Source organism: Terriglobus roseus, from assembly GCF_900105625.1.
GTDB classification, from domain to species: Bacteria; Acidobacteriota; Terriglobia; order Terriglobales; family Acidobacteriaceae; genus Terriglobus; species Terriglobus roseus_B.
In genome coordinates, this window is sequence record NZ_FNSD01000001.1 from 977,518 (window position 1) to 1,035,188 (window position 57,671).

The 57,671-nt window shown below is 58.6% G+C and carries 39 protein-coding genes (1 of these 39 running past the window's edge); 23 read left to right on the forward strand and 16 right to left on the reverse strand.

Annotated elements, in window-relative coordinates; genetic code table 11:
- Positions 1 to 231: 231 nt before the first annotated feature.
- From BLW03_RS03970 to dinB, 4 genes are all read left to right on the forward strand, one after another.
- Positions 232 to 3,036 (forward strand): Ig-like domain-containing protein, encoded by a 2,805-nt coding sequence (locus tag BLW03_RS03970; protein WP_244502186.1) that lies wholly within the window; start codon positions 232 to 234, stop codon positions 3,034 to 3,036.
- Between the two features lie 118 nt (positions 3,037 to 3,154).
- Positions 3,155 to 4,951 (forward strand): OmpA family protein, encoded by a 1,797-nt coding sequence (locus tag BLW03_RS03975; protein ID WP_074652446.1) that lies wholly within the window; start codon positions 3,155 to 3,157, stop codon positions 4,949 to 4,951.
- Between the two features lie 173 nt (positions 4,952 to 5,124).
- The gene (locus BLW03_RS03980; protein ID WP_244501949.1) at positions 5,125 to 5,799 is read left to right on the forward strand and encodes a Crp/Fnr family transcriptional regulator; all 675 of its coding nucleotides are present in this window, start codon (positions 5,125 to 5,127) and stop codon (positions 5,797 to 5,799) included.
- A 230-nt stretch (positions 5,800 to 6,029) separates the two neighbouring features.
- The gene (dinB, locus tag BLW03_RS03985; protein WP_244501950.1) at positions 6,030 to 7,172 is read left to right on the forward strand and encodes a DNA polymerase IV; all 1,143 of its coding nucleotides are present in this window, start codon (positions 6,030 to 6,032) and stop codon (positions 7,170 to 7,172) included.
- 58 nt (positions 7,173 to 7,230) lie between these two features.
- Here the strand turns inward: dinB and BLW03_RS03990 are convergent, their stop codons facing one another.
- Genes BLW03_RS03990 through BLW03_RS04000 form a run of 3 tightly spaced genes read right to left on the reverse strand, consistent with a single transcriptional unit; the run spans position 7,231 to position 13,111 of the window.
- Positions 7,231 to 8,685, reverse strand: a complete 1,455-nt coding sequence (locus BLW03_RS03990; RefSeq protein WP_074652448.1) for an efflux transporter outer membrane subunit — start codon at positions 8,683 to 8,685, stop codon at positions 7,231 to 7,233.
- A complete protein-coding gene (locus BLW03_RS03995) occupies positions 8,682 to 11,879 on the reverse strand; it encodes an efflux RND transporter permease subunit (RefSeq protein ID WP_074652449.1) in 3,198 nt (1,065 codons plus the stop codon). Before BLW03_RS03995 ends, BLW03_RS03990 begins: the two co-directional genes overlap by 4 nt.
- A 2-nt stretch (positions 11,880 to 11,881) precedes the next feature.
- Positions 11,882 to 13,111, reverse strand: coding sequence for an efflux RND transporter periplasmic adaptor subunit (locus BLW03_RS04000; protein WP_244502187.1), 1,230 nt, complete (start codon positions 13,109 to 13,111; stop codon positions 11,882 to 11,884).
- Between the two features lie 113 nt (positions 13,112 to 13,224).
- Here BLW03_RS04000 and BLW03_RS04005 point away from each other — a divergent pair, with 113 nt between their 5' ends.
- From BLW03_RS04005 to BLW03_RS04020, 4 genes are all read left to right on the forward strand, one after another.
- Entirely contained in the window at positions 13,225 to 13,872 is a 648-nt protein-coding gene (locus tag BLW03_RS04005) for a TetR/AcrR family transcriptional regulator (protein ID WP_074652451.1), read from the forward strand.
- A 180-nt stretch (positions 13,873 to 14,052) separates the two neighbouring features.
- Entirely contained in the window at positions 14,053 to 15,297 is a 1,245-nt protein-coding gene (locus BLW03_RS04010) for a pyridoxal phosphate-dependent aminotransferase (RefSeq protein ID WP_074652452.1), read from the forward strand.
- 265 nt (positions 15,298 to 15,562) lie between these two features.
- A complete protein-coding gene (locus BLW03_RS04015; protein WP_074652453.1) occupies positions 15,563 to 16,081 on the forward strand; it encodes a (2Fe-2S)-binding protein in 519 nt (172 codons plus the stop codon).
- Entirely contained in the window at positions 16,081 to 18,543 is a 2,463-nt protein-coding gene (locus tag BLW03_RS04020) for a xanthine dehydrogenase family protein molybdopterin-binding subunit (RefSeq protein ID WP_074652454.1), read from the forward strand. Before BLW03_RS04015 ends, BLW03_RS04020 begins: the two co-directional genes overlap by 1 nt.
- Before the next feature lie 75 nt (positions 18,544 to 18,618).
- Here BLW03_RS04020 and BLW03_RS04025 read toward each other — a convergent pair whose 3' ends face one another.
- From BLW03_RS04025 to BLW03_RS04035, 3 genes are read right to left on the reverse strand one after another with little or no spacing between them, the layout of a single operon-like run.
- A complete protein-coding gene (locus BLW03_RS04025; protein WP_074652455.1) occupies positions 18,619 to 19,854 on the reverse strand; it encodes an ABC transporter permease in 1,236 nt (411 codons plus the stop codon).
- On the reverse strand, positions 19,851 to 20,579 hold the full coding sequence (locus tag BLW03_RS04030) for an ABC transporter ATP-binding protein (RefSeq protein WP_074652456.1): 729 nt from the start codon (positions 20,577 to 20,579) through the stop codon (positions 19,851 to 19,853). The genes BLW03_RS04025 and BLW03_RS04030 overlap by 4 nt, the downstream gene beginning before the upstream one ends.
- Positions 20,580 to 20,590: 11 nt before the next feature.
- Positions 20,591 to 21,883 (reverse strand): efflux RND transporter periplasmic adaptor subunit, encoded by a 1,293-nt coding sequence (locus BLW03_RS04035; protein ID WP_170834952.1) that lies wholly within the window; start codon positions 21,881 to 21,883, stop codon positions 20,591 to 20,593.
- Here BLW03_RS04035 and BLW03_RS20295 point away from each other — a divergent pair.
- The 4 genes from BLW03_RS20295 (at position 21,882) to BLW03_RS04055 (ending at position 26,313) form a co-directional block, all read left to right on the forward strand.
- A complete protein-coding gene (locus BLW03_RS20295; RefSeq protein WP_170834953.1) occupies positions 21,882 to 22,331 on the forward strand; it encodes a hypothetical protein in 450 nt (149 codons plus the stop codon). The two genes, BLW03_RS04035 and BLW03_RS20295, sit on opposite strands and share 2 nt — an antisense overlap.
- Positions 22,332 to 22,683: 352 nt before the next feature.
- The gene (locus BLW03_RS04045; protein ID WP_074652459.1) at positions 22,684 to 23,586 is read left to right on the forward strand and encodes a sugar phosphate isomerase/epimerase family protein; all 903 of its coding nucleotides are present in this window, start codon (positions 22,684 to 22,686) and stop codon (positions 23,584 to 23,586) included.
- Between the two features lie 73 nt (positions 23,587 to 23,659).
- Positions 23,660 to 24,718 (forward strand): cytochrome C, encoded by a 1,059-nt coding sequence (locus BLW03_RS04050; RefSeq protein WP_074652460.1) that lies wholly within the window; start codon positions 23,660 to 23,662, stop codon positions 24,716 to 24,718.
- The gene (locus tag BLW03_RS04055; RefSeq protein WP_074652461.1) at positions 24,715 to 26,313 is read left to right on the forward strand and encodes an acido-empty-quinoprotein group A; all 1,599 of its coding nucleotides are present in this window, start codon (positions 24,715 to 24,717) and stop codon (positions 26,311 to 26,313) included. Before BLW03_RS04050 ends, BLW03_RS04055 begins: the two co-directional genes overlap by 4 nt.
- Before the next feature lie 135 nt (positions 26,314 to 26,448).
- On the opposite strand, the gene BLW03_RS04060 is transcribed toward BLW03_RS04055, so the two are convergent.
- Positions 26,449 to 29,295 carry an FG-GAP-like repeat-containing protein gene (locus tag BLW03_RS04060; protein ID WP_244501951.1) on the reverse strand — a complete coding sequence of 949 codons (2,847 nt, stop codon included), beginning with the start codon at positions 29,293 to 29,295 and terminating at the stop codon, positions 26,449 to 26,451.
- Positions 29,296 to 30,432: 1,137 nt separating this feature from the next.
- Here BLW03_RS04060 and BLW03_RS04070 point away from each other — a divergent pair.
- Positions 30,433 to 31,239, forward strand: a complete 807-nt coding sequence (locus BLW03_RS04070; RefSeq protein ID WP_074652464.1) for an SDR family NAD(P)-dependent oxidoreductase — start codon at positions 30,433 to 30,435, stop codon at positions 31,237 to 31,239.
- A 91-nt stretch (positions 31,240 to 31,330) separates the two neighbouring features.
- Positions 31,331 to 31,960: a TetR/AcrR family transcriptional regulator gene (locus BLW03_RS04075; RefSeq protein ID WP_074652465.1), complete on the forward strand. Its 630-nt coding sequence runs from the start codon at positions 31,331 to 31,333 to the stop codon at positions 31,958 to 31,960.
- A gap of 141 nt (positions 31,961 to 32,101) precedes the next feature.
- Here BLW03_RS04075 and argE read toward each other — a convergent pair whose 3' ends face one another.
- From argE to BLW03_RS04120, 9 genes are all read right to left on the reverse strand, one after another.
- Positions 32,102 to 33,289, reverse strand: a complete 1,188-nt coding sequence (gene argE / locus BLW03_RS04080) for an acetylornithine deacetylase (protein WP_074652466.1) — start codon at positions 33,287 to 33,289, stop codon at positions 32,102 to 32,104.
- 193 nt (positions 33,290 to 33,482) lie between these two features.
- Complete coding sequence (locus tag BLW03_RS04085) at positions 33,483 to 34,541, reverse strand: SIS domain-containing protein (protein ID WP_074652467.1); 1,059 nt, start codon at positions 34,539 to 34,541, stop codon at positions 33,483 to 33,485.
- Between the two features lie 45 nt (positions 34,542 to 34,586).
- On the reverse strand, positions 34,587 to 35,732 hold the full coding sequence (locus tag BLW03_RS04090) for an N-acetylglucosamine-6-phosphate deacetylase (protein WP_074652468.1): 1,146 nt from the start codon (positions 35,730 to 35,732) through the stop codon (positions 34,587 to 34,589).
- The gene (locus BLW03_RS04095; protein ID WP_244501953.1) at positions 35,719 to 36,465 is read right to left on the reverse strand and encodes a glucosamine-6-phosphate deaminase; all 747 of its coding nucleotides are present in this window, start codon (positions 36,463 to 36,465) and stop codon (positions 35,719 to 35,721) included. Before BLW03_RS04095 ends, BLW03_RS04090 begins: the two co-directional genes overlap by 14 nt.
- A 17-nt stretch (positions 36,466 to 36,482) precedes the next feature.
- A complete protein-coding gene (locus tag BLW03_RS04100; RefSeq protein WP_074652470.1) occupies positions 36,483 to 37,826 on the reverse strand; it encodes an MFS transporter in 1,344 nt (447 codons plus the stop codon).
- Positions 37,823 to 38,914 (reverse strand): Gfo/Idh/MocA family protein, encoded by a 1,092-nt coding sequence (locus tag BLW03_RS04105; RefSeq protein WP_074652471.1) that lies wholly within the window; start codon positions 38,912 to 38,914, stop codon positions 37,823 to 37,825. Before BLW03_RS04105 ends, BLW03_RS04100 begins: the two co-directional genes overlap by 4 nt.
- Positions 38,915 to 38,940: 26 nt before the next feature.
- A complete protein-coding gene (locus BLW03_RS04110) occupies positions 38,941 to 40,848 on the reverse strand; it encodes a hypothetical protein (protein WP_170834954.1) in 1,908 nt (635 codons plus the stop codon).
- A complete protein-coding gene (locus BLW03_RS04115; RefSeq protein ID WP_139285086.1) occupies positions 40,740 to 41,627 on the reverse strand; it encodes a hypothetical protein in 888 nt (295 codons plus the stop codon). Before BLW03_RS04115 ends, BLW03_RS04110 begins: the two co-directional genes overlap by 109 nt.
- A gap of 193 nt (positions 41,628 to 41,820) precedes the next feature.
- Positions 41,821 to 45,120 (reverse strand): TonB-dependent receptor domain-containing protein, encoded by a 3,300-nt coding sequence (locus BLW03_RS04120; RefSeq protein WP_170834955.1) that lies wholly within the window; start codon positions 45,118 to 45,120, stop codon positions 41,821 to 41,823.
- A 222-nt stretch (positions 45,121 to 45,342) separates the two neighbouring features.
- Between BLW03_RS04120 and BLW03_RS04125 the strand changes: the two genes are divergently transcribed.
- The 9 genes from BLW03_RS04125 to BLW03_RS04165 all read left to right on the forward strand — a co-directional run.
- Entirely contained in the window at positions 45,343 to 46,131 is a 789-nt protein-coding gene (locus BLW03_RS04125) for an IclR family transcriptional regulator (protein WP_212733126.1), read from the forward strand.
- Between the two features lie 38 nt (positions 46,132 to 46,169).
- The gene (locus BLW03_RS04130) at positions 46,170 to 47,972 is read left to right on the forward strand and encodes a glycoside hydrolase family 9 protein (protein ID WP_074652475.1); all 1,803 of its coding nucleotides are present in this window, start codon (positions 46,170 to 46,172) and stop codon (positions 47,970 to 47,972) included.
- Positions 47,973 to 48,113: 141 nt separating this feature from the next.
- Entirely contained in the window at positions 48,114 to 49,139 is a 1,026-nt protein-coding gene (locus BLW03_RS04135; protein WP_074652476.1) for an NAD-dependent epimerase/dehydratase family protein, read from the forward strand.
- Positions 49,139 to 50,191 carry a dihydrodipicolinate synthase family protein gene (locus BLW03_RS04140; RefSeq protein WP_074652477.1) on the forward strand — a complete coding sequence of 351 codons (1,053 nt, stop codon included), beginning with the start codon at positions 49,139 to 49,141 and terminating at the stop codon, positions 50,189 to 50,191. Before BLW03_RS04135 ends, BLW03_RS04140 begins: the two co-directional genes overlap by 1 nt.
- A 23-nt stretch (positions 50,192 to 50,214) precedes the next feature.
- A complete protein-coding gene (locus BLW03_RS04145) occupies positions 50,215 to 51,141 on the forward strand; it encodes a carbon-nitrogen hydrolase family protein (protein ID WP_074652478.1) in 927 nt (308 codons plus the stop codon).
- A gap of 14 nt (positions 51,142 to 51,155) precedes the next feature.
- A complete protein-coding gene (locus BLW03_RS04150) occupies positions 51,156 to 52,349 on the forward strand; it encodes a Gfo/Idh/MocA family protein (protein WP_074652479.1) in 1,194 nt (397 codons plus the stop codon).
- Positions 52,346 to 54,646: a GH92 family glycosyl hydrolase gene (locus tag BLW03_RS04155; RefSeq protein ID WP_074652480.1), complete on the forward strand. Its 2,301-nt coding sequence runs from the start codon at positions 52,346 to 52,348 to the stop codon at positions 54,644 to 54,646. Before BLW03_RS04150 ends, BLW03_RS04155 begins: the two co-directional genes overlap by 4 nt.
- Before the next feature lie 41 nt (positions 54,647 to 54,687).
- On the forward strand, positions 54,688 to 57,435 hold the full coding sequence (locus BLW03_RS04160) for a GH36-type glycosyl hydrolase domain-containing protein (RefSeq protein ID WP_074652481.1): 2,748 nt from the start codon (positions 54,688 to 54,690) through the stop codon (positions 57,433 to 57,435).
- Positions 57,436 to 57,456: 21 nt separating this feature from the next.
- Positions 57,457 to 57,671, forward strand: the 5' portion of a protein-coding gene (locus BLW03_RS04165) for an APC family permease (RefSeq protein WP_074652482.1). The gene runs 1,108 nt beyond the window's last position; only the first 215 of its 1,323 coding nucleotides appear in the window; its start codon is at positions 57,457 to 57,459; its stop codon lies off the right edge, out of view.

Here is a 57,671-nt window from a genome sequence, read left to right on the forward strand (position 1 = left end):
TTCGCGGAGAATATTTCAGAATTCCCGGCATTTCACATAACCCTTTTGTGAACCGTAAAAAGAGTGAGCAATATTGCACATATCGCATTTGATGGCTCCCCTAGTTTTTTAGGTAGGTAAGAGCGGTCCCCCATGCGACGGGAGGAAATATCTCCTGAGCAGCTTCGGACGTTCGAGGTCATCATGCGGAAATGTAGCAAGAGTATTGCCTTGGTTGCAGCACTGGTTCTGATGTTGTTTGTTGCGGGTTGTGGACAGGAAACTGTCAACGTCCCGGACACAACTCGCCCGACTGTGACCTCAACGTCCCCAGCGCAAGGCGCAACCGGTGTTGCCGTCAGTTCCCAAGTCACCGCAACTTTCAGCAAAGCGATGACTCCCGCATCGATCAACGGAGCCTCCTTCTTTCTGGCAGGTCCCGGTGGAGCGCTCGTCCCCGGCACTGTGTCGTATGCATCCGCTACATCTGTGGCAACTTTCGTTCCGTCAGCTAGTTTGCTGACCGGCACAACTTATACCGTAACGATCACCACGGCAGCCACAGATACCGCATCGCCGGTGAACTCGTTGCTCGCGAATTATGTCTGGACATTCACGACTGCCGCGACAGCGGCTCAGGTCGTCCCGACGGTAACTGCCACCACGCCCGCGAACAATGCGACCGGTGTGAGCACCGCATCCGTCTTGACCGCAACGTTCAGCACTGCGATGAATGCTGCCACGGTGAATGCTTCGAGCTTCCAGGTTACGGCCGGTGGACTCGCTGTCACTGGCACAGTGTCGTACGCAGGGACTGTCGCGACCTTCACGCCAGCAGTCGCTCTCAACACTGGCACGACCTACGTAGCCAGGATCACCACGGCAGCGCAATCGGCGGCTGGAATACCGCTCGCCGGCGCGTACGTCTGGTCATTCACAACAACTGCTCCTGCTGCAGGACCGATCGTTGTCTCCACGGTTCCCCTCAACAACGCAACCGGCGTGCCACTAGCGCAGTCCCTGAGCGCGATGTTCAGCAAATCGATGAATCCGTCGACGCTGAATGCCAATACCTTCAAGCTCTCTGGCCCGCTGGGAACAGTTGTCAACGGAACGGTATCGTATGCGACTGGTACGAGCATCGCGACATTTGTACCGGCTGGAGCGTTGCTTCCAAGCACGACGTACGTGGCAACCATCACCACCGGCGCGCAGGACACCACCGGCACGGGACTCGCAAGCAACTACGTGTGGGTCTTCCGCACAGTACCTGCCCCCACGCCACCAACGGTCATCTCGACAAGCCCCGCAAATAACGCCGCAGGCGTTGCCGTAAATCAGAGAATAACTGCCAGCTTCAGTGAAGCGATGAATCCTGCAACGATCAGCGGCACCACGTTCACACTGACGTCGCCAGGCGGCATTGCGGTGGCCGGTGCGGTGACATATGTCGCAGCCGGATCAACCGCGGTCTTTGTCCCGACTGTTGCACTTATCCCAGCGACAACCTATGTAGGCACCATCACCACCGGCGCACAGGATCTCCTGGGCGTGCCACTCGCAAGCAAGTACGTCTGGACGTTCACAACAGGCGCTGCAGTCGACACCACCAAGCCGACCGTAATCTCTACCATCCCAGCGACCAATGCGACGAATGTGCCAATTAACCAGGCCATTAGCGCAGCGTTCAGCGAAGCAATGGATCCGACGAAGATCACTGCCACGACGTTCACCGTCACTGGTCCTGGCGCCACGCCAGTAGCGGGGTTGGTAACTTACGCCGCAGTCGGTAACACAGCCACATTCAAGCCAACAGCATCACTTTCATCTGGAACTCTCTTTACCGCCACGATCACGATGGGTGTTACCGATCTTGCTGGAAACACACTGGCCGCTGACTACGTCTGGACATTCACCACAGGCGCAGCGCCTGACACAACGTCTCCCACCGTCACACTCACGAGCCCGACGAATAGCGCAACTGCTGTTCCTTTGTCTCAGACCGTGAGCGCGACATTCAGCGAAGCAATGGATCCGCTCACGCTCACTACGGCGACCTTCACAGTCGCTACAGGCGGCGGAGTGAACGTCGCTGGCACCGTAACTTACAACCCACTTACGCTCATCGCGACACTGACACCTTCTGCGCCGCTGACTGCCGGTACTTCCTACGTCGCCACGGTGACAACGGGTGCGACCGATCTTGCGGGTAATCCGCTGGGTGCGGGAATGGTTCCAAACCCATGGACCTTCTCAACCGGCGCGGTCATCGTGCCTCCTCCAGTGAACCTCGGAACAGCATCACTCTTCGGCGGCTTCGGAGGCGGTGCCGGCATGACGAACCAGGGAACCTTGACGATCATCAACGGCAACATTGGTACAACCGGTGTCTCCACGCTGATCACAGGCTTCCATGACAACACGCCCAACTGCGTATACACGGAAACTCCTCTCAACGTCGGCCTGGTCAACGGAACCATTGACACAGCCGCGCCCCCACCGACGGTTGGATGTCCCAACGAAGGAACGGCAGCGACTGCAGCCATCGCACTTCAGGCCTCTCAGGATGCCGGAACAGCGTATGCCGCACTTGTCGCCTTCCCAAATGGACTGGACGTCTCGGTCTGCGCTGGTTGTGGTGGTGGATCAGCTGGCGAGTTAGGCAATCGTGTCCTGGCTCCCGGTATCTACAAGTCCGCACCCGGCAGCTACGGCATCACGCAGGGCAACCTGACGCTCGATGCACAAGGCGATCCGAATGCGTTCTGGGTCTTCCAGATGTCGACTACCTTGACCGTTGGTACTCCCGGTGGACCCCAAAGTGTCCTGCTGGTAAATGGAGCGCAGGCAAAGAACGTCTTCTGGCAGGTGGGAACAGCAGCAACCATCAACGGCATCGTAGGCGGAGGCACGATGACTGGCACTGTGATCTCACAGGCCGGCATCTCGGTCTCGACCGCTGGAGTCGCAGCAGTCACCACCATCAACGGCAGAGCGCTGGTACTTACTGGACCAGTCACCCTTGTCAACACCGTCATCAACGTCCCTGCTCAATAACGATCCAGAACAGAGGCTGGCCACTTCGGCAGCCTCTCCTCTGGCCGTTAGTCCGCCCCTAGAAACCAAGCAGTGAACCGTTCGTGACCGTTGCAATGTGCAGTCCAGGAGACTCAGCATGACTCGCAAATTCCACTTCTCGGCAGGCGTAGCTATCGCCACCGTTCTCGCCGTACCCGCCTGCTTATCGGCACAGACACGCATGGAAGAAAAGAAGGACTACCCCAAGTCCGAGCTATTTGTTGGCTACTCCTACCTGCGGGCCGTGCCCACCCTGGCAGACGGGAACCGCCTGGTCACCCTGAACGGCGGATCCACCTCTCTGGCCTATAACTTCACTCGCCACTTCGGCCTTGTGACTGACTTCAGTGGATACGCTGATTCTGAACTTCGGCTCTCGGGTCCGGGCGCCATCCCCACGCGCATCGCCGACTCGTCGGGCTCGGTCTACAGCATGCTTTTCGGACCACGCTTCTCTTTCCGTGCGAAGCACTTCACACCCTTCGTCCAGGTGCTTGGCGGCGGGGCCTATGCCACTGCGGTCACACTGAAGAACTGCACGACTGCATGCACCCCTCTGCCGGAACAGGGTTCGTTTGCGATGACAGCAGGCGGTGGTCTCGACGTCAATGTGTCCAGACATCTGGCGATACGCGCGGTGCAGGCGGAATACCTGATGACGCGCTTCGCGAACACCACGACGGCGGTACGAAGCACACAGAATGACATGCGCCTTTCTGCCGGCCTTGTCTTCCGTTTCGGCAGCCATCCGGCTGCACTGCTGCCGCCGAATCGCGCGCCACTGTCGGCATGTTCTGTCGACAAGTCGTTCCTCTACAGCGGATCGGATGCCATCGTGGCAGTTCATGCCAAAGGTGTGGATGCCGACAATGACGCCCTGACGTACGCGTGGACTCCGACTGATGGCACGTTGACCGGAACCGGCGCAGACGTGAAGTGGGATCTGACAGGGGCGCCGGTCGGATCCCACATCGTCAAGCTGAAGTTGGATGACGGACGCGGTGGATCTTCGGACTGCGCTGCAGAAGTCGTCATTGCCGCTCCGCTGAACCGTTCGCCCTCGCTCTCCTGCTCCATTGCTGAGAATGCGCTTGAGGCAGGGCAGTTGGCACACCTGACGGCAACCGGATCGGACCCCGATGGCGATCCGCTGCAGTACACATGGACGACCAGCTATGGCGCGATCCGCGGAACCGACTCTGCCGTTCTGTTGCAGACGGACCCCACGATGGACCACGCCTACGCGGTTCACGTACAGGTGATGGACGGACGCGGTGGAAGCAGCGACTGCTCCATGAACTTCAGCGCACAGCGCTCGCAGGCGGTCGTGAAGCTTGAGGAGCGTCTGTCGCTCCGCAGCATTTACTTCCCGACGGCAGAACCAACGGTGGCACAACCGAGCCGTGGTCTGCTCGCCAGTCAGCACAGTACGTTGCTTTCGCTGGCAGCGGACTTTAGCCAATACCTGAAGACCCAGCCCACCGCTCACCTGATTCTTGAGGGCCATGCGGATCCGAGAGGCTCAGCCGAGTACAACCAGAAGCTCTCGGAACTGCGAGTGGCGCTAACGAAGGAATACCTCGTCGCACACGGCATCGCAGCGGAAAGCATCGACATCAAGGCGCGTGGCGACCAGCAGAACCTGACCGATGGCCAGGTGAAGGATGCCATCCTTCGCACGCCGGAACTCAGCGAGGAAGCGAAGAAGCGTCTGCTCCTGAACATGAAGACGATCATTCTCGCCAGCAATCGCCGGGTTGACGTGACTCTGAGCACGACCAATCAGCACTCCATCCGTCAGTACCCTTTCAACGCGTCGGACTCAATGACGCTGTTGAGCGAACAGAGGCCGGGGACGCATTCAGCCCGGGCTCGCGCCGCTGTGAAGCGGTAGAGTCCTTCGCGCTTCACGGCGCGTGGGATGAAGCCAAGTAAGCAAAAACGAGCCGGCAGACTGAACCCAAACGTTCAGTCTGCCGGCTTCCTGTTATGCTCCCTAAACAACACATGGGTGAAATGCTCGCGCTGAACAGCTCCTGCGGGATCTGTTCACGATATGCCTTCGTGATGAATCCTCGACACGAAAGCACAGCAATGGCGACTCCGGAGTTTGACCCAGCCCAGTTCCTCGCAGTTGCAGGAGTCGGTAGAAAGCTAGTCCAGGTAAAGGCTGGGCAGGCCCTTTTCACCCAGGGTGATGATGCGAACTGCGTCTTTTACATCCAAAAGGGCCGGTTCAAGATCACGGTCATCTCGAACGCAGGCAAGGAAGCGACCATCACGCTGGTCGGCGCCGGTGAGTTTGTCGGCGAAGAGTCCATCATTTCGATCCCAGGCCAAAGGCTGGCGACCGCGACGGCCATTACTTCATGCCTTGTCATGAAGATCCAGCGACTGGATATGATCCGCTCCCTGCGGGAAGAGTCGCAGCTCTCCGACATGTTCACTGCCCTGCTCCTGCGGCGGAGCATGCGCACGCAGGCTGACCTGGTCGATCATCTGTTCAACTCCAGCGAAAAGCGCCTCGCGAGAATCCTGCTGCTCATGGCGGAGTTCGGCAAGCCTGACGATCAGGAGACGCTCATCCCGCAGATCACACAAGAGACGCTCGCCGAGATGATCGGAACCACGCGCTCCCGCGTCAGCTTCTTCATGAACAGGTTCCGTAAGATGGGCTTCATCGACTACGACGGGCGCATCACCGTCCATAAGACGCTTCTGAATGTGATCCTTCACGAATAGAAGCAAATGGACTCACGCGCTCCGATCGATGACTGCCCACCACTGAAAGCTTCGCGACGCCGCGAAGCGAACATACGGCGAATATGGCAGACTAGTGTGGAGGTCTGCTATGCGTTTTACGGGACAGTCAGCTGATACGAAGTCGACGCGCGTCGTTTTGACGCAAAGCTTCCTACGTCCTGACAAGGTCGAACCTCGCGGACTGATTCCCGTAGACATCGGACAGCGCAATGCCTGATCCGGAATCGATGCAGGAGGGCGTTCGCACTCCCGGTACGCGCAAGATCGTCCATGTCGACATGGATGCCTTCTATGCGTCGGTGGAACAGCGCGATGATCCCACATTGCGTGGGCGTCCGGTCGTGGTGGCGTGGAAAGGTCTGCGGTCCGTGGTCTGCGCTGCCTCTTACGAAGCGCGTCGATTCGGTATCCGATCCGCAATGCCCGCTGTTCGCGCGGAAAGACTCTGCCCCGGCGCGGTCTTTCTACCGCCCGACTTCTCTCGCTACAAGGCAGTATCGCAAGCAGTGCGCGCCATCTTCGAGCGCCACACCGACGCCATCGAACCACTCTCACTGGACGAAGCATATCTCGATGTCACGACGAACAAGACTGCCCTTCCAACGGCGACCTTAGTCGCGAAAACAATCCGTCAGCAGATTCGCGAGGAGCTGCATCTCACCGCTTCGGCGGGGATCGCGCCAAACAAGTTTCTCGCGAAGATTGCTTCTGACTGGCGCAAGCCCAATGGGCAATTCGTTATTCAGCCGCACGAGGTGCAGAACTTTCTACAGGCGCTTCCTGTCGGCCGGATTCCCGGCGTGGGCAAGGTGACAGAGGCGCGCATGGCGCAGGCAGGCATCAAGACTGTGGGCGATATCTATGCCATGAGCCTGCCCACGTTGCAAGAGCACTTCGGAAGCTATAGCGTGCGCCTCTACGAACTGGCGCGTGGCATCGACCACAATCCGGTCGTCTCGAACCGCGTGCGTAAGCAGGTTTCGGCAGAAGACACCTTCGCGGAGGATCTGCCGCTGAATGCCCTTGTGGGGCACGTGCGTCGATTGGCAGAGAAGGTATGGAAGGCTTCGAACAGCAATGCCCGTCGTGCGAAGACGATCGTGCTCAAGCTCAAGACCAGGGAGTTTACTTCCCTGACCCGAAGTCTGACACCGCGCACTGCCATTGCAACGTGCGAGGATCTGACCGCTATCGCCCTGCGTCTTCTCGATCGAGTCGACTTGCCTGCGGATCAGCTCTACCGTCTTGTCGGGGTCGGTCTATCCAACTTCGAAGCAAAAGACGATATCGCGCAGGATTCGAGCCTCGCTGAGGCTGAGGCAAGCGAGTTTCTGCTGCAGCCGCCGGCGTAGACGCCTGCAAAGACGGGGCCTCTGACACCCCCTTCTTTCTGTCTCTGCGGGTCGCTTTCTACTGCCATCCACCGCCGAGTGCACTGTAGAGCTGGACCAGCGTCAGCGCTTCGTTCTGCTGGGCACTGATCAGATTCAGTTGCGCGTTGAACAGGTTCGTGTCTGTTGTCAGTACTTCCAGGTAGGCGGTTGCGCCACCCTGGTAGCGCAGACGTGCCAGGCGCGTTGCGTCCTTTGCCGCGAAGACCAGCTTGTCCTGTTGCTCCCGCGTTACGCGTGTTTTATTCACCGCGACCAGAGCATTGGAAACATCGCGAAGACCAGTCAGAATTGCGCGCTGATAGGTAGCAATCAGCTCGTCCTTCTGCCGCTTGGTGAGCTCATACTGACCTCGGATCTTGCCACCGGCAAAGATCGGTTGTGCCAGCGAGCCCAGTCCGTAGATGGTTCGACTGCTCGGGTCAAACAGATTGGAGAAGTCGCTGCCGCCCGTACCACCCGAGGCGCTGATGGAGAGCTGCGGGAAGAATTGTGCCTTCGCCGCGCCGACCTGCGCGTTGGCTGCTTTTAACTGCGCCTCAGCCTGCTGAATATCTGGGCGACGTTCCAGTAGCTGGGATGGCAGACCGACCGGCGGGTTCTCCGGCGCAGGCTGCAACGCATTGGGGTCCACGTGCTGCAACTTACCGGGAGCCTGTCCCAGTAAGAGTTGCAGGCTGTTCTCGGTCTGCTGGATCTGCTGCTCCAGAACCGGGATCTGCGACGTTGCGGTGTAAAGCAACTGTTCCGCCTGCCGCAGATCGCTTAAGGGAGCGGAACCTCCATTGGTCAGCTTCGTCGTAAGGTCCACCGACTGCTGCCGCGTGTCCCGTGTCTCTTTAGCGACCTCCAACTGCAGATCGAGTGTGCGGAGCTGGAAGTACGTTGTGGCCACCTGTTGGACCAGCGACAGGCGTACGGCCTTCTGAGCCCATTCCTGGGCCAGCAATGTGTCACGCGCAGCTTCGGTCTGTTTGCGGTAGAGCCCCCAGAAATCGGGGGTCCATGCCGCCGACAGGTTGATGGAACCCGCCGTCAGCGTGGTGGCGCCTGACGAGTCAGAGGTTCCGTTCGAATTGGTGCCGAATGTCTGTGACAACGATCCGGGCAATGTTGCACCAAGGCCCGTACCGCCTACGTTCACAGTCGGGAACTGCGACGCGCGACTGATGCGTACCTGCTGCTGCTGCTCAAGCACACGCTCGGCTGCAATCTTCAGGTCGTAGTTGTTCGCAAGCGCCTGGGTGATCAGCGCCTGCAGTTCCGGCTGTTTGAAGACAGCGCTCCACTGCTGATCGCCAAGCGATCCCTTGGGATCACTTGAGATCGCAGCATCGTCCGCGCCGCGGAATGCCGGTGGTGCCGGCACCTGCGGGCGTGTGTACTTCGGGCCCACATTGCAACCTGCCGTCGTCAGCACGGCGAGCAGGCCCAGGGTGGTCACACCCCTTCGTGAAAAGTTTGAGTTGCTCATGCGTGACCTTCCTGTGGCTTCAACTCTGTGTCGTGTTCCGGCTCATGCTTTGAATCCATCGTGGTTCCCTTGCCGCCCTTGCCGAACCGGTGCGAGATGTACTCGACCACGGCAAAGGTCACGGGCACCATCAGGATGCCGAGGATCGTCGCCAGCGTCATGCCGCCGATCACCACGGTTCCCAGGATGCGGCGCGAAACCGCACCCGAACCCGATGCTGTCCACAAGGGCAAGCAACCGAAGATGAACGCGAACGCGGTCATCACGATGGGTCGGAAACGAAGCCGTGCAGCACCCAGCGCAGCTTCACTGATGCTCTGCCCGTTCTTGTAGTTCGCCACGGCAAATTCCACGATCAGGATGGCGTTCTTCGCGGACAGACCAATCAGCATGATGAGACCGATGGTTGCGAAGATGTCGTTTTCCAGCGATCGAATGCTTAGTGCAAGGTACGCACCCAGAATCGCGACCGGTGTGCTGAGCAGTACGCTGAAGGGCAGCGTCCAGCTCTCATACAGCGCCGCGAGAATCAGGAAGACGAAGACGATCGAGATACCGAAGACGACCCATGTGGGAACGCCCTTCTCCGCCGCCTGCTCCTGGAAGCTCATGCCGCTGTAGGTATAGTTCATGCCGTCCGGCATGGACTTTGCGAACGTCTCTTCCAGCGCCTTTCGGACCTGCCCGCTGCTGTAACCGGGGGCACCCGTCACGTTCAACTGCGCCGCGTTGTACTCGTTGAAACGCATCACGAACTCGGGCCCATTGATCTTTCTCGTATGCACCAGAGAGCTCAGCGGCACCTGGCTGCCATTCGCACTGCGTACATAGAACTGACCAATGTTATCGATGTTGGTACGTGACGTTCCCTCAGCTTCAACGTAGGTCTGCCACTGGCGGCCAAACCGGTTGAAGTAATTCACAAGGTAGCCGCCCATAAAGGTCGACATGGTGTTGTAGACCTGCGACAGATCTACCTGCTGCTGGATTGCCTTTTCCTTATCCACGTCCGCATACAACTGCGGCACCGCGGGCAGGTAGGACGGAACCGCCGATAGAATCTCAGGACGCTGCTTCAACGCCCCCAGGTAGGCATACAAGTTTTTCGTGAGGAAATTCGCGTCGTCGTTGCCCGACTGATCCTGAAGGATCATCGTCACGCCGCCCGAAGTTCCGATGCCCGGAATGGCTGGCGGAGGAAAGCTGAAGGCAAGACCTTCACCCAGTCCACCCAATTCCTTGGTTACGTTGCCAATGACGCCGTCAATCTGTTCCTGTGCCGCCTTGCGATCTTCCCAGGGTTTCAGTGCGATGAAGAAGAAGGCAGCATTGGTGCTCTGCGTCTGCGTCAACAGGCTGAAGTCATTCACCTGTACCACGCCAGCGATACCGGGCGTGTTGAGCAGCATCTTCGTCACCTTCAAGCCGGCGGCATCGGTACGCTGTTCACTTGCCGAGTCGGGCAATTGCATGGCCGCGAAGAGGTAGCCCTGGTCTTCCTGTGGGATGAAGCCACCGGGTAGCCGGGCCCCCATGAAGACGGCGACTGCTGCGATGATGACAAGCGCCACCATCGTCATACCCGACTTATGCACCAGCACGCTGGACGTCGAGACGTACGATTCGGTGGTCCGGCCGAAGATGCGGTTGAACCAGTCGAAGAAGCGGCCCAGCAGGCCCGGCTTCTTGTTCTTGTCCTTCGGCTTCAGCAGCAACGCCGACAGGGCTGGGCTGAGTGTCAGCGCGTTGAATGCGGAAATCAGCACCGAGATGGCGATGGTCACAGCGAACTGCTGGTAGAGACGTCCCGTAATGCCGGGGATGAACGCCGTTGGGATGAACACCGCGGCAAGGATCAGTGCGATCGCCACGACCGGGCCACCCACTTCTTCCATTGCCTTGATGGTTGCGTCCTGAGGGTTCATGCCCTCTTCCAGATGATGTTCGACCGCTTCCACCACGATGATGGCGTCATCGACGACCAGGCCGATCGCGAGCACAAGTCCGAAGAGCGACAGCGTGTTGATGGAGAAGCCGAGGAGCGGGAAGAAGATGAAGGTACCGATCAGTGAGACCGGCACAGCCATCAACGGAATCAGCGTGGCGCGCCACCCCTGAAGGAAGATGTACACAACCAGGATCACGAGCGCGAGCGCAATCACCAGCGTTTCGGTGATCTCATGAATACCCGCAGTCACCGCGAGCGTGGTGTCCAGCGGAATCGTGTACTGCATGCCAGCCGGAAAGCCCTTCTGCAGGACCTGCATCTTGGCACGTACGAGCTTCGCGGTCTGCACGGCGTTGGAACCGGGCAGCTGGTACACGGCCATCATGCCGGCGGGTGCGCCGTTGTAACGAGCGTTCAAGCCATACAGCTGCTCGCCCATCTCAATCCGCGCGACGTCACGCAGATGAAGCACGCTGCCATCTGCATTGGCACGGACGACGACCGCGCCGAATTGCTGCTCGGTAACGAGTCGGCCCTGCGTCTGCACCGTATAGGTGAACTGCTGGCCGCCGGGTACGGGTTCGCCGCCGATCTGTCCGGCAGGATTTACATTGTTCTGCGTCTGCAGCGCCGCGATGACATCGCTCGCCGTGACACCCAGGGTGGAAAGCTTATGGGGGTCAACCCATATACGCATGGCGTACTGGCCACCGAAGACCTGCACACGGCTGACGCCGGGTACGCGGGTAAGCTCGTCCTGGATCTTGATGATCGCGTAGTTGCTCAGGAACAACTGGTCATACTGGTTGCTCGGCGAGTTCAAACCCACCAGCATCAGCGGGGACGTCAGTGCCTTCTGCACTGTCAGACCTGCCGTCTGCACCTGCGCCGGCAACTGAGCCTGCGCCTGTGACACACGGAGCTGCGACAGAATCTGGTCAGTGTCCGGGCTGGTCTTGACGTCAAAATCTACAAACAGCTGGGTCTGCCCGTTGTTGGCATTCATGCTGTACATGTAGATCATGTTGTCGACGCCGTTCATCTGCTGTTCCACAGGCGTGGCAACGGCAGCAGCAAGCGTCTTTGCATCAGCGCCCGGGAACGTCGCCGTGACCAGAATTTCAGGCGGAACGATATCGGGATACTGCGAAGTGGGCAGGCTCACCAGTGACACGATGCCGATGATGACGGTCAGGATCGCGATCACGATGGCCACAATGGGCCGTCGAATAAAGAACTTTGACATGCTTACCTCCCCGCGCCGGCGGAACCTGCATCGGGATCCGATGTGGGGGCAGACTCTGCTACTGCCGCGTGCGGGCTGACCGGCATGCCATCCTTCAGCTTCTGCAACTGATCCATAATTACGCGGGTCCCAGCGGGAACACCGCTCTTCACCACAACGTTCTTACCCGTCTCATCGCCCAGCGTTACGTTCACCACGTGAACCTTGTTGTCACCCGACACGGTGTAAAGCTGCTTCTGTCCCTGCAGGTCCATAACGGCAGCCTGCGGCACCGTAAGGGCACCATGAACGACCTGGGTATCTGCTGAGACGCGACCGAACTGACCGGGGCGCAGAACATTGCCGGGATTCGGGAACGTCGACGCGATGCGGATGGCACCGGTCTGCTGGTTCATCTGCCGGTCCACGAACAGGATGTGACCCTTGTGCGGATACGCCGTGCCGTCAGCCAGCGTGAGTGTCAGTGGCAGGTTTGCAGCGCCCTTCAACAGGTCACCTCTGCCACCCGTTGCACGCTTCGTCAGCCCCAGGTACTCCGCATCGCTGATGGAGAAGTACACCTTGACCGGATCAAGCTGGGAGACAGATGTCAGCACGCTTTGCGCATTGACCAGGTTACCTACCTGCGTTGTTGCAGTACCTGCAACACCGGAGATCAACGACCGAACCTGCGTAAAGCCAAGATTCAACTTCGCCGTCTCAACCTGAGCCTCGGCGGAAGCGATCTGAGCCTTCGCGGCTTCCACGTTTGCCTGCTGCGCTGCCAATTGCTGCTTGTCGTTGTCCAACTGGCTCTGAGCAATCGCGCGTTGCTCTGCCAGAGGGGCGTCTCGGTTCACATTGATTTGTGCCAGGCCGAGGTTCGCCTGCGCCTGAGCGAGAGCTCCCTTGGCCTGACCGACCGCGCCCAGTGCCTGATCGACCAACGCCTGGAAGGGCCGGGGATCGATCTGGAAGAGGACCTGGCCCTTCTGCACCACGGAACCTTCGCGGTAGTTCTGCTTGACCAGGTAGCCGCTTACCTGCGGCTGAATCTGCGCGTTCACAAAGCCATCCAGCGTTCCGACCCACTGGTTACCGAGGGCGACGTCGCTTTGCTGAATCGTCACAACGGAAACTGGCATGGCGCCCCCTGCGGCCGGAGCGGCTGGCGCCTTCTGGTCGCAACCAGAGAGCCAGAGAGTGCCCAGCACAAGCGTTGTCAGGCCAGTCGCCTTCAACACCGTGGGCATTTTGGTTTGGGGCCGACGGGCGGCAGCGGACACGGTCATTCAATTCCTCCAGCATTTGGGGGCGCGATTAAATACATACACGCATGCATCTTTCATGAGATTCTTCTGGGGCGATGCTGGATTCAACCCATTACACCGATTTACCTCAGGACCTTCACCTCAGAGAAGGACGCACGCAGGAGCGATCGCTCCTCACAAGGCAGCAACTCATCGACGCAGCGCGTCAGGTCTTTGCACGCGACGGGTTTGAAAAGGCGAGCATTCATGACATTTCGTCGCTCGCAGGCAAGACCCGCGGAGCCTTCTACACGCACTTCGAAGGCAAGGAAGATGTGTTTTTCGCCATCTTCGAGCAGTACCTCGCAGACGGCCAGGAACAGTTCCGGCAGCGCCTTCAGGATGCGCACACCCGCGAAGAACGCATCGCCGCGCTGGCTGCACACCTTGTGGACATCGTGGAAGATAAAGAGCGCTCCCTGCTTGCCCTTGAATTCAAGATGTACGTGCTTCGTCATCCTCAAGACCAGCCACGACTGACGGTTCTTCATGCTGCCGTCTGTCGCCGCGGCTGCAGCACGCATGTTGAAGAGTTACTGCCCGAACTCTTCCTGCCGGCTGGCTCTATCGAGAACCGGCGACAGGTGGCGCAGATCGGAGCGATTGTGGATGGCCTTGCGCTGAACCGGCTTTTCGATCCGGGCAGCCTGGACACCGAGACCCTGCTTACGCAGGCCTCGGCTGGCATACAGGCACTCATGTAGCGCTCTTGAATCGAGCGCTCACCTTAACAAGAGTCGAAAAAGAATCGGGACTACGCTCCCTTGCCTTGGCTCGAGGAACACAAACACGCAATCGCCGCCCCGCTTCTAAGGCAGCCATGCTTAGATTAGGTGTGCGGATAAAGCAGCGATGCCACGCCAGACGCTGCACCTAGAGCAAACATGAAAACAGTAAATAAATCACGGAAGTTGGATCACGTCCTGTACGACATTCGCGGCCCCATTATGGACCGTGCCAGGCAAATGGAAGATGAAGGGCAGAAACTCATCAAGCTCAACATCGGCAACCTGGCTGTGTTCGGCTTCGATGCGCCCGAAGAAGTGCAAGTGGACATGATTCGGAACCTTCCGAACTCGGCAGGTTATTCCGACAGCAAAGGCATCTTCGCCGCTCGCAAAGCGGTCATGCACTACACGCAGACGCAGGGCGTGCAGGGTGTCACACTGGAAGATATCTACCTGGGCAATGGCGCGTCTGAATTGATCGCCATGGCTGCGAACGCGCTGCTGGATGACGGCGATGAGTTGCTGCTCCCTGCTCCTGACTATCCGTTGTGGACGGCCGTCACCAGCCTGTCAGGTGGTACGCCTGTGCATTACGTCTGTGATGAGGCAAACGGTTGGCACCCCGACCTGGACGACATTCGCTCGAAGATCACGCCGCGCACCAAGGGCATCGTCGTCATCAACCCGAACAACCCCACAGGCGCGGTCTATCCAGACCACGTGTTGCAGGAGATCGTGACCATCGCCCGCGAACACGGACTGGTCATCCTTGCAGATGAGGTCTATGACAAGGTTCTTTACGACGACATCCGGCATACCGCGCTGGCAAGTCTTTCGACAGATGTCTTGACCTTGACCTTCAATTCCCTCTCCAAGAGCTACCGTGCCTGTGGTTATCGCGCCGGTTGGATGGTGGTCTCAGGCAACAAGGCGGTTGCGGCCAACTACATCGAAGGCTTGAACATGCTGGCGAACATGAAGCTGTGCGCCAACGTGCCGGGCCAGTGGGCGATCCAGACCGCGTTGGGTGGCTATCAGAGCATCAACGACCTGGTGCGTGAAGGTGGCCGGCTGCGTCGTCAGCGCGACCTGGCCTATGAACTGCTCTCGGCGATTCCAGGCGTCACCTGCGTCAAGCCACAAGCGGCGCTCTATATGTTTCCGCGGCTGGATCCTAACGTCTATCCCATTCAGGACGACCGCAAGTTTCTGCTGGAACTGCTGGAAGCCACGCGCGTGCTGGTGGTCCAGGGGACAGGCTTTAACTGGTCGCGATCGGATCACTTCCGCATCGTATTTCTGCCACATGAGTCCGACCTGCGAGAGGCCATTGGCCGCATCGCAAAATTTCTCGCGGATTATCGCGAAAAATACTCGACGGATCCAGTCGCGCTCGCGTAAACACGACGGGCGCGCTGGGCGTGTCTCACCGATTCCGGAGAGCTGCCGGTTTTAGCGGAGTCGTGCGGGAATTGCAGTGGTTCCGACCGAATCTGGCGATCAGGCTCGCGATCTTTCCTTCGCCCGCGGAGTGCTTGACTGGCGCTCGCCAGGCCTCGGGTGCGTACTGTTGGCGAAAATACGTGATTTCCGACTCACTCAAGCTGTAAAGTTTATGGCGCGAGCGATTTGTGCAGGAAAACTGCAGAACAAGTCCGGAGGGCAAATGCAGACGATCAAGGTAAACGGCAAGATGCGCGAGGTGAAGTCTTCGCAGGACACACCGTTGCTTTACGTCCTGAAGGACGAGTTGTCCGTCTCAAGTCCCCAGTTTGGCTGCGGGCTGGCCCAGTGCGGTGCGTGCTCCGTCCTGCTGGACGGTAAAGAGATAAGGTCCTGCATCACCCCCGTCTCGCAGGCTGCAGGCAAGGAAGTCACCACGATCGAAGGGCTGCCAGAGCGCTGGGCCAAGCATAAGAAGACGTCCACGACACCGGGCCTCCTTCACCCCGTTCAAGAGGCGTGGATTGAGCAACAGGTCCACCAATGTGGCTTTTGCCAGAGCGGCATGATGATCAAGGCCACGGAGCTATTGGAGAGCAAGCCAAAGCCGACTCTGGATGAGATCAAAGAGGCCTTCACGACCTCGGGACCGTCGCCGCACCTGTGCCGCTGCGGAACCTATCTCGCGATCGTAGACGCAGTTCGACATGCCTCGACTCTGATGACGAAGGGACAAGCCTAATGGAACAGCTTCTGGAAGCACTGACAGGGGAAGTCTACGGAGCGCAGCCCGAGGCTCTGACATCGGACGTTTACGGAGCAAAGCTGACACGTCGTGGCTTCGTCAAAGCGGGCGGCGCTTTGGTGGTGGGCTTCGGCCTACTGCGCGGCGGCGTTGCCAGGGCAGGCACCGGTCGTGCCGACGGGAATGCTTTTGATCCCGGTCTGCCGCAGTCATGGATTGAAATCCATCCGGACAACACGGTGCTCTACCGCACAGGCAAGAGCGACTTTGGCCAGGGAACCATCTACACCGCATACAAGCAGATCATCGCGGATGAACTCGACGTCAGCTTTGAAGCCATCACAACGGTTGTCACCGCCGATACCGACACCACTCCCGAAGGTGGCGGTACCTTCGGTCTACTGGGCGAGGGCATTCCGAACATCCGTAAGGCTGCAGCTTATACCCGAGAGGCGCTTCTGCAGTTAGCCTCACAACGCCTCGGCGTGCCGAAAGATCAACTGAAGACGGCCGATGGCATCGTCTCGGGCGGCGGAAAGAAGGTCTCATACGGCGACCTTGTGAAAGACGGGAACTTCCAGCTCACCATCCCCGTTGGCGGAGACCTCACCAGCATCTTTGGCCTACGCATCACGGGCAATCCGCCGCTGAAGCCAACCAGCGAGATGAAGGTCGTTGGCAAGTCCTACAATAACAGCAACATCGCCAGTAAGGTCAAGGCGGAAGAACTTTGGGTCACGAACGTGAAGCTACCGGGCATGATGCACGGTCGCGTGGTGCATCCGGGCACGCTTGGATCGCACCTGGTATCCGCTGGAACATTGGATAAGACGAAGTTCCCGAACACCCAATTGATCGTGAAGGGTGACCTCGTCGCAGTAGTCGCACCGACTGAGTGGGAAGCGGTCCAGGCCTCCTGGCAAGTCGCCGGTGCCACAAAGTGGACGGAGTGGAAGGGATTGCCCGGCAAGGACAAGCTCTACGACCATCTTCGGAACGAGTCAGACTGGAAGACCGCGCCAGTCGCAAAGGGCCGCAAGAATAAGGGTGATACGAAGTCAGTGATGGAAGCCTCACCCAAGAAGCTTGAGGCGACTTACCGTCTGCCGTACTGGAAGCACGCTCCCATCGGACCAACGCTTGCCGTGGCTGACTACAAGACCGATGGCTCCGTCGTGGTGCATACCCATACCCAGAACGCCCAGGCCCTGCGCGGACAGCTTGCGAAGATGCTGGGCACGTCGATCAACAATGTTGTCGTCAAGACCTATTCAGGAGCTGGACACTACGGTCGCTCGAACGGCGGTAATGCAGGTGCCGAAGATGAGGCGGTCATCCTCTCGAAGGAAGTCGGCAAGCCCGTGCGTGTGCAGTGGATGCGCAACGATGAGATGCAATGGTCGACGCAATCCCCGGTTGCTTTCGCGGATGTGAGGATCGCTGTCGACGCCGGTGGAAAGATCTCAGCCTATGAGATCGACCACTTCATGCCGGCAATGCAGGACGATCGGCTGATCGGCGCTGTCATCGCTGGCTTGCCTACCATGAACGCGCCGAGTGAGAAGGGTGCCATCCTTAATGGCATTGGGAATGGCCCTTCGGACGACTGGCTTTACGCCGCGGTCCCCGCGTTGACCGAGCGCGCACATGGCACCTACCAGATTGGTCAGCAGAAGTCTCCGGTATCCATCGGTATTCGTGACCACACGATGCGAACGCCGGGGCAGTTCCAGCAGAACTTTCCACGCGAAATGGCGATGTCGGAAGCTGCAGGACTGGCAGGGGCCGATCCTCTGCAATTCCGCCTGGATCATGCAAAAGATGAGCGATTGATCCAGGTCTTGAATCGTCTCAAAGTGGAGTCCGGATGGGAGGCGCGGCCCAGTCCGTCTGCTGCCTCAGCGTCCGGCATTGTGCGAGGTCACGGGGTCTCAGCAATGCTCCGCTCCGGCACGTATTGGGGCTGCGCCTGCGAGGTTTCGGTGAACCAGGCGACCGGTGCCGTGAAGGTGGACAAATACACCATCGTGCTCGATCCAGGCATCGTGGTGAATCCTGACCAACTGAAGCGGCAAGTTCAAGGGGGTGCCATGATGGGGCTCAGCATCGCTCTTCACGAGGAAGTTCCCTTTAACGAGAGCGGCATCACCGCAACTGATTGGTACTCCTATCCCATCCTGACGATGGCAGAAATCCCTGAGTTCAAGGTGGTTCTGCTGCACCGCCCCGAGTTCGGCACGATGGGTCAGGGGTCGGAGGCTGCGAATGCACTCGGTGCCTCTGCGATTGCATCCGCAGTCTATGACGCAACCGGAAAGCCCGTGCGCCAGATACCGCTTCGCCCTGCTTATGTGAAACAGATGCTGGCCGGCAACTCAGACATCAATGCCATCCCACCCCGTCACGATGAACCAACGAAAACGGGTTCGTCAGCTCCTCCCGCAACCAGCGCGCTCTAGGCATTGCGGAGGGGCCTCGCTCTCGCCTGACCATGAGGATCACCGCCTAGTCTAATGGCGGTGATTCCCTGCTCTCTATTCGAAGCGCAGCGCCTCGATGGGATCGAGCAGCGCGGCCTTGCGCGCAGGATAGAAGCCGAAGCCTATTCCCACCAGCGCGGAGAACAACACAGCGAGCAGCACCGCGTTCAGGCTGATCACGGTGCGCCACTGAGCAAGATGCGAGACAAGCAGCGATCCGGCTACACCAATCACCACACCGATCACGCCGCCTGTCGCAGAGAGGGCTGTCGCCTCCACCAGGAACTGCAGGAGGATATCCGCGGTCTTCGCTCCGACGGCAAGCCTCAACCCGATCTCCCGCGTGCGCTCACGAACTGAGACGAGCATGATGTTCATGATGCCGATCCCACCTACGATCAGCGAGACCGACGCCACGGAGGCGAGCATGAGTGACATGACCCGTGATGAATTCGCTTGCGCCTTGAAGACCTCTTCCAGATTTCGCATGGAGAAGTCATCCGCCTCCCCCGGCAACAGGTGATGCCGCTGCCGCAACAGGCTACTCGCCTCATCCTGCGCCGCATTGATGCTGTTGTTTGCCGACGCCTGCATCAGTACCGCGTCCACCGCGTCAGCGTTCGCTGATTTGAAGCCAAGCACCTTCTGTTTCGCAGTGGAAATCGGCAGCAGGATCACGTCATCCTGATCCTGCCCGCTGGCCGACTGCCCCTTCGCAGTCAACACCGCTGCAACGAGAAACGGTACCTGCTTAATCCGGATCGTGGAGCCGACTGGATCGGACTGCCCAAACATCTTTGTGGCCACCGTCGGCCCGAGCATTGCGATCTTGGCCGCACGGTCGACATCCTGTTCCGTAAACAGATCCCCGCGTGCTGCGCCAATCTCACGGATCTTGAAGTACGCCGGGGTCGTCCCGATCACCGTGGTTCCCCAGTTCGTGCCCTCCGAAACAACGGTGGCGGCCCCACGGACCGCAGGCGCCGCGTAACGGATATGCGAACAACAGGAACTCAACTCCCTTGCGTCCGCGAGCGTAAGTGTGGTCGCGCTTCCCGTTCCCAGTTGCAGGCCCGACGTTGTAAGACTGCCAGGGATCACAATGACGAGATTGCTGCCAATGCTCGCGATCTGCTCGCGCACTCGCTCGCTCGCACCAGTTCCCACGGCAACCGTTGCAATCACAGCGGCGACACCAATGACGATACCCAGCATCGTCAAGGCACTGCGAACGATGTTCACCCGGATCGCAAGGAAGGCAACACGAATGATTGACAGTGCATGCATCATCCCCGAAGCTCCAGAGCATCCGGCGCGCCGGCGGGGAGAGCGGGACGCTCATCGGCGACAAGCATGCCATCCCGAAAACGCAGGATGCGTTCGGCATAGGCGGCCACCTCGTCCGAATGCGTCACGATGATTACGGTGATCCCGCTGGATTGCTGAACCTTGCGGAAAAGCAGCATGATCTCCTGGCTTGTCGCGGAATCAAGCGCCCCGGTGGGTTCATCGGCCAGAATCAGACGCGGCTGGTTGATCAGCGCACGTGCAATGGCAACTCTCTGCTGCTGGCCTCCGGAGAGTTGCGTGGGTTGATTGTGCATTCGTTGACCTAATCCCACAGCCTCGAGTGCCTTCATCGCCATGGCGTCAGGATTCTCAACCGGACGCGAAGTGTACAGCAACGGCAGCTTCACATTCTCCAATGCCGACGTACGCGCCAACAGGTTGAAGTTCTGAAAGACGAAGCCAATCTTTTCGCTTCGTATGGCTGCAAGCTCATCCCGTTGAAGCCCACCCACGGATTGACCATCCAGCAAATACTCGCCGGACGTAGGCCGGTCCAGGCAGCCGAGAATGTTCATGAAGGTCGACTTCCCGGAGCCGGACGGTCCCATGATGGCGACAAACGAACCTTCCTTAACGGTCACGGATACGTCGCTCAGCGCATTCACCTGAACCTCACCCAGGTCGTAGACCTTGCTGACGTGCCGGACTTCGATCACGTCTCCCATGGTGGCCGACTTTAAAATGGCCGACGGCCTGGTGGGCCCGGCGCAGCGCTGGTGGACTTGTCGGGGCTGTCCCGCACAATCACTTCATCGCCAACCTTCAGTAGGTTCGAAGTGACCGCTGTGTATCGCCCATCCGTCAGACCGGGGACGACCGGAACGACCGTGACAGCCTCTCCAGAGACGAGATAGAGGCGAGCTGCGTCTCCCTTGGCAGACCCCATGGGGCCAATCGCCTTGGTGACAGCAACACTCGGACTGTAGCGCAGCGCTGCATTCACCACACGCAGCACACGATCCTGCTTCGCGGTAAAGATCGTGACTTTGGCCGTCATGCCTGGAAAGAGTTTGAGATCCTGGTTTGGCACGGTTACGACGACATCGTAGGTCACAACGTTCTGCGCTGTAATCGGAGCTCTGCGCACGCTAAAGACGGTTCCCTGGAAAGTTCTTCCGGGGTAGGCATCGACAGTGAAGGTGGCCGACTGTCCGGTCTGCACAACACCCACATCCGCCTCATCGACGCTGGTGTCCACCTGCATCTTGGTAAGGTCCTCGCCGATGTCAAAGATATCCGGCGCCTGGAAGGACGCAGCGACCGTCTGCCCCACATCAAAGTGCCTTGCAATCACCGTGCCGGAGACAGGTGCAACGATACGTGTGTGCTCGAGATTGATGGATGCCTGTCGTAGCGCTGCCTGGGACTGCTGCAGCTGTGCGGCCGCGCTCCTCCGCTGTTCCTGCACGGTGCGAATATTCGCCTGCGCCGCCGTCAGGTTCAACTTCGCAGCTTCCACTTGTGAGTGATCGGCATCCACCTGGGCCACGGCGGCGGCATATACCGCCTGTGCAGAGTCGCGAAACTCTTTTGAGACAACACTCTGTTCGTAAAGGCCATTGGCGCGGTTCCACTGCAGTTCCAGATTTTGAAGCGTGGCCGTGTCTTTCATGACGATAGCTTCTGCATTTTTAAGCGATCCATTCACCGCGCCCGCATCCGCTTCGGCCTTTGCAATCTGCGCCTCTGCCGCTGTCACCGCGCTCTCCTGCTGGCGAACGGTCGCAGCCGCAGCATCCACCTCTGACTCAAAGATGGACGGATCGATCTGGGCGATGAGCTGCCCTTTCGTTACCCGCGTGTTGAAGTCGGCATACAGGGCTTGAATGTTTCCCGAGACCTGGCTGCCCACCTGAACGTTGACGACCGGATTGAGATTGCCAGTTGCTGTGACCACCGACTGAATGCTGCCCATCTCGATCTTGGCTGTGTCGACGCCAAGGCCTATGTCTCTGATTCGCAAACGCATGGCCGCAAAGCCTGCAACGATGAGGACCGCGATCCCGATCATTAAATTGAGCTTCCACCTGCGCAGGAAGAAGCCTGCCTTCAACGGGGTAGGTAACAGGGTGATTGCCGAAGCGTTACTGACCGGCGGAAGCGGCTCTGCTGTTGCCGTTTTGCTCAGGACGCTTACGGGCTCATCAGAAGTGATCGGTTCCAGATTCATTCTGTCCATCAGATCGGGATGCGAGATCAACCGATCGCCTTTCACCAACGGAGCCTTCGCGCGTGCGGTGAGCATGGTGATCCGGCGGCGATGCCGTAGTTTCACAAGCTCGTCCCGCCGCTTTGCTCCGGAAAAGGTCGCCGGCCGCGGAAGACCTCGATACATTCAGAACACCGGCGCAACGATCGACGGCGTGTTGCCTTCGAAGTCCATGATCAACATCTGTCCGCAATCACATGGCTTCTGATCCAACAGTAGGGCGGGCAGGGCAAGACTGCTGTGATAGGCATCACAGGTGCCTTCACGTGACTTCGTCGCAGCGAGCGGTCAAAAATTACGTGAGCCACAGTCGCGTACGCTTCATGGCGCTCGCACACGCGTTAGAACCCATCTCGCTGTAAAGGAATCGGGAAGGATAGTGAGCTGGTGTGTTCTGCGCCAGTGGCATTGGAATCTTTCGCCACAAGCGCGGACCCGCGTCAATGTCTACCTCACTGTCGAGATGTGGTACGAGCGCAACCTGCGCTTGCGATGAAACCCGCGTTGCGAAGATGACCATTGTCGCCGTAATCGATGAAATGCGAAGATCGAAGCCAACCATGATGAATCGTCGAAGCTTTCTGCAGAACGCCGCCGCACTCACCGTGATGTCTTCCCTGCCTGCCCGAGCGAGCACACGACTGCCGATCCGTATGGCGGTTGAGTACAACATGCTTCCCGATAATCTGCCGATCCAGCAGCGTTTTCAGCTCGCCAAAGATTGCGGGTATCAGCAGATCGAATGCCCCACGACATCCAATCAAGTCGATGCAGAGGCCATGAAGGCTGCTTCGGAAAAGGTGGGCTTGCCGATTCATTCCGTGATGAACATGGACCACTGGAAATACCCTTTTACCTCCGCCGATCCAGCAGTGGTGGAGAAGAGTCTCGAGGGCGCGCGCACTTCAATTCGCAATGCGCATCTGTGGGGTGCTTCAACAGTTCTGCTGGTACCCGGTGTGGTGAACGCATCAACCTCCTACCAGGACGCCTACATACGTTCGCAGGCAGTCATCCGCAAACTGATTCCCCTGGCAGAGGAATTGAATGTAACGCTTGCGCTTGAAGAGGTTTGGAACAAGTTCCTGCTTAGTCCGTTGGAGTTTGCGCGTTACATCGACGAATATCACTCCCCGCGCGTCCGCGCCTACTTCGATGTCGGCAACGTTGTGCTGTACGGATACCCGCAGGACTGGATACGCACGTTGGGCAAGCGTATCGTCAAGCTCCACATCAAAGACTTCAAGTTTCTGCGCGGTAAGGGTGGCGCGGACTCCGTAGCTCGCTGGGTCTCTCCAGGCGATGGCGACATTGATTGGATCGCCATCCATACGGCACTCAGCGAAATCGGATATCAAGGGACCGCAACTCTCGAACTGGATCCCGGAGATGCGAAGTATCTGCAGGAGATGCGGCACCGCTTCGATCTCATCTTGTCCGGCGAAATGCGTGCCAGGGCGTAGCAGGGCTTACCTGCAAATGCCGGTCCCAAGTATCATTCACCTCATGCAATGGCCTCGTCTTTGTCTCCTGCTAATGGCTGGCATCGCACCCCTGGCTGCGATTGGGCAAGAACCCAGTGCGTCACTGCCGGACGCTCCCCATCGCGACACGGTGCAGCGCGCCTGCTCAGGCTGTCATACGGTTCAGATGTTTGCCGGGCGCAGGATGACCCGGCAGCAATGGGGCACGACCGTCTCGAACATGATCGGCCGCGGAGCGAAGATCTCCGACGACGAGTTCGATCAGATTGTCGGCTATCTCGCGACGACATTTCCCTTGAACGGCTCGTCTACCGCCAGCACGCCAACTGCGGCGCAGACCAAACCCGCCCGCAAGCCCAGCCTGATTGATCAGGCTGGTGCTGACGATAAGCAGGTTGTCGATGAGGAGGCCGCCGCGCGTGGCAAGACGGTCTACATTACGGGGTGCATTACCTGTCACGGAACGCGAGCACGCGGCGGCAGTCGCGGTGCTGATTTGCTGCGCTCTGTGCTGGTCCTGCATGACCGCTATGGCAGCACGCTCGGGCCCTACCTTGCCGAAGGACATCCAAAGAGCAAACCGGCGATTCTGAGCAAGGAGCAAGTGACGGATCTATCGCATTTTCTCCATCAGCAGATTAGCGATACGTTGCGCACCGGGCCGTATAACAATCCGCTGAACATCCTGGTGGGCGATGCCCGGGCGGGCAGGCTTTACTTTGAGAACACGGGCGGCTGCACGCGGTGCCACTCGGTCACGGGCGACCTGCAACATATCGCCAGTAAATACGATGCACCTGCGCTGCAGCAAAAGATCGTCTTCCCCGATAACCGCGCAATTACCAAGCAAGGGACAGCATCGCGTCAACACGGTGCCATCACGGTCACCGTCACAACCCCCTCAGGGACGTCGGTAACGGGTGAGCCCACCGATATCGACGACTTCCATGTCTCCCTGCGCGACGCTGCGGGACACTACTACAGCTTCACCCGCAGCGCTGACCTCAAGGTGGAGAAGCACGACCCTCTTGCCGGTCATCAAGCATTACTCGACACATACACCGATATGGATATCCACGACTTGGTGTCGTATCTGGAGACCCTGCAATGAAGCTTCTTTCAACACTCTTCCTTGCCCTGCTCTCTCTCGCCTCCGTGCATGCAGCAAGTCCACAACAGCAGACGGGCGCAGCGCTGGATCCAGCCGCGTTAGTGCATCCGACTCCAGATTCGTGGCCGACGTACAACGGGGATTACTCCGGTCGCCGTTTCAGCGCGCTCCATCAGATCAACGATAAGAACGTGAAGTCACTGAGCCTGGCGTGGCTGTACCAGTTACCCAACCTTGGGGAGGGGCTGGTGCGCCGGCTGGCTGGCACGCCGGTGGTTGTCAACGGCGTCATCTACATCACAGTGCCGGACCATGTTTGGGCGATTGACGCGCGGACCAGCAAGCCCTTGTGGCACTACGCGTGGGCATCCAAGGGCGGGATCCATCTTGGGAATCGCGGCGTCGGCATCTCTGGCGAGTCGTTGTACTTCGAGACACCGGACTGCAACCTCGTTGCCCTGAACATAGCGGATGGCAAGAAGCTTTGGAGTCAGTCGATCTGCGATCTGGACCAGATGTATTACGCATCGGTCGCGCCCCTGGTCGTGAAGGATCATGTCATCACCGGTGTGAGTGGCGATGACCTGGATCGACCCGGGTTCCTTGAAGCCCATGATCCAAAGACAGGCGCACTGCAGTGGCGCTGGTCAGTGGTGCCAAAGCCGGGCGAGCCGGGGTCTGAGACATGGCCGAACGCGGATGCGATGGCCCACGGTGGTGGCATGACCTGGATCTCCCCCACCTACGATCCGGAGTTGAATCTCATCTACATCGGCACAGGTAATCCTCAGCCAGTGATTGCCGCCAGTGGACGCAATGGCGCCAATCTTTACACAGAGTCCATCGTGGCTCTCCATGCCGATACGGGAAAGATGGCTTGGTACTTTCAACCTTCACCGCACGATACCCACGACTGGGACGCGGTGCAGACGCCAATCCTGTTCGATGGCGTGATCGCTGGCAAGCCGCACAAACTCCTGGCGCAGGCAAGTCGTAATGGTTGGTTCTTCGTACTCGACCGCGAGTCAGGAAAAAATTACGTTAGTTCCGAATTCGTCAAGACAAACTGGACCACAGGTGTGGACTCCAAAGGACAACCGATTCCCAACCCCGCCAAGGAACCGCAGATCGCCGGCGCACTCGTCACCCCCGACGCTTCGGGCGGCGTGAACTGGGCGCCTTCCACATTCAGTCCGGCGACTGGCTTGTTTTACGTGAACGCCACACATTCGTATTCGATGTTCTACATCTTTGACGACAGCGACAAACCCGAGGGCTGGGGCGGCCACGAGATGGGCCATTGGACTCAGGCCATGCTGCAAGCCGTGGATTACCAGACCGGCAAAATTAAATGGAGCCACAAGTGGGAGACACCAGGCGGCGAGAGCGGCCTGCTGAGCACTGCCGGGAACCTTGTGTTTGCAGGAGACTCCAACAACAATCTCATCGCCCTGGATGCGACCGAGGGCAAACCGCTCTGGCATGCCAACCTGAGCACAGGTATGTCGAATGGTCCCATCACCTATGAACTGGATGGCCATCAATACCTTCTTGTGGGTGCCGGCGACAAGCTCTTCGCTTTCGTCATGAACTAAGAGAAGACGGCAGACGCAAGGTCCTGTCGTTGATCGGATTCACACAGCGCCTTTTCTCGCACCGAGCAATTGATGATCGACTTCCATCATGCATTCAGTGAAAAGAAGGGCGCCCGGTAAGGCGCCCATCCATAGTTAGTTGATGCCCAGCGTAGTGTTCCACGAGTAAATCTGGATGGCCGAAGTCAACGCGCCCGTTCCGGCTGTGAAGCCGATATAAGCAGTGTTTCCTTGGACGGCATTCCGTAGATTGACCTGCGTCTTGTAGGTGAAGGTGTTCGTTGCTCCCGGATTGATGATCATCGTCAGCGTGGTGCCGTCGTACTTTAATTCGTAGTTGTTCGACCCGACAAGGTTGATGCTTGCCGGTAAGACCGTCGAAGCACCAGTCAGGGTGTCACCAGCATTGAAGAGCCCAACGGATGGCGCGCCCTCTCCGGAGTTGTTATAGAGATCGAACTTGAAAGCGATGCTGTTCGGAATGAAGTTGAAGCCGAGTTCGCCGCCACCGGTCCCCAAGGCTGTCGGGCCGCTGTTTTGCAAGGTGAAGGTGAAACCATCGGCTGCGGGTCCGGACGTATTGTTTTGCACGGACGCATTGAACGTCACATCGAAGTTGTTGATGTTGACCGGCGTCGTGCTCCATGCTGAGCCGGCCTCACCTTGCCCGCCGTCCACCAGCGAGATGCCGTTGCTCGTAGTAACAGCACTGCCATTGGTGGAAACAGGGTCGGAGGAATTCGGTTGATAGATGGTCACCTTGGGAGTGTAGAACCAGTCAAGAATATCGACCGTTGAAGTTAAACCCCCTGTGGCGCCCGTGAAGCCTACGTACGCATAGTCCGATCCGATCATCTGCACAAGATCAATGTTGTTTTTGGTAAAGGTATAGGACGCGTTCGTCGAAGTGTCTCGCAGGACAAGCACTAACTTGCTGCCGGTGTACGTCACCTGTGCATAGAACTGGTGACCGCTGTGCAGGTCAATGTTCGATGGAAGCATGGTCCCAGGTCCGGTAAGCGTGTCGCCAGCAGCATACACGCCAACGGAGTTGGCCCCTTCACCGGCGTTGTTGTAGAGGTCGAACTTCAGTGCCACGCTGTTGGGAATGAAGTTGAAGCCGAGCTCGCCACCAACAGACCCAAGAGCCGTCGGGGCAGAGTTCTGCAGCGTCAGAGTGAAACCGTCCGCATCAGGATTCGTGATCTGGAAGTCGAAAGACGTGGAGAAGGAACGCATGTAGAGTGGCGAGGTACTCCAGGCGGATCCTGCCTGATACTGTTGCCCATCCGTCAGGCGAAGCTTAGCCCCATTGAGAGCAGCCGAACCATTCAAGTGCAGACCCATGGCCGGTGAAAAGCCAGAGCCAGCCAGCACCGTGTTGGACTGTGTGCCTGACAGGTTGATGGTGTTGCTCTTAACGATTGAGATACCGTCAGGGCTGTACTGCGCGGTCACCTGATGAATCCCACCGCCAGCAAGCGTGAGGTTGCTGACCGTTGCAGTGGCTGAGCTTATTGCAGAAGCGAGGAACGTGCTCTTGCTCACGATGACATCCAGCATGCCATCGCTGTTTAGGTCTGCAGTAACAATGGCCCCGCCTGTCGAGGAGGACGTGTACGGACCAATAGCGGCATTCCTCGCGAAGGTGCCGTCGCCCTGTCCGAAGAGAAAGTTTACCGAACCGTCGAAGAAAACGAGGTCGAGGCGTCCGTCGCCATTCAAGTCACCAGTTGCTACTGACTGTGGTGTCCAGGTGATTGCATCGGTTAAGTTAACTCCAGGTTGAAACGTTCCGTCGCCAACTCCAAGGTTGACGTAGACAGCAGCAGTGGTCTGGAAGGGGTGCGTGAACGTTGGACGAATGTATGCGAGATCCGTGATGCCGTCTCCGTTGAAGTCTCCCGGAGTGATGGAGAACGCCCGTGCACCGTTATAGCTCGGGTTTACCGCTCGATACGGCTGAAAGGTGCGATTACCATTGCTCAACAGCATTACAAGGTCATTGCCCAAGACTCCATCACCATGGAATACAGTAGTGACGACGTCGTCAATCCCGTCGCCATTAAAGTCAGCGGAGGCAGAAGCACCATTGGAGATAGTGCCGCCAATGGAACCTTGCGCGATCGGCGTCTGGAACGTGCCGTCTCCATTGCCATAGCTGACATATAGATTCCCGGCATTAACGAACGCATAATCCGTCGCGCCGTCCCTATCGAAATCACCCAAAACTGAAGCCGAGCTGAGGCTTGGCGGGGTCGGTCCCTGAACAAATGTTCCGTCTCCTCTCCCCAGGAGAAGCGCGTTCAACAGGAGCACGTCCAAGTTGCCGTCAGCATTAAAGTCCGCGATCAACGCTGGGGAGCCGGCGCTCTGCGTATACAACACTGTAGGCGATTTGAAAGTGCCATCGCCGTTTCCAAGAGCCAGCGAAACTACCCCGGTTGAACTCTCAACTGAAAGCAGATCCACGATCCCGTCGCTGTTGTAGTCGTATGCCGGAAGGCCGGTCACAGTCGTAGCGACGGGAGCCGAACCCTGTACATAATTCAGGCTCTGAGTAGGGCCGGCGACAAGTGGTGCGGTTGCGATTTCAGAACTCGTGTAAAGGTCCTGGAATGAAACGGTCCCGGCAGGAGCAGTAGGGGTATTCGCCGTGATCGATGCTGTCAACGTGTACGGAGGAGTGCTTAGGGAGGGCGATGCAGCAAGAGTCATCGAGTAGGTCGGAGCCACGCCACCAGGCGTCGACGCACTCACAGTTAGAACCTGAACGACCGATTGACTATTGTTGCCCAGATTAGTGACGCCGGAAAAGATAGCCTTGAGAGAATGCGAACCGCCACCAAAGCGCGTACGCAAAACCGCGTTCCCGATGGGACCGGCGCCCTGGGTAATAATCTGGCTCGTACCAACGAGCCGGCTACCATCGTAGAACTTCACTTGCCCGCGGGAGACGACACCGTTGGAAGCGTCAAACACCTGTGCAGTTAGTGTTTCTAAAGTGCTTGCCGGGACTGTGCCGGGTTGGGAGATGGTGAGAACGGTTCTGGTCGTGCCTTGCGCGTTTGCTGCAACTGAGGGTATGAACGCGAAGGCCAGGCAACAAGCGAGGGAAAAGCGGCAGTACTGCATTAAAACTCCTTTGACGAATTGTTTTGTGCGGATCATCGCGTGGGCCGCCAGGCAGGACTTGAGCTAAGCACGAAGGGCATCCGAGATAGTAATGCGCTCTTCTGCGACCTGTCATGTCTCGAAGGAAATGCACGTGTGTTTGAAATGGATTTTGGTGACGAAAAGCTCAGATGCTGCCTGTGGATCAATCAGTCGCACCCACTCCCAGTAAAAAAGCTTTCTTGTCTCGGCCGTATACCCGCGGGAGTACCAGGTCACTACAAGCTTTGGTGACGGGATCGTTAAGGTGAGGTTAAGTTGTGTCGTATACACTCCAACACTCGGGGGTACAGGCCATACAGAGATCCGTCATCACCTCGGCACGCTGAAGACGATCGCCCGGCTGATGGTCTCCCAGGAGCAGAGCCAGTACTCAAGCTGCCCGCAGCGCTTCGTGCACACTCAGAACCGAGTTTCAGATGCAAGCCATAGATCTCGAATCCTGCCTTACTTTCGTCTACGCAAATCGTCTGGCCGCAGACATCCTGAAGGACAAAGCTCAGAAGCTCTTCGAGACATTGTCGTCAGTAAACGACAGCGTTCTCAGGGCGAGCCTTGAATATACCGCTCGTTCCTCTCTTTTGCGCGCACTGCGCCACGAGCGTCTGGCAAATTTACAAGAGCGCGATATGGGTTCCAGGTGTTATTGCAAGAGTCGCGCGCCGATTCATTGATCTGGACTCGTGGATTGAGATCGCAAATGTGGCACACACACCGGGGCAACAGCTTGGACCCACTGCAGACTTCTCCCTTCAATAGACAAATGCATCCGCAAGTTTGAAGTGGCCAAGATGTGACTTCATGACCAGGCCGATTTGCCGACCATTCCGGATAGCAGTGAGAAAATCTCACGAGCTCGGAGAGTCTTTTTTTGAATCTTTGGACCGACTGGTCTACTCTTCTCGAGCAGATCGCCAAGAGGCGTTTTTGAAAAGGAGAACAACGATGTCCAGCAACAAAGGTACCGCCCTCATCACGGGTGCTTCGACCGGAATCGGCGCGGTCTACGCCGACCGACTCGCGAAGCGTGGCTACGATCTGATTCTCGTCGCGCGTAGCAAAGAAAAGCTCGACGAGGTTGCAAAGGAAATCCACTCCAGCACCAGCCGTAAGGCCGAAACACTGCAGGCCGACCTTTCCGTCGCCGCCGACGTCAAGCGCGTTGCAGATCGCCTCGCTTCCGACCAGCTGATTACAGCGTTTGTGAATAACGCCGGCATCGCCTCAACCGGCAAGTTGTTGGAGTCGGACCCGGACTATCTTGATCAAATCATTCAGATCAACATCACTGCCTTCACGAGGCTCGCAATCGCAGCAGCAACCAGCTTCGCAAAGCGGTCCAGTGGAACTATCGTCAACATCGGCTCCGTCGTCGCATTGGCGCCCGAACTCTTGAATGGCACCTACAGCGGCAGCAAAGCGTATGTGCAGAATTTCAGCACCGCACTCAAGAACGAGCTAGCGGACAAAGGTGTCACCGTGCAGGTAGTGCTGCCCGGAGCCACGGCAACCCCGCTATGGGGAAAGTCAGGCGTGAACGTTCATACGGACCTCCCTGCCGAATGGGTTATGACCACCGAAGACATGGTCGACGCCTCGCTCGCGGGACTGGATCAAGGTGAGTTCGTCACGATTCCTGCGCTGCCAGATGTCGCAGATTTCGAAGCGTACGAAGAGTCGCGCCTGGCGCTCGCTCCAAGCTTGTCGCGCAGGGATCCAGCTCCCCGTTACGGCATAGGAACGAAGCGCTAAACAGCGATCGCATAGCAGCCGGTAGGATAAGGATGTTGGCCTTCACCGAGAAGGGTGAGGGCTACGTTCTTCCACGAAGGAATGGTCAATCATGTCCTCGAAAGAAAAGGCAGCATCGAAGAACTCGCTCGATACAAAGACTGCCTCCAAGTCAACGCGCGATCATCTCATCGATGCTGGGCTCGACCTCATGCGCAAGCACGGTTACGGGGCTACCGGTCTCCAGGAAATCCTGAACGCAGCCGGTGTTCCAAAGGGTTCGTTCTATCATCACTTCCGCAGCAAGGAAGAATTCACTGGGGCCGTGGTCGAACGCTACTACACGCTCGCAATGGAGCACGCACAAAAAGTTCTCGGCAATGCGCATCAGGCTCCGCTCAGACGGCTGCGCCGTTACTTCGAAGAGCTCATTCAAGTAGCGGGCCAGTCCTCTCCGATCAGGGGCTGCTTGCTCGGCAGCCTTAGCCTGGAGGTTGCTGAAGCAAGCCCATTGCTCCAGAGCTGCCTTACTCTGAGCTTTACGCAGTGGCAAGCTGTGGTCGCTTCTGTGCTTCGAGAGGCCATGGAAAGAGGCGACCTGCCAAAAACAACGAAGCCTGATTCGCTTGCCGGTTTTGTGCTCAATAGCTGGGAAGGATCACTGCTCCGCTCCCAGGCTGACAGAAGTGACGCCCCGCTAAAAGATTTTTTGCGCTTTGTGTTTGAGGCTTTGCTGGCGTAGTAGAGAGGAACCTGACGGCGATACACGTCCCCATCTCACTTCGGTTTTGCAAGTCAGCTTGTGGTGCCACCATCTGTATCTTCTGCAGTCCGTCGAACAGGTGCGACGCAAACCGAAGGCGCTCATTTAGCGCGTTTTCTCCTACCCTGGATCTTCCTTCCACTGCAGCGATTCGACCAAGCTTCGGAGGAATTGCTTACATGCCACGAGATCCGATACTTCAACATACTCGTCTGCTTTATGAGCTCTGTTGATGTCCCCCGGACCACAAACGACGGTCGGAATCCCAGCTGCCTGGAACAGCCCCGCTTCAGTGCCATACCCGACTCGCTCTTCTCGCTTGTCAGAAAGAAGCTCCCTCACCAGTTCAACGATAAATTCGGTTGGAGATGTTTCCAGTGCCGGCGAAGACGCGATTAATTCGACCTGCGCTCCTGCTTCCGGTGCGAGTCTGACCATCTCCGCAGAGATGTTACTCTCCACAAAATCTGTGATTTCGCGTCGGATAGTTTCCGGATTGATCGTTGGCAGGTTTCTAAATTCGAACTCCAGCGAACATTCGTCCGGTACCGTGTTGACCGCGATACCGCCGTTCATTCGGCCCGTTTGTGCCGTCAGATAAGGCACTTCGAAGCGGTGATCAAATGGTCCTTCCGTTCTGTACCGCTGAGCGAGCAGCCGAAGGCGTTCTACAATCTGTGCCGCGTACTCGATGGCATTCACGCCTTGCGTCTGAAGAGACGAGTGTGCCGCACGCCCGCGGACCTGACACCGAAACGTATGGATACTTTTGTGACTGAGAACCATTCGCATGGACGTAGGCTCTCCCACGATGCATCCTCGCGGATTGATGCCTCGGCGCGCCAAGTCGGCGAGCAAATGGGGAATGCCAGCACACCCCACTTCTTCATCGAAGGATAACGATAAATGCAGAGGAACCGACAGTCTTGCCTGGGTCATAGCGGTGACTTCTTCCAGGACAACCCCGAGGAACCCCTTCATATCGCATGCTCCCCGCCCGTAGATACGACCATCACGATAGGTCGCGTCGTAGGGGTCCACGGTCCAGGCTTGTCCAGTTGTGGGCACGACATCCGTGTGGCCTGAAAGGACAATGCCATTGTTGATGTCACCGTTATTGTTCGGAATCGTGGCGAACAAGTTTGCTTTCGTCCGCTCACGGTTATAAGTAAGCGAGACATCAATGTTCATTTGACCGAGGTAGGCCGCAACGTCATCGATCAAGTCAAGGTTGGACTTCTCGCTGGTGGTATCAAAGCGGAGAAGTCGTTCAACCCAGGGAAAGCGCATCTCATTATGGATCGACATCAGGGACCTATCAGGGCAAGACGTGAGCAGAGAGGGAGTGTGCGGATGAAGCTCCAGCGTTCGCTATGAGCGCGACATGCCAGTCGAGTTTTCCAAACGCCGGAATATCATTCGCGTTGGGAAGCCACAGACGCGAGCTGCATTGCTCAAGGAAAACGGCCATCCCGAAACCGACGTCCATTGACCTGACCGGTTATGAGACCGGTCCGAAGCTCGCTTCATCGAGTGCGACCGGCGGCGCAAAGCGGAAGCTTCCCGGCACAATGCCTTCCAACTCTGCAAGCCGCAGAGCCGCCGCCTGAAGTGGCACGACCTCAAAGATCGGCGCATAGATATCCAGCAAGCTTGGTGTAGCAATCCATTGCATCTCTCCTGACGTATCCTCGGACGGGCCGATCACCCGGACCTGTCCTCCGAACCGCACCAGATCCTGCGCCAGGGCTACGTTGAGCTTCTGCGTCTTATCCTGCGGAGCGAAGAGGAACGCGCGAAAACCACGATCGACAACTTCAACCGGCCCATGTCGAAAGGATGCTGTCGGCATTGCGACGGCGGGTTCCTTGGAGACTTCGTGGAACAACAAAGCACCTTCGAGGGCCGAGGCATAGGAGGCACCGCGCCCCAGCAGGTAGAGCGACCGGCAGGGGCGAAGAAATGCATCCCAGCCCTGCAGACCGTCTAGGCTCGTAATTACTAAGTCTTCAAATCCGGGCAAGAAAGATTCCACCTCTGTCCTGGCAGCGGCTGATGCGTTCTCTACCGCGCGCCCCAGCAGCGCCAACGTCAGCAGCGTGCCAGTGTAGGTCTGCAACGCGACGATGTCGTCGTCTTGGCTTTCCATCGCGATCGCAACATCAGCTTCGCGGGCCAGTCGGCTCTTTGGACGATTGGAGACGCCAATGACCGTTTGGCCGGGTGATTTGGCTGCCAGAAGCTTGGCGATCTCGATGGATTCACCGGAGCGGGAAACAACGAGTAGGACGGCATCGGGATAGGCACGGAGCCGGAAGTGCAACAACTCGCCGGCTTCCACCGCAACGGCATTGACACCGGCGGCGCACAGGTGGGACTCCAGCGGGAGGGCAGCGTAATACGATGCACCCATGCCTGTGATGACAACCTGAGCAGCTGACCGAAGGAGCGACGCTGCCTGCTGCAATGCATCGGCACCCGCTCCGTATTGGTGTTTCAACACGCGGCGTAAGGATGCTGGCTGCGCAACGATTCTTCCCTTCATCTGCTCGGAACTCATGTCTCTCCTTCTTGCGGCGGTTCAAACGTTCTATCTAAGTCAGTCCTATGCGGCGCGCCCGTATCGTTGCTCTCCTCTGGACCACACCGCGTCGATCTCAAGGCCGTTCTTCCATCGGAATCGCATCAGGTCTGCGTCGCAGCCTTCTGCCAGTCGACCGCGACCGCCAACGACGCGGCCCGGCAATTCCGTCGCCATGCGCATGGCCTGCGCCAGCGAAACCCCGGTCATTGCCATGACGCCCTTGACACACGTCGTCATGGTCGCCGTAGAGCCTGCGAGCAGATCTTTTCCGGCGATGCAAAGACAGCCGTCCTCTCGCAACTCGACCCAGCCACCCACCGGTGTTTCGTAGATCCCGGCCGGCATCCCGGCCAATGCCACGGAGTCGGACACAAGCAGCACGCAATCCGCGCCTTTAGCTCGTAGGAAGGCCTTTAGCATCTCTGCTGGAAGATGATGGCCATCCGCAATCACCGAGGCGACGAGTTTATCCTCCGCGAGCTGAGACCACAGCGGATTCTTATGTCGAGGAATTTCTGTGGGAAGCCCGTTTCCCAGGTGCGTCGAAAACCTAGCTCCTGCGTCTACCGCGCGCCGTATCTGTATCGCGTCTGCATGCGTGTGGCCCAAGGCGACATGCGCTCCTCGAGCCGCGAGATGAGATATGTAGGCTGGGGCCTCTGTGTAGTGAGCCGATAACGTCACCATGCCAACACAGCCCTGCGCCGCAGATTGCCAGCGCTCAAACTCGGCGATCGAGGGAGCACGTATGACCGACGCCTCATGCGCACCGCGGTATCCGTCGAGCGGAGAAATGTACGGGCCTTCCACGTGAACGTATGGGATGCAGGCCTGCACATGCGGCATCCGTCCGCGCGCGACCGCAATTACATTCAACGCGTGACATATCTTCTCTTCCCTTGCGCTGATAATCGTGGGCGCAAACGAGGTCACGCCGTGACGCAGCATCTGCTCTGTCAGATTTGCGATCGTCTGCACAGAGACATCGTCTGCGTTGACATCGAAGCCTGCGTAACCGTTCACCTGTAGATCGATCATGCCGGGACTCAAGAAGTATTCGCAGTCTTCGGATGTTGCTTCGATCCTTGCAATAAGACCGTTTTCGACGCGGACCCGCAAGCCAGTGCCCGTCTCCAGGGACTTGCCGGTCAGGTCAAAACCTTTCACTGAGCCGGCTCCTCGAGGCGGACGCGAAGTCCAGATACACCGTGCAATGGGGATGCGTGCGCAGGGCGGTTGCGGGACACGCTCCACTCACCGGCTCCTCCAGCATCGCCTGGACCGCTGCACTCTTATGCTCACCGGGAACACAGCCGAAGATCTCCTTCGCACGCAACAGCGCAGGGGTCGTCATCGTCATGGCTTCTTGAGGAACCGCTTCAAGCGAGGGGAAGCACTCATCGAAAACCTGCTGTTCGCGGCATGCGGCATCGAGCGTCACACGCTTCACCAGGCGCGTGTCCTTCAAATCGGCCGGTGGATCGTTGAAGGCCAGATGCCCGTTCGTGCCGATACCGAGTAAGACGATGTCGATGGGTTCAGGCGCAAGTAATCTCTCGTATTCCGCACAGGCATCCTCGGGCCGCACACCGGGGTTCATCAGGTGGACCTGCCCCAGAGGTACATGGTGGAAGAACTCATGCATCAACCAGTTGCCGAAGCGCTGCGGAGCGTCCTGTGAAAGACCAAGATACTCATCCATGTGGAACGCCGTAACGCGCGACCAATCGATACCAGGCTCTTGCCGCAGCGCCGAGAGCATTGTGCTTTGACTTGGTGCTGCGGCGAAGACGACGCGCACATGAGACTGTGATGAGAGGCGGAGGCGCAGGGCTTTACCGATGTCCTGTGCGGCCGCCCTTCCCATCTGTTCCTTGGTCGGAAACACTCTTACATCCATCTTCTCTTTCCTCGCCTTCATGCAGGCAGCGCGGACTCGGCCAGTCCGCCGTCTTTATCGTTTCGGTCAGCAATCACCCCGGATGGTCCGCCACCAGCGCGCATGAGATGGCGATAGATGAAGAACACGAAAAGTGCGATTGTGCTGAGAACAAATCCAAACCAGAACGCAGCAACGTAACTGCCGGTCCACTTGATCAGGAAGCCGGAGATTGCAATGACGGTCCCTGTGCAGAAGTTACGACAGAGAGCGACGGTGGAGGTGTAAGAACCCGTGTCTGCTTTGTCCATCGTCTTCCAAAGAATCGTGTCGCCGGCCACCTTAAGTGCCATGATCAGTGCGTAGAAGACGGTCAGCATGATCAGGCCGGAAGCGGTGTGAACGCCTACTGAGAAGGCGGACAGTCCAAGCATCAACAGCCAGACGATCAGCAGCGCAAGGTAGCTGCCCCAGCGGTCGATGAACCAGCCGGCCGGATAGGAGATGCCGATCTGCAACAACAGGCCCCATGACATGGCCGCACCGGTCTGTCCAATGGTCAGTCCGAGTTTCGACTTGGCGTAGAACCAAACCCAGGTCTTGAACACTGCGGGAAAAGCATTGAGTAAAGCCACCGCGATCATCAGGACCAGAATCCGTTTGTCCTGTGCCGCCACCCGGATGGGCGCCAGGAAGTTGAAGCGTTCTTTTGTTGGGTGATAGATCGGCGGCTCTTTGATCTGCCAAAGTGCAAGTAGCGTCGCCACGGCATTCGCCATTGCCGCGACCACAAAGACACGGCCGGGGTGGGCATCCGCCATGCGGGCACCTACTCGTGACGACAGGAAGCCGGCAAGGCTCGTCATCACGGCCACCAGACCTGAGGCGCGCGCGAGTAAGTCCTTCGAGACGCAGTCAATCGCCAGCAAGGGATACGTGGATGCCTTCACGTCATTGAAGAAGAAGTACATTCCCATCAACGCGATCAGGACCCACTTGGTGTCAGAGAGAGGAAACAGCAGGAGCGAAAGAGTCAGGAACGGAAGCGCACCCAGGACGAAGGGTGTGCGCCGGCCCAGCTTGCTCGTGCAGTGATCACTCTTCCACGAGTAATACATGACCAGGAAGCTGACTGCCCAAAGATTGGCGGATGTCAGTAGACCAATGCTGGAATCGCTAACACCGATCGCCTTGAGCCGCAGGTTCATCAGCGGTTCGACAATCGTCATCGACAACGCCATGCCAAAATGCCCGAACGTGACCCAGATGAGATTGCGCCACATACGACCGCGGTCCGCGAAGAACCGCTGCAGCTTGGCGTCCTCCTTCGGTTCAAACGACTCCGGAGTGGAGTCCATCTCTGGATCCAACACTTCACTCATTGCGTGGCCTCGATCCTGAGCTCATCCATTCGCACCGGGCGGCGCTCCCTTGCAGAGATTTCTGCTGCGAAGCATAGTCGCGTGGTCTCCAGCGCGTCACGCGGAGATGTCATGGGTGGTTCGCCTTCTGCAACACGGCGCACGATATCCAAAGCCTGGTCATGCGTGTTGTGGAACCATTTGAAATCCTCGTCCGGATCCCAGGTCTCATTCTCCACCCAGCGGCTTCTCTGCCCCCAGTCGTCTTCTCCAAACTCCCAGCGCTTCAAAGTGCGCGGGAACACATCCGTCTCGGCGGCTCCTTTGTCGCCGTAGATCATGTAGCGCAGCATGTGACCGTCACCTGCCTGCTGTGACACAGCATTCTGCAATGGATCCCCTTGAAACGTTGCTGCGGGGGCCATCATGAATGTGAGCTGACTGACAGCACCGCTCTTGAACCGGTAGGTGCAGTGATAGTTATCGTGCACCTCGTAGTAAGAGATGACATTGGGAGCTGCCACCGCATACACCTCTTCGACTTGGTCGTCCGCCCACCAGCGCACCAGATCCACGTAGTGGCTGAGCTTTTCGCCAAACATGCCACCGCTGGTGCCTGCGGCGGCACGCCATACATTGTGCCGTCCCCACGCACTGGTGCAATACGTGCATTGCGTGTTCTTAATCTTGCCAAGCAGGCCAAGGTCCAGCCACTGCTTTACACGGCGATACAGGTGAGAGTAGCGAAGCTCGAACCCAACCTGCAGGAATCCGCCCGTGCGCTCTGCTGTCTGAACCATTGCTTCGGCATCGGCGAGCGTTGTCGCCATTGGTTTTTCACACATGACAGCCTTGCCGGCTTCCAATGCCTGTACTGCAAGGCTCTTGTGAACATCGTTCGAAGCAGTGATGAAGACAAGCGGAATATCCGGGCTGTCAAGAATCCGCTCCAGACTCGCCTCCGTAGTGACACCTTGCTCCCGGCGCAATTTCTCCAGCCGTGCAGCATCGGTGTCATACACGGTGACGTCACTGAGGAGCGGACTATCCCGCAGATGCCCCATGACATTTATCCCCATCTGGCCGCCGCCCAGAATTGCTACCTTCATCACTCTCTCCTTTTTCTACTTGCTTATTAGTGGTTCGCCTGTGCTGCGGCGTTAAGGTTTGAAGCGAAGCGACCATGCGAAGCCTGTGTATTTGCTTCGCTCCAGCTGCCCATCACAAAGCCTGTCAGGAGTGCCTGGGGTGTTGTGCTTGCGAAGAGCCGCCCCTGCTGCCGGGAGACGATGTATTCCAGATCGATGGGAGGATCAAACGTAGCGCTCCGTCCTTTGTGGACAAGCTGGGATACGCCCAGCGCTGTGATCAGCTCTGTTGCGTCGTCCCATAGCAGACATTCACAGCGGACACGAACGTCCCATATCTCGTGCTGCCCGAGACCCACCTGCATCCCCCCGCCTGGCAATTGAATGCTGTCTGCGAGGATCGTCAACATATCGGGCCGTGGACTCAATGCATAGACCATCTCTCCGCTCGTTGACCGGTCTTGCTGCTCCAGTCGCCAACGCGTGTAACGCGGGAATTGCGCGTCGCTGAGTGACTCTTGGCCCGTGTGGTTGACGCCGTAGATGTAGCCGGGAATCCACGCTGGCTCTTCCGTCACGATGCGGGTCGCTGCAGAACTGCGCAGCACGCGGACGTAGAGCTCGCCCTTTTCCTCGTCACCCATGCCTTTCGATCCACCTTTGATGCCTGCGATCCGATTCGCCTGGCCTCCAGTGAGCCGGTAGAGATCATCTTCGATCGCATGTGCGGAGCCGGCGCAGTGAAGGTGTGTCGCAAACTTCAGATCGCATCTTGCCGCGAAGGAGTCCGCCACCACAATCGTTCCAGTGTGGCGATCGAAAAGAAACAAACGTTCGGCCATCTCCAGGTGAAGCTTCGGGTCCATCGCATGGGTCATGACCACGTTGGCACACACAAAGCGATCCCCGGCCAGATAGCGCCGCATCACGCTGCATTGGTCCGGTCGTACGGCGCCGTTCAGATACTGCCCATTCGTCACTCCGCCACCTTCTTCCAGACAGAGGGTGTTCGTCAGAGCGCTATTGATCCCGTAGCAACTGATATTGATATTGATCAGTACGGGAGCGCCGTCCACCGCTACTTCAAAGGCACCCATGGACGGCGCGAACTCGCGATTCTGGGGCATCAGCGTAAAGCTTGCGCGCCTGCCGGCCTTGGCTCCTGCGGACATGGAAATCGATATCTGCGGCTGACTTTCAGAGTTCGCTATGACATCCCCAATGTCCTGCGCGAACAGCACATTATGTGGCATCCGCGCGGTCGGACCATCGCACTGAGGCGCATACAGAAGGTCGAACATCCCAAGCCAGACGTCACCCTCAGACTGACGCTCCTGCTGCACGAACGTCCGGTAGATCGCAGCGATTTCAGGCGTTGGATGGAAGCGATAAAGAAATGCTGTGAGGAAGCGATGCTCTCGTGTGCGCAGTCCACGCTGCAGTTCCTGGCTGTTCGGCGAAGCGAATGATGTCAGTAAAGCCCATCCCAGATTGTCCAGGAAGAGACTCTTGTCCACATCCGCCAAGGCCCCCCCGAACGTGCAAGCCGCTGCCAGGTAGAGGACCATGTGGAATGGGAAGTAAGTCGCCCACGCGGCCTTTCCACTGTCAGGAAAGAGCTGCAGGCTATCCATCAGCAAGCCGTGAAAAAACGGTAACGCGTGGCGCGCAACTGGTAGCTCGTCGTAAAACGCCATGCATGCGATGGCAACACCATTCCAGCTGCCCAGCGAGTGAGGGTCGATTGCCGGATATCCCATGTACGCACGCTGCAGAACCGTAAAGTCGTAGATCTTACGGATGTATTCCTCGGCCTTCGCCTGCAGTACGTTGCGATCCGCTGCAGTCAGCAGCGAGCCCAGATGCTCCCAGGCGAGTGCAATATGGAAGAGGCGTACCGAAATCCCTTGTCGTTTTCTCCACCCATCAGTAGCGGGTCTGGCCTGCCGCTCCACGTGGGAGCGCTCGCCAATTCCATCACAGCAGCACGCGCCCGTTGGCCAACTTCCACATCACCAGTAATCGCGTAATAGATCATCGCCAGCGAAAGCGTTCCCTGGCTGTTATCGGTCAGCAGAACGAGTTTCTCCTGCAACAGGGACGCCCGCAAGAGCTGGAACTCTGGCCGTCCGCTCCATAACTCCGCGCGCTCCGCAGCCTGCTGCCGCGTTACGAAGAGCCGTGGTCTTTCTTCGCTCTGCGGCGACAACGCCACACATCGCCGGTCGTCCAAGCGCATCTCGGCAAATTCGATCCGATCCCAGCCCATGCGGTCACGGTCGCGTTCCACCAACTCCAAGATCAGCTCGTTTTGACCATTTATTGCCTCAAAACCAAGGTCCGCGAACAAACGGCCAGCAGCGATCTCTTCGGGTCCCGGCATCCCAAACCACAGGCCTCCCTTCAGGGCGCCGTTGACGAAGACACGTGCCATTGGCAGCGCCATTACGTTATGGATGTGATCCAGATCCCATGGGCCCAGAGGAACTCGCTTACCGTCCGGCGCGCGCACCATGTCGATGCTGGCAGTTGCCATATCGAAGGCACCGGCGCGGGTCCGCAAATACATCCGGAAGATGCCGGCCAGAGCCTCAAACCGGATCGTTAGCCGGAAGCGATTCGCTTCGATGTCGGTAATCTGCCCGGTCAGGTCAAGCAGCTCGACGCGCTCAGCTTGGCTGAAGCGGCTACTCACCGGCTTGATATACGCGACCAGATCCCGGTTATGCATCATGCAAATCTCTCTCATCCCGACTTACGCAGCGCGAGGAGTGAGACTCAAGATCTCAGGAAATCTTGAGTCCATCCTGCGCTGCCTAGTTCTGTACTTCATCCGTCTTTGGTGAGCATGCTCTTCGCACCCGACACGAATTGCAATGGGTAAAGTCAGTGAGCGGCTGCCGCAACTGGCACAGCCGCCCGAATCGTTAGAAGTTATATTTCAGCGCGAACTGGATTTGCCGCGCGCCCTCTGAAGTCTTGATCTGCCCAATGGTGCCGGCATTCGGGTTGGAGCTATTGATGCCGCTGGTGCTCGGAGCATCGAGGATGGGATGGTTGAGCGTGTTAAAGAACTCCGAACGGAACTCGACGTTCTGGTGCTCTGTGATGGCGAAGGTCTTCGCCACGCTGGTATCGATGGTCTGTTGGCCAGGACCGTAGACCGAGCTCACGCTGCAGCTTCCGAAGGTGCCAGCCTTCGGCTCGGCATACGATGCGGGATCAAACCAGCGATAGCCATACAGGCCATTGCCGATCGTCTGCTTGTGGAGCACGCGAGGTGGTGCCACACAGTCAGGCCTGTTCTGGAACGAGTTGGTACCGGAGTGATCGTCATTCGAGCTAAGCGTCAGCGGGAAGCCGCCACGGAAAGTTGGAATGAGGTTGACCTTCCATCCACCCACCACGGCATCGGCTGCGCGGTTCATGTTTGTACCGAAGTGCTTGCCACGACCGATGGGCAGTTCATATGTCGCATAGCCGCTGAAGACGCCCTTTACGTTGTAGTAGCACGCGCCCGTTTCACCCTTCGGGTCGTAGCTGTTCTGCCACCAGGCACTTGGACCCGACGACTGTCCGCCCTCGCCGAAGAAGCCCTGCGAGTTCGTCATGCAACGCGACCACGTGTAGTTCACCTGGTAAGAGAAGCCACGGTTGTTGCGTCCCTGCAGTTGCGTCTGCAACGCGTGATAGCTCTGATGGGCGGCTGCAAACGTACCGAAGATGTACGCGACCTGGTTGATGTACTGACGGTTGTTGGCAAAGTAGGGAGACGGCGCGACCACGCCGGGCGATTGCAGGACTCCCTGCGTGAGCAGTTGCGCGTTGGTCAGGTGACGAGTCGCCTGTCCCACGTATCCGATCTGGAAGGTTGCGTTGGGCCAGATCTCCTGTTGGAGGAACATACTCCACTGATGAGACTGCGCGGGCTGCACGTGCTTGTCCCACGAGTAGATAATCGCGCCCTTGTAGCAGAGCGGATCTGCATTGATCAGACCAGCAAGGTTGCAGCCGGCAGGCGTGGCAATTGGGCTGAAGCCCTGATCCAGCGTTGTTGTCGGATACGAGAGAGCGCTGTAGTTGGCGCTGGTGGCCACCGCGCGAGGCGGGTTGCCCGGCAGGCGCAGTCCCAGGCCGGTGCCTTCCATGAATGAGGACAAGCCGTAGGAGCCACGAAGCGTCGTCTTCGTCAGCACCTGCCAGGCGATACCGATGCGAGGCTGGTAGTTTCCATAGCCGTTGTAGTTCTTATAGAGGGCGCGATTGTTGCCGTTCTGGTTCGGCAGTTCGAGGTTGCCCGTTTGCGGATCCCAGTTCACCTGGCGATCACGAGCCTCAACGAAGGGTGTGTGATTCTCATAGCGAAGCCCCAGATTGAAGGTCAACCGATCGGTAATCTTCCAGTCATCCTGGATCAGTCCGGCGTAGATGCTGTTCCGTTGTCCCCATCCCGAACCGGCCGCGCCCACGTTTACCTGGCTGGGCAGCCCGAGCAGGAAGTTGGATTCCGCACTGCCCGAAAAGATCGAGCCGAAGGTCAAGCTGCCAGAGTTACCGTTATTGCTGTTGAACAGACCGTTGACCCGTACGCGCCATCCCTGGAAGCCAAAGCGCGTGTTGTGACGACCATGCACCCAGTTCAAAACGTCCGAATACTGAATGGACGTGTCGTAGTTATCCGTGATGGCAGCCTTGGTCCCAAATCCAGTTACAAAGCCGCCGCTGAAGCTCATCGCCGGCAGAAAGCTCGAAGTCAGGCCGGGGATGCTGAAGAGCGATCCCGCGTCGCCGGTGAAGTTGGCGGAGGTGTGGTTCTGCCCGACCTGGACATAGTTCACACCCACACGGGCGTCATTCAGCAGGTTCTGTCGCAACGTGCGGGTGTAGCCCGTCACAAAGTTCCAGGACGTCACCAAGTTCGCCGTGTTGTACGCGTAGTTGAATGAGCTGAGTTTCGGGTTGTTCAGCCTGGAGTAAGAGAAGCGGCCCATAAAGCGGTCCTTCTCGGTTGCGGCATAGTCGAGACGCCCATCGCCTTGGTCGACGTTGGTCTGCGTGACGACCGTGTTGTATGCGTTCCCCTGGATCGCACTGTTGATGGGAGTGGGATACAGCGAGGAACTCAGAATCGCCAGCGCTGCCTTACTCAGGCGGTTCTGCGGAATAACGTTGTTTGGAAAGGGCTGACCGGTCAGGGGATCAATCACCTTCTTGCCTGCCGCCACCAACTCAGAGACGTCGCCCGCGCGTTCCTTCGCGGTGAAGACGGTGATCAGTGAAGACGTACTTGGGAAGTTGAAACGCTCAGCCTGGTAATCGGCAAAGAAGAAGAGCTTGTCCTTGAGGACGGGGCCGCCGATGCTTCCGCCATATTCGTTCCAGCGCACCTTCGTACGCGGAACCGGGCTGCCGGGAACCAACTTGTTCATCCATTCATTCGCGTTCAGCTTGTCATTGCGGAAGAACTCGAACGCAGAGCCGTGGAACTTGTTGGTGCCGCTCTTGATGCTGGCGCTGATGACGCCGCCCATGTAGTTGCCGAAATCGGCAGGCGCGTTCTGCGTGATGATGCGGAACTCCTGCAGAGCATCCGGCTGAGGGGAGTACACCACGTAGTTGCTTCCGGCATCGTTATTGTCCATACCGTCCAGCAGGTAGCTGTTCGCGGTGAAGCGATTTCCATTGACCTCAGGGCGTGCAACCTGTCCTACGTTCTGACCGTTGCCGAAACCGGAAGGCTGAACCGTCACCACACCCGGCGTCAGCAGGCTTAACTGCAGATAATTCCGGCTTGCCAAGGGCAGAGTGACGTTCGTGGCCGCGTCAATCGTTGTCCCAACGTCGGTTGTGTCCGTCTGCAGAAGGGGGGCCTCGGTCGTCACCTCCACCACCATCGTCTCGGCCCCGATCGGTAGATGAACATTCGCGGCAAACACCTGGTTAGCTTGGAGCGGAATGGGCGACTCGACCGACGTCTGGAAGCCGGTGGCCATGACACGCACCTCGTACCGACCGACAGGCAGATTGCTTACGCTGTAGAAGCCGGACTCGTTGGTCTTAGCAGACCTGACCGTTGCGCGATCCAGGTCTTTAATCACGACGTTTGCGTTTGGAACGACCGCACCACCCGGGTCCGTAATGATGCCATTGATGGTTGCCGTAACGTTCTGTGCGTGCGCTGCGTCCGGTCTCCAGAGAGTCAGCGCCATCAAGAGGCCCAGCGCCAAAGCACATGTATGCCTCCAAAAGGATTTCGTACAACGTGCGTTCATTGGTCCCCCTCCATCCTGTTACGTCTTCTCATCGCGGTATCCATAGCTGTATTCGAGCTACGTAGTTCCGAAATGCGAAATGAATTTTTGCATTGCGGAGCAAGATAGAGCATCTGGAATTGCCGTGTCAAGTGCGTAAGTGAGACATTGATAGGTATGAAGAAGGCAACAACCGCCATGAGTTCGACCCTCCGCTGTCTGAAGGTGCTGGAACTGCTTGCTGATGAACCGTTCGAACTGTCTTTGAGTGAAATGGCCTCACGTCTGGACATCCCGAGAGCATCCGCCCACCGGTTGTGCACCACACTGATCGAGGCAAATCTCATTACGCAGGATCCAGCCACACGCAGGTACATGCTCAACAGCCATGCTCTGTGGATCGGTTCCGGGTATCTTCGGCACTCGCCGCTGTACCGCGCGGCCTTCTTCCCCATGCAGGAGCTGGCCCGGCAGATCCCCGGTACGGTTCAACTTGGTGTACTCGATCAGGACTACGTTCTCTTCATCCACTCCGTCGGCTATTCCGGAGCACCCGATTCCTTCGCCGATGTCGGTCTGCGACGCCCGTTGAACGCGACGGCCTCCGGCAAGATCTTCCTCACCGGCATGACGTCTGAGGGAGTGGAACGCATCATGGTCAAGTGCACAGAGAAGTACACCGGCAACACCATCACGTCGCACGACCGCATGCTGGAAGAGTTGAGTGCCGTCCGCACAAACCGTTACGCACGCAATATCGAGGAACTTCTTCCCGGTTACTGGGTGCTGGCATCGGGGGTCTTTGCAGGAGTATCCGAAGTTCCGGCCGCGGCCATCAGCATCACGCTGCCGCTGTCAGAATTTTCGCCGGAACGCGAGGCTGCGATTGCCGCTTTAGTGCAGGATGCCGCTCGCAGAACATCGCTCCAGTTAGGCCCCAACTCGGTCAGTCGCGCTGTTGTCCCGGCAGGGAATGGGTTGCGGTAGACGAGTGGTGAGAGGCGAACGCCGTATCATCGTTCACCATGCAGCTCAGTCTTAGCCATCTTGGTTATCTGCCGTCCAGTCCGAAGACACTCACCCTGATTCCCGGCAAGGACATCTCTCTGCCGAATCGCATTCCGTATTACCTGCGTCAGAACTGCCTGCGCATGGAACGCGACCGTCCCGCAGAACCAGGATTTTCCCCACGATTTCCCTCGCCTTATCGCCTCCTCGAAGGAAACTTGACAGGAACGGATGCAGCATCTGCCTTCTACACCGGGCAGCTTGTTCGTTGCGACACTGCGTGGGGCACTCTATGGCAGGCTGACTTTTCTGACTACACGACACCCGGCAGCTTCCAGATTGAAACCGACTTCCAGATCAGCCCTCCCTTCGCCATTCGTCCGCGTGTGTATGATCGCCTTCTCTCTGGATATCTGACATTTCTTCGCGCCCAGCGTTGCGGGTGCGACGTCTTCGGCGTTCATCCCGCATGCCATCTCGATGATGGGTATCTCGACCGCGATGGCTCAGCCTGGCCCGTGGTGGGCGGATGGCATGATGCCGGCGACTTCCGTAAGTGGCTTGCCTTCACACAGCACCATCTGGACGCGCTCGCAACCATGCTGGAGCGTTGCACAGACGAACTCGAACGCGGTGGCATCCCGACCGGGACGCTGCGGGACGAAATCGCCTGGGGCAATCGCTTCTTCCACAGCATGGTCTCTCCGGAAGGTCAGGTCTTTGAGGATGTGGCCGGGGGCCGGGCTCCCGCAGCCTCGACGCTCTCGTACGAGAAACATTGGTGGTTCGAAAATCATCCTGGCTGTTTCGGCGACGCGACCGACAATCGCTGGACAGATAATCTTCCGTCCTCTGGCGATGAGCGCATGGTCCGGACGACCTATAACCCGCTCGTGCAATGGGCATTCATTCACACGCAGATCCGGGTCGCCCGCCATCTCCCCGCGGAGGAAGCCGCGCAGTGCCGGCACTACGTGGATCGTGCGTTTCAGTACGCAGAGCGATACCCGCATGATGGCCGCACACTGTTCCTTGCCGCCGAACTTCGCGGGCGGCTGGAACGTCTGGCCTCGGGCATCGATTCACACACGAATGCAATTACCAATGTCGCTGATCGACTACTCGACCGTCAGGATCGGACCACGAGCGGTCTCAGCGGCTTCTTCACCGAGAGCCAGCGCACCGACGCGTACCGCTCCATCGCCTTTTCTGCTGATCCTGCCCTCGCGCTGTTGCGTCTTTACGAGCTTCGTCATCTGTTGCTGAATCCTGCCATTGCAGCCCGCGCACAGGAAGCAATCGCTCGCTACGTCGAGCAGTATCTGCTTGCGGACGCATTCTCAAATCCGTTCGCTCTTACGCCTTATGGCATCTTCTTCCACCCGCCCCAGCGCGATCGGCAACGCTTTCGAGAGGCAGGAGCAGGTCGCGGAGTTCGAACCTTCATGCACCCGTACAACGAGCAGGGCATCGTGCATGGAACAAGTTCTGTGTTGCTGAGCCACGCCCACCTTCTGGCACGGGCGGCCCACCAGTTTCAGCATTCAGGCTGGCGCGCCGCGGCCGAACGGCTTCTGCAGTGGTGCCTTGGCCACAATCCCGAAAATCGATCGCTCTTCTCAGGGGTCGGCTACCGGCATCCCGTCGGCTACTCGTACCGGATTCCTCAGCTTCCAGAGGCACCGGTCACCGGATTCATCGGCGCTCCGGACGACACACCGTACTTGGAAACTTCCACGGCCATCGAGTGGAACACCCTCGAGTATTGGAGCATTCCGTACATCCATGCCGCACAGGCAGCCTGTTGGATTCAGGCCTGAAAGGCGAACGCCTTGACAGATTTTTTTGCCGCTGCATATGCTATATCCGAATTGCAAACACCAATTTCGCATTTCGAAACTGATGTACGTCGATAACCGTGCGACCCTAGCAACTCAATAGAACCGCGGAATCTTGACCAAATGACACCGATAACGACGGATGAACAGCTCGACCAGCAACTCACCATGCCCAGCGCGGCAGACGTTGCCTTTGCGCAGCGCCTCGAAGGAGACACGGTGATTCTGGGAGCAGGCGGCAAGATGGGACCGACCCTTGCGAAACGCCTGCGCCTGGCTCTGGCCGAGGCTGGTAAAGACAGCGGGATCCTTGCCATCTCTCGATTTGAATCTGCTCAAGCGCGGCAGGAACTCGAAACAGCCGGTGTTGAGACCCTCTCAGCGGATTTGCTTAACCCCGAAGCGGTCGGCCAGTTGCCGCACGCGCGGAACGTGCTATACCTTGCTGGCCGTAAATTCGGTTCAGCTGCCGACCCGGAACTCACCTGGGCGATGAATGCGCTGGTGCCAGCCTGGGTTGCGAACCACTATCGCAAGTCACGCATCGTCGCCTTCTCTACTGGAAACGTCTACCCTTTCGTTTCGCTGGAAGAGGGCGGCTCGGTGGAAACAGATGCCCTGGCGCCCCGTGGTGAGTATGCACAATCTTGCCTGGCGCGCGAACGAGTCTTTCAGTACTACTCCAAGAAGTTCGACACACCGTGCCTGATCTACCGGCTGAACTACGCCATCGATCTTCGCTATGGCGTACTCGTCGATATCGCTCGACAGGTGATCGCGGGGGAACCCGTCGATATCGCTGTGCCTGCGGTTAACGTTCTGTGGCAAGGCGATGCGAACTCGTATGCTATCCGTTCGCTCGAGCATTGCGAATGCCCTGCACGCATCCTCAACGTCACGGGTCCGGAGACAATCTCCGTGCGTCGAGCCGCGGAGTTCTTTGCCGAACGTTTCGGCTGCGCGCTGCAACTGAAGGGCGAACCCGGATCTTTTGCACTCTTGAACAATGCGTCAGCCTGCCATGCGGCTCTGGGTTATCCGTCTGTCTCCGCATTGGAGCTCATGGACGCAGTCGCCACTTGGGTGCTTGCCGGCGGTAGCAGCCTGAACAAGATCACGAAATTTCAAGTTATGGATGGTAAGTTTTGATGTCGGATGCAACGGCCAAATTTCGCAGCCTAATGCACCAGGGCCTGGTGATACCGGCCCATCCGCTCGCATTAACGGAAGACCTCCGTATCGACGAGCGCCATCAGCGGGCGCTGACGCGGTATTACTGCGATGCCGGCAGCGGCGGCGTTGCCGTGGGTGTGCACACGACCCAATTCAACATTCGCGATACCTGCGTCGGGCTCTTCAAGCCGGTGCTCGAACTTGCTCTTGAAGAAGTACATACCTTCGAAGCACGCAGCGGCAAGACCCTGGCGAAGATCGGAGGCATCTGCGGTCCCACACCGCAAGCGGTTCGTGAGGCGGAAACGCTGCGCGAGCTTGGGTATGATGGTGGTCTTCTCAGCCTTGCTGCACTGGGGAATGCCTCCAACGAGGAACTGATCGAGCACTGCCGTATCGTTGGCGAAACCATCCCGCTGATTGGCTTCTATCTGCAGCCCGCTGTGGGTGGACGTCCACTGAACGCGCACTTCTGGGAGCGCTTTGTTGAGATCGAATCCGTAGTTGCAATCAAGGTCGCCTCCTTCGACCGCTACCAGACGATGGAGGTGCTCCGCGCCGTCGCGCACAGCGGCCGCGGCTCAGAGATCGCGCTCTACACCGGCAATGACGACAACATCGTCGCCGATCTCCTGACTGAGTTCCGCTTCGGTGACCGCACTGCACACTTCGTGGGTGGCCTGCTGGGCCAGTGGGCCGTCTGGACATCGCGCGCCGTCGAGCTTCTGCGGTCCGTGCAGGAGGCGAAGAGCAATCGCGCCCGTCTTGACACGGTTCTGGCACGCGGTGCCGAAATTACCGACGCCAACGCTGCCATCTTCGACGCCCGGCACGAGTTCCGCGGCTGCATTCCAGGCATTCACGAAGTGCTGAGCCGCCAGGGTCTGCTGGCAGGCAGGTGGTGCTTGGATCCGCATGAAAGCCTCTCACCCGGGCAGCTCGATGAGATCAATCGCATCTACGCCGCCTATCCGCTCTTGAACGACGACGCCTTTGTGGCGGAGAATCTCGACCGCTGGTTGGCTTAACGGCAACCCTGAATCACCCGCCTATGAATGAGAAGACGATTGCAGCCATCGCACTTCGCAATGGCGAATACGAAGACTTCCACCAGACGTTGACCGAAGCAGCGCGTCTGGTGGAAGACGCTGCGCGCCAGGGCGCGGACCTGGTAGTTCTGCCCGAAACCATCAACCTGCTGCACCGCTACAGACAGAGCACGCCGCTGGCAGAGCTTGCTCTCGAAGACTGGCAAAATGCGACCGCAGTGTTGTGCGAAGCCGCTTCGCGAGCTAACGTCGCACTGGTCCTGCCGCTCTTCGTCCGCGACGCACTTGGTATGGCTAACCGCTTCTTCCTGCTGGACCGTGACGGTACAAACCTCGGCCAGTATCAGAAGCGCATCCCCTCGACAGGCGAGGTCGTCTGCGGCGTTCTGCCCGGTGCGCCGAAACCGGTCCGCTGGGAAGGGCTGTCACTCGGGGGAAGCATCTGCGTCGACCTATACTACCCAGCGGATGTCTTCGATCCGCAGATGGCCGCCGGCGTGGACGCATTCCTGCTGCCCAGCATGACGCCCGGTGGTTCCCTGCTCGAAGCCTACGCCGTACAGTACGGTGTGCCGTTCATCCTGGCCTACTCACCCTGGAGCCGCATTCTCGATCGCGATGGCCGCGAGCTTGCCGCCGGCGGCTACCGGTCAGAGACTCTTCGCGCCGGTTTCGGATCTCCGATCGTGCAAGCGACGCTCAACTTCGACGCCGTCACGCTTTTCGCGGACTTCAACCAGCACAAGCTCCCGAATGTGCAGCGGTACTACGGAGATCGCGTGCGCATCCGTTTCGACCAGCCCAACTGCACGTTTCTGCTTGAATCGCGTTCTGCCGATCTTACGGTCGCGGAAGTCGTGCGCGAATTCGGCCTTATCTCGCGCCGGGACTATCTTGCACAGCTTGGTCCTCTACCTCTTCAACCCTGAATCCGAGAGAGTTCATGCCGTCCTTCGATCCCAACGTGCCGCTTCGCTTTGCCGTCATTGGCTGCGGATCCGTCGCGCGTGCGCAGCACATCCCCAACATCGCCGCCTCGCCCCGCATGGTGTTGCAAAGTTGCATCGACCTGGACGACGCCATCCTGAGCGAGTGTCGCGACCGCTTCGGCGCGCGTCACATCGGCCATGATTGGCACGACGCGATTGCAGACCCGGAAGTGGATGTGATCTGTCTTGCAACGACCGAGAAGCTGCGGCTGCCTGTGATTGAAGCTGCGGCCCGCGCCGGCAAACCTGTCTATGTCGAAAAGCCCCTCGCCACGACGCTGCAGGAGATGCACAACATCCAAAGCGTTGTTCACGCGACCGACATTCCCTTCTGCGTTGGACATAACCGCCGCGCCAGCCCGGCGATGCTTGCCGCACATAATCTCTTCCGCGATCACATGACCCATCCGCAGCGGTCGCCGTGGCGCTGGCAGCGAGAGGCAAGCTTACCCCCACTCCCCGACGACGGCGTGCCATCCATTGCAGTCCGTATCAACGACGACTGGCATAGCTGGAAGGGATGGGTCTTCGATAAGACTCAGGCACCGCACGGTCCCATGCTCTTTGAGATGACGCACTTTACCGACGTATGCAATTGGTTCCTCGCCGATGAGCCCGTCGAAGTTACCGCCGTTGCCACCGGCATGCTGAACGAGGCAGTCATCGTTCGCTATCAGTCTGGCGCTCTCGCGACGATTCTGCTGGGCAATAACGGAACCTTTGCCTACTGCAAGGAGCTTTACGAACTCATGGGCAACGGTGGCTACCTCGCCATCGACCACATGCTCGAGGTCCGGACGGCCGGCATGGAAGGCGCACCCGACCGCCTCACCTTTCCCATGATCTCTGACCGCCATCCGCAGATCGGCCTTGAGGGTGGTGTCTCCGGATGGCTTGCCAAGAAGCGAGCCGCGTGCTCCGAAGCCGCACTGGCGAACGACCCCATGCTCCAATTCACAGCGGAGCCGGACAAGGGCCACGCCCATGCGCTGGAACTCTTCGCCGACCAGATCTACGGCCTTGGTCCAGAGGTCTGCGGAGTCGATGCAGCGGTGCTTGCTACAGAGGTTGCGTTCGCAGCCATTAGGTCTGCGCACGAGCACCGCCCTGTGTCCATTGACGAAATTCGCTCAGGGGCTCACTCATGATTCGACAGGCCGTCGCAGCCCTGATGCTCTTCGCCGCAACAGCCAATGCTCAGTCGCGCGCTGCTGGCCCCTTCGCGCATGCCCTCTCGGGACCTGTCGCTGAAGTGAATCCGATCATCGGCACCGGCGGCGACCCCGACGATGGCATCAACCTGTTTCCCGGGGCAGTCGCTCCCTTTGGCATGAGCCAGATCAGCCCCGAAACCGAAGACCGCGGCCTGGGCTATCACTACATCCAGAAGTGGATGAAGGGCTTCAGCATGACCCACATGAGCGGGGCTGGCTGCGCCAATGAAGGAGATGTCTTCTTCACAGCAACGACCGGTCCTGTTGTCACCCAGACGAACGATTTCCAGACGCCGTATTCGCACGAGCAGGAGACCGCCGAAGCAGGCTACTACGCCGTACAACTGCTGCAGTGGAATATCAAGGCGGAGCTGACCGCAACGCCTCGAACCGGTCTTGCACGATTTACGTTCCCCGCTGGAAAGTCCGGCAACATCTTCGTCCCCATCAGCCACACGCTCAACCAGACGGAGAGTGCGCAGGTCCGCGTCGTTGGCGATCGCCGCATCGAAGGCTTCGTCGAGAACCACGCCTTCTGCAATAAGACCGGCACCTACAAGGTCTACTTCGTTATGCTCTTCGACCAGCCGTTCTCCACCTTCGGAACCTGGACAGGAGCTCAATACGGCGGTCCAGGCACACCGATATCCGGCTCTCGCGGCGCTGCGCAGCCTTCGCACGATCACACGACGGGAGCCTGGGCCACATGGCCCGCACAGTCTGCAGCGCACGCCGTCACGGCACGCATCGGCATCTCGTACGTTGACATCAACGGAGCCACAAACAATCTCCGCACCGAAGCAGCGTCGAAAGACTTCGACACCATTCGCCACGAGACACAGCAAATCTGGAACAAGGAACTAAGCCGTGCCGAGATCACCGGCGGCTCTTCCGCACAGCAGCGTGTCTTCTATACCGCGCTTTATCACAGCTTCCTGATGCCTTCGCTCTTCAGCGATGCGGACGGACGCTACCTTGGCTTTGACCAGGGCATCCACACCATACGTCCCGGCCATGCGGTGTACACGAACATCTCCGGCTGGGATATCTATCGCACGCAGATTCCGCTGCTCGCTCTGCTCCAACCAGCGCGCATGCAGGACATCGCGCAGTCTGCCGTCCTGATGTATCAGCAAGGCGGCTGGATCGATCGCTGGCCCCAGATCAATCTCTACACGAATGACATGGTCGGCAGCCCGCTGACCATTGCGATGGCTACTACGTGGCTCTATGGTTTGCATGGATTCGACATCGACACCGCCTGGCAGGGCATGTTGAAGGATGCCACCGAGGCCCCACCCGCGGGCAAGCCATACCTTGGCCAGGAAGGCATCGAGTGGATCAACAAGATCCATTACCTGCCGTATGACAAGGTCGACTACGGCGGTGTCGCCAAGACACTCGAGTACACGCTCGCCTACGCTTCTCTCTCACGTCTCGCCAAAGACATCCACAAGGACGCGGACGCCGCGCGCCTTCACGAGCGCGCACTCTACTACCGCAATCTCTTCGATCGCGATAGTGGGTTTTTCCGCCCACGCCACTCCGATGGCTCCTGGCTGCCTGACTTCAATCCCGCACAGGATGGTCACGGCTTCGTCGAAGGCACAGGGTGGCACTTCTTCACCTTCGCTCCGGCGGACATGACGTGGCTCGTCGACAATATGGGGCGCGAGCGCTTCAACCAGCGCATGGATGAGTTCTTCGCCTACCCCACGCCCGGCTGGTATGCCCAGTACTACAACCCCCTGAATGAAACCGACTTTCAGGCTCCCTTTGCCTATCACTTCTCCGGCCGTCCATGGAAATCGCAGGAGGTTGTCCATCGCATCCTGCGCGAGAACTATCTCGATATGCCGGACGGTATCCCGGGCAATGACGACGCCGGCGCAACCTCCGCCTGGGCTGTTCTCAGCATGATGGGTCTCTACACCGTCGACCCCACAAGTCTTGCCTACGAACTGATCGCGCCTTCTTTTCCGCGCGTCGTTCTTCATCTCGACGCGCCCTACCCCGCCCGCACCTTCGTGCTTACCGCGCAGGGCGGCGGCTCCGCAGCCACGCCGTATGTTCAGACCGTTACCGTCAATGGCAAGCCGCACTCAGAGAACTGGCTTGCCGTCGAGGACATCCGCCGTGGCAGCACGGTCGCCTTCACTCTTGGCTCAACTCCCAACACGGCCTGGGGCTCAAGACCGGAGGATGCACCACCCTCGCTTAGCCACCCATAGCTTCCGCGCCCGCAGCCTTGCGCTCGGGAGAAAGGTTCAACGTGCGACGCCGCACCTTCCTGGAACTCGCTGCTCTCAGCGCACTGCATCAGGCCGCACCCTCCGCACGCGCTGCCGCGGTCTCCCGCACCGCGGCTCCTTCCTACGGATCCGGGCATTTCGGCCAGTGGGAGACCGATCGCTTCGGCCTGCCTGCCTATCGCTATACCTGCGACCAGACGCGCGATCCGAAGGCTGTGGAAGCAGTGAACGAAGCGTGGCGCTCGAGGACGGACCATATCCACCAGTTCGGCAATGACCGCGTCGTCGCCGTCGCCTCCAACTATGGCTACGTTCAACTACGCCAGGACGAAGGTAGCCCGAAGTTCCTAAATGACTACTTCCCAGCGAAGCAGCGCTTCGGTGGGGGCATTGGCTACCTCGTTGACGGAGAGCTCTGTGCAGGAACGCACTATCCATCTCCCAAAGCCGCATCCTTCCAACGCACCTTCGGCACTGGCTATCTTCGCAAGCAGCTTCAAGCAGGCGGCTTTGCCATCGACCAGCACATCTTCGCGCCGTTTGGCGACGACCCCGTATTGATCTCGCAGGTCACCATCACCAATCGCACAGCACAGCGTCTCCGCCCACGCTGGATTGAGTACTGGGGCTGCCGTCCCTATCAGTTCTCCTACCGCTCCCTAATGGAAGGCTCCGTCATGACTAACGCCGACGCAGTCCCGCAACTGCGACGCGATCTGAGTCAGCGCTTCGAACCCCGCTTCGAGCAACTACCCAACACGACCGGCCTTCTCGTCGAACATCACTTCCTTGGGCGCTCGAGAGAGGAAGAAGATCTTTGGCTGAAGCTCCAGGAATCCTTACGCAAGAATCCTCACGGCTATTTTGGCGGTCCTGTCGCTCCGCTCGCAGCCGGTGCCAGCATGGACGATCTGGCGCCGCCCGCCACCTTCCTTTTATCGCTCGACGGCGTGGCATCCGGCTTCAGCACCGACGCCAACGCTTTCTTCCGCAATGGACCGGAAGACCCGGTTGGCGCGCATTCCCCGCTCTCCAGCACGATCGACAGCACAGGCGAACCAGCCTTTCTCCTTGAGCGCGCACTAGACCTCGCACCGCATGAGAGCCAGACGCTCACTTTCCTCTACGGTTACCTACCCGAGGGCTTCACGCTCGACTCGCTTATCACCAAATACAGTGCTCAGCCTGCATCGCACCTCGCCGCATCAAGTGAGAAGTGGAAGGCCAACACGCCAGTCTTCCGCGTGGAGGGTTATCCGTGGATCGAGCGCGAGATCGCATGGAACGCCGGCTATCTTCGCAGCGCGCTCACCTATGACAGCTTCTTCCGCGAGCACATCCTCTCGCAGGGTGCGGGCTATCAATACCTCGCGGGCTTGCAGGGTGCCGCGCGGGATCCTCTGCAACACGCGCTCCCGCTCGTCTTCACCGAGCCCGACATCGTCCGCGGCATCCTTCGATACACCTTGAAAGAGATCCAGCCAGAAGGTTCGCTTCCTTACGGGATCGTGGGCTCGTCCGTGCCGATGCCCTGCCGTTACCTTCCCAGCGACTCTGAATTGTGGGTTCTCTGGCTCGCGTCGGAGTATGTGCTCGCAACCCGCGATGTTGCGTTCCTCGACGAGAAAGTCTCCACCTATCCGTCCGGTAGCGCACCGCAACCAGCAAGAACAATCCGTGAGCTACTGGCCCATTGCTTTCAGCACATCACCGAGCGCATTGGGACGGGCGAGCATGGCTTGCAGCGCATTCTGAATGGCGACTGGAATGACAGCATCGTTGTGAATCGACTGACGCCCGAACAGGTCGCGGAGATCACAGCACACGGCGAAAGCGTCTTGAATGCTGCGATGGCTTCGTGGGTCTTCGATCAGTACGCGCGGCTTCTGGAGTACACCCATCAGCCTCAGGCAGCCAACGCCGCACACGCCAAGGCTGAGGCGCAGCGTCAGGCAGTCCGTCGCCAGTGGACAGGCCGCTGGTTCCGCCGCGCGTGGCTCGGCAAAGACTCTGGCTGGAATGGAGAAAAGCAGCTCTGGCTCGAACCGCAACCCTGGGCATTGCTCGGCGGTTGCGCCACGCCGGAACAGAGCGTCGAGCTGATCCACGCCATCGACGAAATGTCGCGCAAGCCCTCGCCCATCGGAGCGCTTCTGCAAAGTCCAGTCGACCCCACCATGAAAGATGCCGCTGGCTCCGGCACAAACGGCGGCATCTTCGCTGCCATCAATGCAACGCTCATCTGGGCGCTGGCGCAGCACGACGGCGCAATGGCATGGGACGAGTGGAAGAAGAACACCTTCGCTGTCCACGCAGAGCGCTACCCCGAGATGTGGTTCGGCATCTGGAGCGGACCCGACGCCTACGACTCCATCTTCGCCAAGCGGCCTGGAGCGACCGGCCCCGACTTCCCAGTGCTCAACATGCACTCCCACGCCTGGCCGCTCTATACCGCCACGAAGCTTCTGGGGGTGGACTTCCATCAGCAGGGCGTCCACCTGCGTCCGGTGCTGCCGGAGGCTTCCTACGAATTCGCGACACCGCTCTTCGGCCTTCGCAAAGTTGCGCCGGGCCGCTACTCCGGCTGGTATGAACCCAGCCAACCCGGCCGCTGGACGATCACTGTGGAGCTTCCCGATGCCGAGCACACTCGTAGTCGCAGTCTCCTTGTGAACGGTGCCGCCGTGCCCTTGGCCGCCGACCGCAGCCTCATCACCTTTGCCGGAGATAGCCGGCCCGGACACCCACTACGTTGGGAGCTCCGCTAAGTCGGCTCAAGGTTTCTGCACATGGAACGTCCATACGATCTGCGCCGCAGCCTACGTCTGCGCGACCTCATCCTCTACGGTATCGTCCTCGTACAACCGACGGCTCCCATGCCCGTCTTTGGTGTGATCTACGAGAAGTCGCACGGGCACGTCACCCTGACGATCCTGCTGGCGCTCTTCGCCATGCTGTTCACTGCCATCAGTTACGGCCGCATGGCCCGCGCTTATCCAAAGGG

Excerpts from the sequence above, each read along its gene's own strand:
- BLW03_RS03970 (WP_244502186.1), top strand. The coding sequence starts at position 232 with ATGTTGTTTGTTGCGGGTTGTGGACAGGAAACTGTCAACGTCCCGGAC.
- BLW03_RS03975 (WP_074652446.1), top strand. The coding sequence starts at position 3,155 with ATGACTCGCAAATTCCACTTCTCGGCAGGCGTAGCTATCGCCACCGTT.
- BLW03_RS03980 (WP_244501949.1), top strand. The coding sequence starts at position 5,125 with ATGAATCCTCGACACGAAAGCACAGCAATGGCGACTCCGGAGTTTGAC.
- dinB (WP_244501950.1), top strand. The coding sequence starts at position 6,030 with ATGCCTGATCCGGAATCGATGCAGGAGGGCGTTCGCACTCCCGGTACG.
- BLW03_RS03990 (WP_074652448.1), bottom strand. The coding sequence starts at position 8,685 with ATGAGCAACTCAAACTTTTCACGAAGGGGTGTGACCACCCTGGGCCTG.
- BLW03_RS03995 (WP_074652449.1), bottom strand. The coding sequence starts at position 11,879 with ATGTCAAAGTTCTTTATTCGACGGCCCATTGTGGCCATCGTGATCGCG.
- BLW03_RS04000 (WP_244502187.1), bottom strand. The coding sequence starts at position 13,111 with ATGCCCACGGTGTTGAAGGCGACTGGCCTGACAACGCTTGTGCTGGGC.
- BLW03_RS04005 (WP_074652451.1), top strand. The coding sequence starts at position 13,225 with ATGCTGGATTCAACCCATTACACCGATTTACCTCAGGACCTTCACCTC.
- BLW03_RS04010 (WP_074652452.1), top strand. The coding sequence starts at position 14,053 with ATGAAAACAGTAAATAAATCACGGAAGTTGGATCACGTCCTGTACGAC.
- BLW03_RS04015 (WP_074652453.1), top strand. The coding sequence starts at position 15,563 with ATGCAGACGATCAAGGTAAACGGCAAGATGCGCGAGGTGAAGTCTTCG.
- BLW03_RS04020 (WP_074652454.1), top strand. The coding sequence starts at position 16,081 with ATGGAACAGCTTCTGGAAGCACTGACAGGGGAAGTCTACGGAGCGCAG.
- BLW03_RS04025 (WP_074652455.1), bottom strand. The coding sequence starts at position 19,854 with ATGATGCATGCACTGTCAATCATTCGTGTTGCCTTCCTTGCGATCCGG.
- BLW03_RS04030 (WP_074652456.1), bottom strand. The coding sequence starts at position 20,579 with ATGGGAGACGTGATCGAAGTCCGGCACGTCAGCAAGGTCTACGACCTG.
- BLW03_RS20295 (WP_170834953.1), top strand. The coding sequence starts at position 21,882 with ATGGCCGCAAAGCCTGCAACGATGAGGACCGCGATCCCGATCATTAAA.
- BLW03_RS04035 (WP_170834952.1), bottom strand. The coding sequence starts at position 21,883 with ATGCGTTTGCGAATCAGAGACATAGGCCTTGGCGTCGACACAGCCAAG.
- BLW03_RS04045 (WP_074652459.1), top strand. The coding sequence starts at position 22,684 with ATGATGAATCGTCGAAGCTTTCTGCAGAACGCCGCCGCACTCACCGTG.
- BLW03_RS04050 (WP_074652460.1), top strand. The coding sequence starts at position 23,660 with ATGGCTGGCATCGCACCCCTGGCTGCGATTGGGCAAGAACCCAGTGCG.
- BLW03_RS04055 (WP_074652461.1), top strand. The coding sequence starts at position 24,715 with ATGAAGCTTCTTTCAACACTCTTCCTTGCCCTGCTCTCTCTCGCCTCC.
- BLW03_RS04070 (WP_074652464.1), top strand. The coding sequence starts at position 30,433 with ATGTCCAGCAACAAAGGTACCGCCCTCATCACGGGTGCTTCGACCGGA.
- BLW03_RS04075 (WP_074652465.1), top strand. The coding sequence starts at position 31,331 with ATGTCCTCGAAAGAAAAGGCAGCATCGAAGAACTCGCTCGATACAAAG.
- argE (WP_074652466.1), bottom strand. The coding sequence starts at position 33,289 with ATGTCGATCCATAATGAGATGCGCTTTCCCTGGGTTGAACGACTTCTC.
- BLW03_RS04085 (WP_074652467.1), bottom strand. The coding sequence starts at position 34,541 with ATGAGTTCCGAGCAGATGAAGGGAAGAATCGTTGCGCAGCCAGCATCC.
- BLW03_RS04095 (WP_244501953.1), bottom strand. The coding sequence starts at position 36,465 with ATGGATGTAAGAGTGTTTCCGACCAAGGAACAGATGGGAAGGGCGGCC.
- BLW03_RS04100 (WP_074652470.1), bottom strand. The coding sequence starts at position 37,826 with ATGAGTGAAGTGTTGGATCCAGAGATGGACTCCACTCCGGAGTCGTTT.
- BLW03_RS04105 (WP_074652471.1), bottom strand. The coding sequence starts at position 38,914 with ATGAAGGTAGCAATTCTGGGCGGCGGCCAGATGGGGATAAATGTCATG.
- BLW03_RS04115 (WP_139285086.1), bottom strand. The coding sequence starts at position 41,627 with ATGATGCATAACCGGGATCTGGTCGCGTATATCAAGCCGGTGAGTAGC.
- BLW03_RS04125 (WP_212733126.1), top strand. The coding sequence starts at position 45,343 with ATGAGTTCGACCCTCCGCTGTCTGAAGGTGCTGGAACTGCTTGCTGAT.
- BLW03_RS04130 (WP_074652475.1), top strand. The coding sequence starts at position 46,170 with ATGCAGCTCAGTCTTAGCCATCTTGGTTATCTGCCGTCCAGTCCGAAG.
- BLW03_RS04135 (WP_074652476.1), top strand. The coding sequence starts at position 48,114 with ATGACACCGATAACGACGGATGAACAGCTCGACCAGCAACTCACCATG.
- BLW03_RS04140 (WP_074652477.1), top strand. The coding sequence starts at position 49,139 with ATGTCGGATGCAACGGCCAAATTTCGCAGCCTAATGCACCAGGGCCTG.
- BLW03_RS04145 (WP_074652478.1), top strand. The coding sequence starts at position 50,215 with ATGAATGAGAAGACGATTGCAGCCATCGCACTTCGCAATGGCGAATAC.
- BLW03_RS04150 (WP_074652479.1), top strand. The coding sequence starts at position 51,156 with ATGCCGTCCTTCGATCCCAACGTGCCGCTTCGCTTTGCCGTCATTGGC.
- BLW03_RS04155 (WP_074652480.1), top strand. The coding sequence starts at position 52,346 with ATGATTCGACAGGCCGTCGCAGCCCTGATGCTCTTCGCCGCAACAGCC.